This window comes from Algibacter amylolyticus, from assembly GCF_014202225.1.
In the GTDB taxonomy this organism is placed as follows: Bacteria; Bacteroidota; Bacteroidia; order Flavobacteriales; family Flavobacteriaceae; genus Algibacter_B; species Algibacter_B amylolyticus.
Genome location: NZ_JACHGE010000002.1, coordinates 539,650 through 597,320, shown reverse-complemented (window position 1 = coordinate 597,320; position 57,671 = coordinate 539,650). Strand labels below are relative to the sequence as shown.

Here is a 57,671-nt window from a genome sequence, read left to right as displayed (position 1 = left end):
CGAAATTAACCTTCAATAAGAGACTAAAACAGCTTAAATATCTTTAAAACAACAACAAATGGTCATTAACTACATATAAGTTAGAATTTTAGTTTTAAAAAAAATTAAAGTTTCACTTTAAAGGAATCTGAACATTAAAAGACTGTAAAACACCATTTTCGTCTACAATATATGAAGCACCAAATAGAACCAATACACTAATATATTTCATATCGAATTTATTTTTTTAACAAACGGTTTTCCCAATCTTTCAGCAATTCTTCATCAGTAGTGTCGGCTGTAAATAATGGATTGTGTGTTTTTATTTTTTCTACATAATACTTTAAAGAAGAAGCTTTGGCTTTTTCTATTGTTTTTTCACCCTCTGGAATCCTATTTTTTTCGAAAGCCACCATTTGAGTCGAAATCTCTTGAAATAATTGCTCTTTTATTTTTTGATATTTTTTAGAATCGGCTAGGTTATTAAACTCCAAAGGATCCTTTTTTAGATCAAACAATTCAATTTCAGGCTTTGTTGCTACCATAAATTGATTGAATGGTGCTGCCAATTCTCCTTTTTTGTACAAAACATTATACAAAGAAAAGGCTGGATACTGTGCTTTTTTATAACTACTTAATTGCATCCAAGGACGGTCAGGAGTGCGGTTCCAAATGAGTTTGTAACGTCCATTACAAATACTGCGCATATTTTCGACGGCATCACCAGCACGATCTCTAAACCCATAAACAAATTCTCTTTTTGAGGCTTTTTTTCCTAAAAAAATATTGCCTTGTAAATAATTAGGTAATTTTATTTCCACCAATTCTAACGAAGTTGCCGAAACATCAATTAAACTAACCAATTCCTTTTCTATTACTTTTGACTTAAAATGATCAGGATATCTGACGATTAATGGTACTTGCAGTCCGCCTTCATATAAAAACTGTTTATCGCGTAAATGTGGACGACCATTATCACCAAAAAAGAACACAATTGTATTTTCTGCCAATCCATCTTTTTCCAATCGATCTAAAATAATTCCGACTTGTTTATCACATGCTTGCACACTTTCTAAATACATAGCCCAATCTGCTCGAAGCAGTGGGTGATTTGGATAACAAGCAGGTAATGTAACTTTATCTGCTGAAATTGGATGTTCTTTATCTTTAACAAAATCTCGATGGGGTTCGTGAATTTGAACTTGAGCAAAAAATGGCTGACCTTCTTTCCGTTGTCTCCAATCGGTTCCATCAAAAATATTTTCAGCTAAAAAATTAAAATCACCTTTTCCTCCCCTAGACATATTATGCGAATTTCCATTCGAGCAGAAATACCCTGCTCTTCTAAAATAGGTTGTTATCGGCTCTATGCCATCAGGTAATGGTGTCATATTTATAGTTCTATGATCCTGACTATTCACACTTGTTGGATACATTCCTGTAATCATAGATGAGCGACTAGCAGAACAAATAGGTGCTGTAGCGTAGGCTCTTTTATAAAGAACCCCTTGTTTTGCCAAGCGATCGATGTTGGGCGTTTTTAAATCCAAATTGCCATAACACCCTAATTCTAATCCTAAATCATCAGCATTTATCCATAAAATATTTGGCCTTTGTTGTGCCTGCATACTTAATACCCACATGAATAAACCAGATAAAATATGATGCTTTAAAGAATTCATTTTTATAAGTATTTAGTGTTTTTTGCTAGCACCACGTCCCTCCGGATGTTTGTTAATACTACCCACACCTTGAGCAAAGTAAACTTCTGGTTTGTGCCAAACACCTGTATTTTTAAAAGCAGGCTCGTTGTAATCTAAACTTAAATCACAATCAAAACGTGCAATAATAGAATGCCTTTTATCTCCTTTTCCTGCGTTTACAAAATGTGATAAGCCCCAAGTAAAACCTCTACCATCGTTTGTATCTGTAAAGGCATCTGCGGTAAATGGTGCCGCTGCCGTAGGCGTTAAAGACACACTAGATGCTATTTTAAAATTAGCACCATCTTCTGCATATTGTATTGTTTCACGTTCATTTCCATCCTTAATGGCTAAAGTTGCGATACCTCCTTTATATGGCCAGTAAGTGGTTTCATGCCCCGATTGCATCACCGGGTTTAAAGCATGTTTTCTATAAGGACCTAGAGGATCTTCGGCTATAGCTAAACCATGTCCAACTGCATAATTAGTTCTGTTATCTGGCCATTTATTATAAGCCGCTTTGTAATACACATAAATTTTACCATCGTGAACTAAAGGCTGTGGATCGTGCGTTGCTTTGTGATCCCATTCCCCTTCTTTTCCAAAAGGAATTACTTTATCACCACCATGCGTCCAAGGTCCGTTAGGTGAATCGGCATAAGAAATTGAAACCGGACACAAATCGCCTCTAAGTCCGCTAGGTTCATCAAAAGCTTGGTAATACAAATAATATTTACCTTTCCAAACTAAAATATCTGGCGTTGCTACAGAGCGCCATCCTGATTTTGGTTTTTCTGGTCTAGAAACCGCTACACCTTGTTCTTCCCAAGTAATACCGTCTTCACTTGTGGCATACCAAATATCACATAAATCCCAATCTGTTGAAGGAATTTTATCAGTTGCTTCAGCTGCACGATTCCATCCTATTGGAGGAACAATAGTGTTACGTTTTGTGTACCACACATAATATTTACCATCTACAAAAATTGGTCTAGACGGGTCGCGACGCGATATAGTTCCGTCTCCATTATTATAATCGAAACCTTTTAAGCGTGTATACTTAAATTGAGAAAAAAGCTCATTATCTTGAACTCGCGGTGTTGGATAATCGAACATTCTTTCTGAAGATGCACTTAACGGTATGTTAGGTTTCTCTGTTGGCATTTTAAAAGGAAATACTTTTGAAGTTTCAACCTTAGCAGGCGTTTCAACTTTAGATTCTTTTTGTGAACACGACATGACTGATAGCCCCAAAAACAATAAGGTGATTTTTTTAATTTTATTTAATAGCATTATCGTTGATTTTATAGTGTTTATTTTGAACTCATCTTTTTATGGGATGGTAGCGAAACCAATCCACCTAGAAAGTAGAATTTGTAATTTGATCTTCTCTAATAGGCGTTTTCCATAGGTAAAAAACAAACTGCCTACACACCAGTACTCTTTCCATCTTAATCTATTCTTGCCAATATTTATAAATTTCTTTTAATTGACTGTATGCTTCTTTTTTATTTCTACGCGCATCTACAATGCCCCATTCTCTAAAACCAGAAAGCGGTGTTCCTTTGTAATTACTTCTATAATCGTTATAACTCCATAGCGAAACTCCTGTTACGTATGGATATGTTTTCAATTTTTTTAAATAATCTACCAACTCATCACTCAATTTGCCATGCGGTGCTGCTCCTATTTGTCCAATGCCTATTTCTGAAATAAAAATGGGTTTTCCTGGGAATTTCTTATGTGTTTTTTCAGCTAATACAGGTGCGTTACCATAACTATTCATTGATATAAAATCGACCTTCTCATAAGGCTCCGTACCAATCTCACCTTTTCTGTAAGAGGTAATAGTTACGTAGGTTTTTAAACGTGTATTGTCTAAGGTAGCAACATAATCTAGCATAGAATCTACGTAGCTATATTGCGCTTTGGTTAATGCCTTATCACTCCAATCTTCTCCTGGATTTCTCAACTCATTCCCTACACTCCAAGCTACTATAGATGGATTATTAAAATCTCTTTCAATCATCTCTTTCATCCATCTTTCTGTGAGCGGATTGTTAGGAAATGCTTGTTCATCATCATCTCCCCAAACAGGAATTTCTTCAACAACTAAAAACCCAATACTATCGCAGAATTTTAATAGATTTTTAGATAATGGCGCATGCATTAATCTTGAGAAATTACATCCTAAAGATTTAAGATCGAGCATATCTTGCTTTACTAAATGGTAAGGCTCAGTATTACCAAAATCTGGATGATCGTGTACGCGGTTTACACCATTCATTCGAACGGCTTCATTATTTAGATAGAACTGTTCTCCTTTTACTTCAAATTTTCTAATTCCAATGTTATCCGTCTTTTCAGCTATAACCTTTCCGTTTATTGATAATGTGCTATTAAATTCATAAAGGTTTGGTGTATTAAAATGCCAAAGTTTTACCTTAGATAATTCTTCTGTAAATTTTAAAACAGCAATTTTAGTCCCTCCTGCATTTATATTAACAGAAATTTTTTCCGGCTTTGCAACGTCAACAATATTAGATTGCACTTGAGTTGTTATCGCATTATTACTATTGTTTTCTATTTTATATTTAACCGTAAATTGCACTTTATTAGTTTCAAAGTTTGGTGTAGAGGTTATGTGTTGATATACTAATCGAACATCTTCATGAGCTTCTAATGAAACATTTCTACTAATACCACCCCAAGCCCACCAAGCGCCACGTTTATAGGTGTTATCGGCTTCTACAAGTACGGAATTATTCTCTTCTAAATTTACAATATCTGTAATATTAAACTCAAACGGCGTGTAACCTCCAACATGCTCGCCCAGTAAAGTGCCATTTAACCAAACTTTAGAACGCTCGTAAACAGCATCAAATTTTATGCGTATTTGTTTGCCATCCCAATTTTCAGGCACATTAAATTCCCTTTGATAATAGCCCTTACCAACATATTCTGAATAGCGATCTCGAGTATCCCAATTCCCAGGAACTTGTAAGGTATCCCATGCGGAATACGATGCTTCAATAAGATCTTCAATTTGTACGTCATTAGAAGCTAAAAACTGCCAAGTACCATTTAGTGAAATTACTTTTTTATAATCACCATATTCAGCACTATCGTTATCCTTGCAGGAAAACATGAGTAAACTGAAAGTAAAAACGAAAAGAATGGATTTTGACATCATGTTTTATTATTCTTTTGTGATTTTTAATGGAATTTGAATATTAAATGAATGTCTAACATTATTAACATCCAGAGAATCTGCAGCACATAACAAGGCTATTGGCTCTCCGTTTTCCATAAATACTTGCGGGCGCTCTAAGTGTTCGAATTTTGTAGTTTTGCCATCTTCCCAAACCACTGTTCGGTCTGAGATTTCAAAATACTTTCCTTGATCCCACTTAATGCCATCTTCAGAATCATAATGCACTAATGAGAAAATACGTTTATGGCCAATATGCTTCATACGTTTTACAATGGCTCTATATTTTCCGTCTTGATACCAGATATAAGGATCTTCCGCAGGAAATGTTTCACCTTCAAAAGTAAAAATTGGATCTGGATATTTTTTGAATGGACCAACAGGTGAATCTGCAATGGCCACCATATGTACCACAGGACCTCCTGCAGGTAATTTATTTTTCTTTCCAACGGCTTTATAAACCATTAAAATTTTTCCATCTGCCATTTGGCAAACCGACGGATTCGATGTCATTAAAGCATCATGAGAATTTTCATCTGAAGAAATGTCTAAAACCGGTGAATCGGAACGTTTCCATGGCCCGTTAGGACTATCGGCAACAGCAACACCTATACGTTGATTATTTCTGTGCACCCAATTAAGTTTAGGTTTACCAGGCACACTCACAATTTCTTTATCGCCTGTATTCCCCATGTAATACAAATAGTATTTTCCGTTAAATTTATGAACGGTAGGATTGTGCGTTGTAGAACCATCCCAAAATTGAGCACCACGGTCTGGTAACGCATCATCTTTATGAGTGAACGGACCAAATGGCGATTTTGAAACAGCATGAGAGATAATAGAATAATTTACCCATTCCCAACCAATTTTCTTAGGCCATTGCGAATAAAACATATGATACAACCCGTCTTCACCTTTAACTAAAGAGCCTCCCCAAATACTCATAGTATCATTTACAAAAACAGATTTTGGCGATACTTTCCCTAACTCTATTTTATAGTTCTCAATTTTTACACTTGACGTTTGGTTAAGTGCTTTTTTACTTTTTTTATCTGTACAACCTATTAAGGCTAAAATTAAAAATACTATTGAAATTTGATGTTTCATATTATTTAGTTTGTTGTTACTTTAACTATTTGCGACCAATTGCTTTCCTTTCCATCAGAGTTTCTTTTTATTTTAAAGAATATTTGCTTTTCGCCATTTAAATCGATGGACAGCATGCCTCGTACATTTGTTACAAATTCTTTATCTAAATTATCACTTGAAGCTCCATATTGAACCGTGTAATCACCATCATTAAAATCGCTAGAATAACCAATCACTAATTTTCTATCAGCTATAAAAGCATCCCAAATAATTGGTGGTAATTCGTTTCCGTTAGGTGTTACACCTACTGTTTTTGAAGGCTTACTACTTCCTTTATCATTAACCGCATAAAGTTTGAAACTATATACTTTTTTATTGATTAAACTATCTATTTCTATGGCGTTTGTAATGGTTCTGTATGAGGTTAGCTCTTTCCCTGCTGCGTTGGTATACGTTACAAAATATTCTGTAGCATTTGGAACAGCATCAAAAAGAATTCTTACTGCATTGTTCCCTGAGATTATTTGAGATATTTCGGGCGTAATTGCATTTTGAAAAGAAATGTTTTTTTCAAATCTTGAATAGCCAGTTGGAGTTATTAAACTTATGGTGAGATCTAAAATATCTTCTGGTAATTTCCCCCAAGAAATAGCACTTTTCCATTCTCCATCCTTTGGCGTTAAATTAGGCAAATCATGAGATTGCTTTAAAACCGTTTCGCCTTTTGAATTTTTAAATTGATATTCCAATTTATAGTTGCGCATACTATGGCTAGGATAATCTCCAGCATCTCTAATAGGCATCACAATATTGGCCGTGTTTTTTTCAAAATCTATGTTTGAAACTTGAATATCTAAAACAGGTGAATGCTCTTTTTTTATACGATTAAACAAGCGTCTTTTTTGGCGCCAAGAACTAATAATACCCCAAACTCGATTTTCTTCTGCTGTTGTTGCGGCATATCCACTACGATAATCGTTAAATGTCCACATTGAAGTCCCTATAACAAATTCATTTTTATGTCGGAAATGATTGGTCCATTCTGAGAATATTTCTTTATCACCATCTAGCGCTGTTGACGGAAAAGGATCAAAACCAAATTCTGAAATAAATACAGGTTTATCGGGCCATTTTGTTCTTAGGGTATTCAAAATATCTTGTGGTTCCCCTTGCCAACGATACATGTTATGCATAATGATATCAACATAGGTATTTGGGTCGGTTTCGGGTGTGTATTCTTCCTTTTGACCAGAATTGCTCACACAGGTTATTAACCTATAAGGATCTAATTCTTTTTTAATATAATCTATGGCTTCAATAACATATGCTTTGTGATTATTTAATTCGTTACCAACACTCCAACCTATAATACTTGGGTGATTAATATCACGTTCAATCATACCCTTTAACCAATATTTAGAAAGTGCATAGTTTTTTTCAGAAACACTAATATTATGTTTATCCGTAAGTTTAACATAAGGTTCGTCTAACATTAAAACCTCTTCATCTTCACTATTAATATTGATTGATTTTTTGTTTTTAAGTTTAGAAACCGGATAATAATTTACTCTAAATTCATCATTATCTAAATCTCGAACATTAATTTCTTCAAATAATAAAATGCCCTTTGTATCACACAATTCAATGAGTTTTTCATTTTGAGTACCATGCATAATTCGCATAAAGTTAGCACCAGCTTCCTTCATTAAATCTACATCTTTTTCTAAAACTTCTAAAGGCTCAGATGATCCCCAAAAACGATGTTCGCTCACTCTATTGAAACCTGCCAATCGCACAGCTTCACCATTCAATATCATTTTAGAATCGGTAAGCTCTACTTTTCTAATTCCAAAATTATCTTTTCTTTCATTTAGAATAACATCATTCTCCGAAATAGTCGTTACCATTTGATATAACTTCGGGTTATCGAAATGCCATAATTCTACATCTTCAGCTTTTAAATTAGTTTCTAAAAGTAAAGCTGCTGTACTGTTTGGTTCAATTTCTATAGCACCTTTTAAAGTCTCAATGGTAACCTTATTAATTATTTTAGAATAGACGGTAATCTTTCTTTTTTCCGAAGCATTATTTTGAATTTTTACTTTTAATTTTAATTGTGCTGCTCCCGTTTTTAAGTTAGGATCGGCATGAATATATTGATAATCTATACGAACATCTTTGTTTTGTGAAAGCGTAACATCTCTAATAATGCCACCCCAATTCCAGGTTGCTCCAACAATAGAACTATTATCTGCCTGAACTGCAATTACATTTTCTCCATTGAAGTTTAGCGCATGGGTTACATCAAATTCGAAAGGTGTAAAACCTCCCCTATTTTTACCAATAAACTGCCCATTGAGATATACTTTTGATAGATGATACACGCCATCAAATTTTAAATAATATCTATCACCTGAAGCTTTTGTCCAAGATTTAGGAAGGGCAATACTTTTTCGATACCAGCCTTTTCCCGTATAGTTTGAATACGCATTGTTCATTCCCCAATGTCCTGGAACCGACAAATCGTCCCAATCGGAATCATCAAAATCAGATAAAAATACTTGATTGGGTTCTTCTTTGGCTTTTAAGTATTTCTCTTTAGCAACTGGCCTAAACATAACAGCATCGGCCGCAACACTACCACTTACAATGGCTGTTACCTCTACATAATTCTTATCTGTACTATTAAAATCAAAAATCCCTAAGCTAATCCATTCGTTACAAAACGTTCTTTGGCTTATGTATTTTGTGGTTGTACCTTGAGCATGTTTAATATTGTACTGAGCCGTTAAATGCGACGCGAACGGAAACTTAGTAAATGCCTCATAATATCCTGAAGCTTCTAAATTTGGATAAAACCTAAAATAAGAATCATCGTCTTTCTGTCCTCCTTTTAAATTGGTTATCGAAAAATTGTGTTGCGCATAATCGGTTTTATAAAATCCTGAATTTCTAGCTGCAGTCTTTTTAGTTTCCCATTTACCATGTGCTTCCACATTAGCATCGGTATTATCAATAATGATATCATTTTCAGCTTCTACTATATTTAAATAATTAGAACCTTCGCCATAAATGGTATGGAATTTCCAATCGCCATTTAAAGTCATCTTATTTACTTCAACTAAATCACCCGATTTTACAACGGAATTTCCGCAACCTATCAAGGTTAATGCAGTTAAAAGAAACGCGAAATGATATTTTATATAATAATTTTTCATGCTGAATGATGTGTTTCCTTTATTAGGAAATTAGAATTTCAAAAATAGACACAGGCACATGTGTTTGCGATTTTTCGGTTTCGATAATAATCCCTTTTGTTTTGTGTTTTTGTTTGAAATGCCAAGTATTTATAGTTTGATGATTATCTTCTTTTTCACAAAGAACAGTACCATTTACATCTTTAATTTTATAATTACCTAAGCAAAAAGGAACGATATCTTCCGGGTGTCCCATAAGTGTAGATTCCATTGGGTGATCGTAATCTGAATCTAAAAACAACTTAATTTCAGACAGTTCTTGTTCAGAATCCCATTCAATTTTTAAAGTTGGTTTTTCATCATTTATATCTGCAACCCATGCATTTACTGTCTTTCCTGGTCGTACAAATCCGTTACTTAAATTTTCAACTTCAAAAGCTTCAATAGCCGGTGAAATTTCCATTGCAATATTTTTTCCTTCTGGCCTTCTGTGTGGTGTCCAAAATTCGAATGTATCTACTCCAATATTATCAGGCGGTGTTTGTTTTCCGTTATTTGAAACAGCTTTATTAACACCATTAAACACAGAAAGTACTCCTGTAAATCTATTATCACTCGTTTTAATACTGACTTTATCATTAGATAAAAATGTGATAAATCCGTATTGATTATTCTCTAAAGTATTAGAAAATTCAACATCAATATATTGTTCTCCTTGTTCTAAATTGAATAATTGAGATTCTAAAATAACTTCTGGTGTATAGTTTTCAGATTTAATAGAAGTTCTTAATTCTACTTTTAAATCTGTTTTTTCTTCAGCCTGAACTAGAACTCGAACTTTGTAATTTTTATTGGCTTTTAACGGCAACATTTGTGCTGCTGAAATTGATAAATTAAACCAATTGCCATTAAAAGGTATTTCTGAAATACTTAACGTTGAAGAACTCGTTAGTTTTGCTTGATTTACTACATTACTAGCAGATTGAATAGGAACATTTGGTATGCTTTGCCCTATTTTATTCAATTCATTCTGAAGATTTTTAATTTCTCCATTTTCTAAAATCTCTGCTGGTTTCAAGTTTTTATCGATACACATAGATGCTGCCATACCTACGGCTTGGGCGCAAAACCCAGTAGTAGCCATAACTCGAGTAGAACCAAATGCAACATGCGTTGCGCTTATAATACGGCCAGCTAAAAATAAATTATCAATGTCTTTACTCACAAAAGAGCGATACGGAATATCGTAAATACCTTTAGAGTGCCATTGTGTGCAACCCGAAAGTTCGCTATAAACGCCATCTGCTGGATGTAAATCAATTGCCCAACCTCCAAATGCAATAGCATCATCAAATTTGCGTTGCTCTATAACATCTTGTTGCGTCATCATATACAAGCCTTCAAAACGACGACTTTCTCTTTTACCAGGAACAGTTGCTACCCATTCCAAAGTCATGTTTTCAACACCTTCAAAAGTTCCGGAGTTTTTAATATAATCCCAAACGCCGTAAATGACTTTCCAAAGTTCGTATTTAATTTCTTCGGTTTCATGAATGGTATCATGTCTGCCACCATATTCAAACCACCAAAAACGACAACCTTTATCATCTTTACCAATGGCTTTATATCGCGGGATGGTTGTAATATCTTTTAAAGCATATGCAGGCGGAATATATTTTACAGGCTTTTCTGTCTCTTTACTGTAAAAATACATAGAATGACCAAGTAACTCGCCATAAGATTTCTTGGGTGCAAAGGCCTCTCCAAATTCCTCTTTAGTTTCTGCTCCCATTCTAAAAGAAGCGCCTGCTTTAAAAGCCACAATGCCATCTCCAGAAGCATCGCAAAACAAAGGTGCATTAATATTATATTCTGTTGAATTTTGAGAGTTGAACGCTTTTACAGATTCTATTTTATGATCTCCAGATTTAGTAACATCGTAAACCGAAGTATTTAAAAGTAATGTAATATTAGGCTCTGCAAGCACTTTTTCTAACAAAACGGTATCAAAAATAACAGCATTTCCTTCTCGATTTCTATATAGATTTTCCACTAAAATTTCATCCATTACGCCACCTTCACGTGCCCAACGATTGTTGTTTCCCATGTGAGACGTTGCGCCTAAAATCCATAAGCGTACTTCTGATGATGCATTACCACCTAAAACCGGCCGATCTTGCACTAAAATAGTTTTGGTGCCTTTTCTTGCTGCCGTTATAGCTGCACAAACACCAGCGGTTCCGCCACCAACAATTACAAAATCGGTATTAATAGTTACTGATTTACAATCTCTAACATTTTTATTGAATGTTTCTAAAATCATCTGTTATGTACTTTTTAAATCTATTTTTTTGTTTTCCTGATAATGTATAATCCTAAAACAAGTACCGAAACACCCATACCTCCAACTAAAAGTTGAGCCGACTCACCTATAAACGATAGTATTAAAATTAATAAGCCTGTTAATGCTACACCAATACCAATAACTCTTGTTCCTTTATTATTGCTGCCATCTTCAGCCTCTTGTGGTTCTGCTACTTTTAATTGCCTTTTAGTTTCATATACATCATAAGCAGAAGTACTACTATTTGCATATTTTAAATACAATTCAATACCTAACAGTAATACAATAGGAATCCCCATACCAACGCCCATTTCCATGGCTCTACCTAAAGTTAAGTCTATTAAATCTGGTGCAAAAAATTTAAAAAACGCATTGATACCAAGAGAAATTACGGTAACACTTAAAACTGTTTTCCCTGTTTGAAGTTTGGAAAAAAGCGCCCACAAAGGCGGTAAAAACATAGCGCCACCTGTTAAAGCTGCTAAACTCATAACCACTTCTACAATACCGCCTAAAAGTGGTACCAATAAAGCTATAATAATAGTTAAAACTCCTAATAGAATAGTTGCTATTCTTGCTGTTTTTACTAATTTTTTATCGCTAGTTTCAGGAAATAACCCCTTATAAATATCATTAATTAATACACCTGCAGAGATATTTAGTGTGGTATTAACCGAGCTAGAAGTTGCAAACACCATACCGCCAAGCATTAAGCCTAACATACCAACAGGAAGCACTTCTTTACACATTAATAGATATGCACCTTCATCGGCTAGTTCACCTAATTCAGGATTTAAAACACGATAAATCATTGGTGGTAACATCCAAATTAATGGGCTTACCGTGTACAAAGCACCAAATAACCAACCTACTTTTTTTGCATCCTTAGGTGTTGCAACACTCGTGTAACGCTGCACATAGGCCCAGTTTCCGGCAATAAAAAACAAATTATACAATCCGAATGCAATCATGAACACCCAAGAGTATTCAGAATTTGTAAACTCAAAAAATTGTTCTGGCGCTTGTGAAATAAAATTATCTAAACCTCCAATTTTATCAAAAGATAAAGGCACAACAATAAGCACCGCAGCCGTTAAAACTATAAACTGCAATACATCTGTAACAATAACAGCCCACAAACCGCCAACAGCAGTATAAACTAATATTAAAACACCTAAAACAATAATACTTGTGGTTATTGGAATTCCTGTAGAAACTTCAACAATTTTAGCAACAGGATATAAAAAGGCTCCCGTAGTAAATATGGAAATTACAAGAAAAATGTAGGTATATGCTTTTTGGGTAGACTTACCCAATCTATCTGTAATAAATTCGGCAGCAGTAAGCGCCTTTGTTTTTTGCCATTTAGGTGCAATAAAAAAACCGATAATAACTCCTGCAATACACATAGTCCATTGAATGGTTACTGCCACCCAACCGCTTGAATAGGCTATAGAACCCCAAACAACAAATGTACCCGCAGAGAAAAAACTCATAAAAAGAGATAAGCCACTCATCCACCAAGGAAGAGCGCCACCAGCTGCAAAATAAGATTTCATATTTTTTCCTGCCTTAGAGAAACTCATCCCGCAAATAAAAACGAGAAGCGTAAAAACAAGAATTACAACAATATCAATGTTAGACATTTTAGATTGGTTTAGTTTAGAAAGTTGAAGCAAGTAACCTTAAATTATTTAACAAAACAACTCGATGTATAAAAAACACCTTCGGAAACGTTTCCGAAAATCATTTAGTTTTCGGAAACGTTTCCGAAAACTAAATGTGTTTGATAAAAATTAATCAAAAACAGATTTTAATTATTGAACGTTGTTTTGCTAATTTTTTAGTTAACAGTACATAAACATGAATCATTTCTTAAAAATCGATAAAAAAACTAAAGTTAATTATAAAAAAAAAGAACACGATTACACATCAACAGAACATGTTAAATACCTGATTTAAAGCATAATAACACCACTGGCGATTTCTTCGTTTTTCAAAATAAATCATTTATGGTAGTATTATAAATATCTCTTGCACACTATTGTTTAATGAATCTATAATTTTATTTTCTGACAAATTAAAGGCTATTTAAATTTATAATTTTCATAAAAACTTTGTCTTGAAATATGTACATATGAAAAAAAACAGATTGCTTGTCGCACTTTATTTTAGCTGTATTTTAAGTGGTTTTGCTCAAATGAACATCTTATTTATAGAATCTGATGATCAAAGCAACCAAGCTGTTGGTGCTTATGGAAATAATAGCATGGTAACACCTAATATTGATAAACTAGCCCATGAAGGGGTTTCATTTACATCTGCTTATAATATGGGATGTTGGTCGCCAGCCGTTTGTATACCTAGTAGAACCATGCTTATTTACGGGAAATACTTATGGAAATCGCAAAAAATTAATAAGCAAAATGCTCCAAAATCATTACCCGAAAAATTACACGATAATGGTTACTACACCTATATAACTGGCAAATGGCATGCCATGGGAAAACCCGTAAAAACTATTTTTGACGAAACTGGAAGCATACAGCCTGGGCAATTAAAAACATACAACGCACCAGCCGGACATATTACCGATATTACTGCAAGCGAAGCTGTTAACTTTATAAAAAACTACAAAAATGATAAACCGTTTTTTGCCTATGTAGCCTTTAATGCGCCTCATGTACCAAGGCAAACCACACAAAATTATTACGATTTATATCCTGCAAATATTATAGAACTTCCTCCTAGTGTTGTAGACAATACTCCTTTAAACAAAAATGTAAAATATCAATACGCACCAGATCCTTTACGGTCTAAAACCATGCAACAACGTGTTCAACAAAATAATGCCATGGTAACGCATATGGACGCCCGCATTGGCGATATTATTAAATCTCTAAAAGATAAAGGCGTGTATGATAATACTATTATTGTTTTCACATCAGATCATGGTATTAATTTTGGAGAAAATGGAGTTGCAGGTAAAGTGTGTTTATACGAACCTAGCGTTACTGCGCCACTAATTATTAAAGCTCCAACGGTTACGCCTAATAGTAAAATTACTGCCCGCGTTTATTTACAGGACATTGCTCCTACTCTTTTCGATTTATTAGAACTAGAATCTAACGAACCTACAGACTTTCAAAGTTTAACGCCTTTACTTTCTAAAAATGGAAAAGCGAGAGCTTCTTTATACTTAGCGATGTTTGATGATCAAAGAGGTATTATTTCCGAAGATAAAAAACTAATAATTTACCCTAAAACAAGCAACTTAGAGTTATACGATATAAAAAACGATCCGTGGGAAACTAAAAATTTAAATAGTAAGAAGACATCGAAATCACTCATTTCTAAACTTTTAAAAGAGATGAAAGCATGGCAATTAAAAACGGCAGACAAAACGGATTTAACAGCCTTTTACAATCAATACATTTAATAATATGAAGAACTTCTTACTAATAATATGCTTGATTTTTTCTACACAGATTGTAGCCAAAGACTATAATGTTTTAAACTACGGAGCCAAAGGAGATGGTGTTTCTCTAGATACTAAAGCTGTGCAAAACGCCATCGATTTATGTTCCAAAGAAGGTGGCGGAAAAGTTATAATTCCGTCTGGTAAAACAGTGGTTATTGGCACTATTTATTTAAAAGATTATGTAACACTTCATATTGAAAACGGTGCAACCTTATTAGGGAGTTCAAATTACGAAGACTATACCACAGACACCCACAAAAACACCTATAAAAACGAACCCCATATGGATCGCTGTCTCATATTTGCTCGAGACGCTAAATCGTTTGCTATAGAAGGCTATGGTACTATTGATGCTAATGGGCATTCAAAATATTTTACTAAGAAAAAAGGCGGTCGCCCGATGATGATGCGCTTTCTTAATTGTAACAACATCAAACTAAAAGATGTCACATTAATAAATCCAGCCGCTTGGACTTCCGCTTGGTTGTACTGCAATGACATTGTGGTTAATGGGATTAAAATTATAAGCCGCGTTAACAATAATGGTGACGGATTGGATTTTGATGGGTGTACCAATGTGCGTGTTTCTAATTCGTCTTTCGATACAAGCGACGATTCTATTTGCCTACAAACATCAAGACCAGACAAGCCATGTAAAAACATTGTAATAACCAATTGTGTTTTTACAAGTAAATGGGCAGGAATGCGTATTGGTCTAGCTTCAAGAGGCGATTTCGAATCGGTAACGGTGAGTAATTGTACATTTCACGATATACAAGATTCGGGTTTAAAAATTCAAATGAATGAAGGTGGTGAGATGAAAAATATGGTTTTCAATAATTTAATTATGAAAAACGTACCACGCCCTATATTTATGACCTTTTGCCAACAACGTGCAGGCGTTGATGCGCCACAAGAAATGCAACCTATGAAAGCGATGCACGGTTTTATTTTCAGTAATATTATTGCAGATAATAGTGCTATAGATAAAAATTCCGCCATTTTTATTACAGGTATGCCCGAGCATTATATCACAGATATTCAATTAAATAATATTCAATTTAAAGTCTCTGGTGGTGGCACAAAAGAGGATGCTAATAAAATAAATCTAAAAGAATATACACTAGAAACGTTAGGTAATTGGTGGCCCGAATTCAGTAAAGTAGGTACACTTCCTGCTTCTGGAATTTATGCGAGACATGTGGATGGATTAAGCATCAATAATTTTCATTTGCAAACTATAAATGAAGATCATAGAAAACCTGTTGTTTTTTATGATATTGTGAATTCTAGTACAAAAGCTATCTTTTTAAATAGAAAAGAAGTCCATTTAAAATTTTAAAATTAAATGAAATATCGGTTATTAATTATTGTAATGTTCGTGTGTTTTAACTCCGTTTTAAAAGCACAACAACCAAATATTGTTTGGATTACTTCTGAAGACAATTCTAAGCACTATATGAAACTGTTTGATGAGCACGGTATTGAAACACCAAATATTGAAAGATTAGCAAAAAATGGCATTGTTTTTAATAATGCTTTTTCTAATGCTGCCGTTTGTAGTGCGGCGCGCTCAACATTAATAACTTCTAGCTACGGTCCCCGATTAGCAACACATTATCATAGAGCAGAAGGAAAAGTGACCTTACCAAATAATCAAACTATGTTTCCTGCTTATTTAAGAAAAGCTGGTTACTATACAGCCAATAATGCAAAAGAGGATTACAACATCAATAAACCGGATGATGTTTGGGACGATTCTTCAAAAAAAGCAACTTGGAAAAACAGAAAAGAAGGACAACCCTTTTTCTATGTTTTCAATATTGGTACAACTCATGAAGGTACTTTACATTTCTCTGAAGAAACCATGAATACCACCAAAACCAATACCAACCCTAATTCTGTTTTTGTACAACCAAATCATCCACAAACCGATTTATTTAAATACACCAATGCCTATTATCGAGACAAGATACAAGCCATGGACGCCGAAGTTGGTGCCGTAATTAATAAATTGAAAGAAGATGGACTTTTAGAAAACACCATTATTTTTTACTATGGAGATCATGGTGGTGTGCTACCATTCAGTAAAGGTTATTTAACCGAAACAGGTTTACAAGTGCCATTAGTTGTCCATGTTCCCGAAAAGTATAAAAACCTAAGTGTTTTTAATGCAGGAAGTCAAACAGATGCTTTTGTGAGCTTTGTAGATTTTGGAGCTACCGTTCTAAATATCGCAGGTATAGAGATTCCTAAAACCATGGATGGTAAACCTTTTTTGGGAGATAACATCAAAGAGAAAACCATTACGAAAAGAAATGAAACTTTTGGCTACGCCGATAGATTTGATGAAAAGTACGACATGGTTAGAAGTTACAGAAAAGGCAACCTCAAATACATTCGTAATTTTCAACCTTTTAATATTGATGGCTTAATGAATGCCTACCGTTACAAGCAAATGGCATATGCAGAATGGTTTAATCTTTTTAAGGCAGGCCAACTAAATAAAACACAATCTAAGTTTTTTGAAACTAAAGCAGTTGAAGAGCTGTATGATATTGAAAAAGACCCTTTTGAAACTAACAATTTAACTGATAAAGACGGGTATCAAGCTGAATTAAAAACCATGCGTAAAACTTTAATTTCATGGATGGAATGTCAGCCAGATTTATCATTCTATCCTGAGTTTTATTTGCTTGAAAATGCCATTCGAAATCCAGTAAAGTTTGGTAATACTCACAAAAAAGAAATTAAAAGCTATTTAAACATATCAAATTTAGCCTTGTTAGATTATGATAAAGCTTCATCTAAAATTTCAAAACATTTAACATCCAATGATCCTTGGAAACGCTATTGGGCATTAATTGTTTGTACAACCTTTGCTGAAAAAGCTAAAGCATTTATACCTCAGATTGAAAACATAATGAAATCGGACACTCAATTAATAAATAGAATGCGAGCAGCCGAATACTTTGGTGTTACCGGTTTGAAAGACACAACCAAAGATATGATTGAAACGGTTTATCAGTCTAAAAACGATACTGAAACCTTATTGATTTTAAATGCCATCGCATTGCAAAAAGATTTTTATCAACAATACAACTTCAGCATAAACACCAGTAAAATAGATAAGAAACTACTCGATAACAAACTGATTTCAGAACGAGTGGCCTATATAAATTCAAAATAATAACATATAAACCAACTTTTAAACTAAAAACATGAAAGCTATACTTAAAAGATCGAAGCAATTTTCAATTTTACTTTTGCTATTAACAGCAAATACAATTTTTGCACAAAAAGGGCCTTATTTCCAGAATGGTGAAGATCCAAAACCAGAAAACGCAAAGTGGAAGTTAATCAAAAACATGTCTGATGAATTTGATGGCAAAAAAATAGACGAGAATAAATGGCAAATTTCTGGTCAAGGTTGGATAGGTAGAGCTCCTGGCCTATTTCAGGCAGAAAACATAAAATTAGATGATGGTAGTTTAAAAATAACAACCAAATTATTACCAAAACCTATTACCAAAAACAATAAAGTATTTACTCACGGTGGCGGATATGTTGGTTCTAAAAACGGCATGACTTACGGCTTTTACGAATGTGAAATGAAAGCCAATAAAACCTTTATGTCTTCTACATTTTGGTTGATTAATGAAGGTAAAGGATTTGAGGGTTGCGATAAACGAACCACGGAATTAGATATTCAAGAAAGCGTTGGGCAAATAACAAATCCGGCAGAATGGATGAAAAATTTTGACCAAAGCATGAATTCAAATACACACAGTAGAAACATTCCTGAGGGCTGTGATTACGAAAAAGGGTCTAATAAATCGGGCGGTTTAATAGGCGGAAAAGTTTATGATGATTTTCATGTTTATGGTGTATGGTGGAAATCTAAAGATGAAGTATTATTTTATTTAGATGGTAAATTACAAGGAAAAGTAGCACCTCCTGCAGATTATGATATTGAGATGTATTTAAGAATGGTAGTTGAAACTTATAATTGGAACCCAGTTCCTGAAGATGGCGGCATGACGGGTTCTGAAGAAGATAGAACAACCACATACAACTGGGTTAGATCTTGGACTTTAGACGAAAAATAAATATAACTAAAACAACAACATAGCATGTTAAAAAGCTTAATATTCTTAGGTTTTGTTACTGCCTTACTGGCTTGTTCTTCAAATTCTAAAACATACAATATAGAAGATTATGGAGCTAAGGGCGATAGCTTAACCATTAATACAAAACCCATACAAAAGGCCATTGATAACTGCTCTAAAAACGGCGGTGGTATTGTACTTATTAAAGAAGGTATTTTTATTAGCGGAACCATAATTTTAAAAGATAATGTAACCCTTACGGTTGAAAAAAACGCCAAATTAGTAGGTAGTTCTAATCCACAAGATTATCAAAGTATAGACACCTTTGTAGATGCTGTTGGTCAACAACGCGGCACTTGCTTAATTGGTGCGCTAAAAGCAACAAATATTGGTGTTTCAGGTGAAGGTACAATAGACGGAAACGGAGCGGCTTTTCTAGCTAAAAATCTTTCAAAAACTAAAAAGGCCTTAGGTATTACAGACGATAATTTTGGAAAAAACCGCCCCTTTTTATTACGTTTTGTTAAGTCTAATAAAATTACTTTAAAAGATATTCATATTCGTGGAGCTGCAGCTTGGGCTTGTCATTTTTTTCAATCTTATGACATTTTAGTAGATAATATCTCTATTTACAATCATGCTAATAAAAACAATGATGGTATAGATTTAGATTCTAGTCACGATGTGGTTATCAAAAACTGTAATATCAATTCTGGAGATGATGCTATCTGTATAAAATCTACTAGTCCACTAGCTACCCACGATGTTCAGGTATCAAATTGTACTTTAAAAAGCGATTGGGGAGCCATAAAATTTGGAACAGAATCCATGGGCGATTTTTATAACATCGATATTCGAGATTGTAAAATTTACGACAATAAAGGTGGTGGCATTAAAATACTAAGTGTCGACGGTGCCAATATTCACGACATTACCATAGAAAATATTGAAATGGACAATGTAGATATGCCCATTTTTGTGCGTTTAGGTGAACGATTAAAAACCTATAGAACTGCAAAAAAACAAGCTGTTGGCACTATAAATAATGTACTTATAAAAAATATAACAGCAACTACCAGGAGTTTAGAAGAATCTCGAATATCACCGCCTTCTGGAATTTTAATAACAGGAACTCCAAACCATAAAATTGGAAACCTAAAATTAGAAAACATCAATATTACATTACCTGGTGGTGGAAAAAAAGATGATGGACTTAATGTTCCTGAAGACGAAACCAGATATCCAGAATTCAGTTTTTTCAAAGTATTACCAGCTTACGGATTGTATGCGAGACACATTGAAGATTTAAAAATTTCAAATGTAAATTTTAAAGTTAATTCACCAGATCAAAGAAGCAAATCGTTAATAATAGAATAGTATAAATTATGAAAACATATAAAACCCTTTTACTCGTAGCATTAACATCAAGCCTATTTTTCAATTCCTGCCAAGTCACCTCGCAAAGTTTTCCTTTTAAATTACCAAAAGAAAAACCCAACCAACCACTAAGCAGAGCTATGGAGCGTAATTACGACAATTACATGGCACCAAGACCAGAAGATAACGAGCTTTACACGCAATTTAAATATACAGAAATAAAAGGTTTAGATTACAGTAATCATGATGGAACTATAAGCCGAAGAGATCCCTCTAAAGTGATTTTTGAAAACGGAAAATATTATGTTTGGTATACACACAGGCAAACGGAAACCCCTCCAAAAGGCGCTAAATTGAGTACAGAAACCATACCATCTGCAGATTGGGATTTATCCGAAATATGGTACGCTACCAGTACCGATGGTTTTACTTGGGAAGAACAAGGTGTCGCTATACCTCGCCCACCAAAACCAAATTTAGGGCATCGTTCGGTATCTACAGCAGATATTTTAAAATGGGAAGGAAAATATTATATGTACTACCAAGGATTTAGTGAAGCCAGTGGTTTACGTGGTGACGATTGTCCGGTTTTAATGTCTTATTCCGATTCTCCTGATGGTCCTTGGACTGCAACTAATGAAATTGTAATTCCAAATGGACCTAAAGACACTTGGGATCAATACTCAATTCACGATCCATACCCTTTAGTTTATAAAGGTAAAATATACTTGTATTACAAATCTGATATGAACGGAAAACCAAACCTAGTGAGAATGCAAGGTTTAGCAACAGCCGAAAGTCCGTTTGGTCCGTTTACAAAAAACCCTTTAAATCCCGTTTTAACCTCAGGACATGAAACTACACTTTTCCCTTTTAAAAAAGGTATTGCAGCTTTAACTATTAGAGATGGAAACGAGCATAACACCATTCAGTTTTCTAAAGACGGTGTTGATTTTGAAATTGCTTCTTTAGTAGAATTAATGCCTGCTGCGGCTGGCCCATATATTCCAGACGCTTTTACAGATACTAAAGATGGTCGTGGTATTACTTGGGGTATTTCTCATTTTACAAGTTATAATGGTTGGGCTACAAATCATGCTATTTTAGCGCGTTTTGATTGTGATTTAAGTTTAGATGTTAATGATCCTGCTATGAAAAAACATCATGTTTATCATAGTCCAGAAGTTTTTTTTAAGCAAGGTTTAAATCCTAAACAAAAAGCGAGAATACACGAAGAAAACCAAAAATTACAAAACAACTAGAATTCATGGCTAAGCTCTATTCTTATTTCAAACAGTCTTCTGTTGCATTATTTATGCTATGTTCTATCTTTTCATTTGGACAAAAAAGTAGTAAAAAACCAAATGTACTAGTCATTTTCACAGACGACCATCGCTACTCTGGTGTTCATGCCTTAGGCGGTATGGATGTTAAAACGCCCAACATAGACCTTTTGGCTGCAGATGGAGTAACGTTTGATAACACCTATTTAATGGGCGCTTTTACAGGAGCAACCTGCGTAGCAAGTAGAGCGATGTTACTCACTGGATCCAATTTATTTGAATTAGGTGGTGCTGGGCATAAAATTCTGGAAAAAAGTAAAACCATTGGAGAAACCTTTCAAAAGGAAGGTTACAACACTCATATTATTGGCAAATGGCATCAAGATGGCGAATCGCTAAAACGTAGTTTTACATCGGGAGATAAAATAATGGGAAGAGGTCTTTATCTTGTAGATCATTTTAGAATGCCGTTTTACGATTGGGATAAAGCAGGCGCATTTAAAAAAGAAGATGCCTACCTTTTGGGTTATGACTATCGTGGAAACATTATTCGTAAACCCGTTCCAAAGGATGCCAAAAGAGGACCAACCGGAACAGAAGAAAACGGCCCGCATACCTCTGAGGTTATAGCAAATGAAGCTTCCAACTATTTTAATACTTATAAAAGTAAAAAACCTTTTATGATGTATTTAGCTTTTCATGCGCCTCACGATCCGCGCCAAGCGCCACAGAAATATAAAGACATGTATCCTGCCGAAGATATAACATTACCGCCATCTTATATGCCACAACATCCTTTTGATAATGGACATATGTTTTTGCGTGATGAAGAATTAGCGCCATGGCCAAGAACTACTGAGGTTGCAAAACAACAATTAGCAGATTATTATGCCATAATAACCCATTTAGATGTGCAAATTGGTAAAGTAATAACTGCTCTAAAAGAAAGTGGGCAATACGAAAACACACTAATTGTATTTTCTGGAGATAGTGGTTTAGCTGTTGGAAATCATGGCTTAATGGGAAAACAAAACATCTATGATGAAGATGGTATTCATGTTCCTTTAATTTTTTCAGGAAACTTAATAAAAAACAAAGGAACGCGCTTTAACGCTTTATCTTACATACATGATATTTACCCCACAATTTGCGATTTTGTGCAGGTTCCAATCCCTGCTTCTATTTCTGGAAAAAGTCTAACACCAGTAATAAAAAATGAGGTAAACCAAGTTAGAAACTCAACTTATCATGCTTACAGGCAGTTCCAAAGAGCTTTCAGAAAAGGAGATTATAAATTAATTGAATATGTAAGAGCTAACGATTTTTCAAATAAAAACGGAGCATCTATTGCGGGTTCTAGAGTTACGCAATTATTCAATATTAAAAAAGATCCGTGGGAAACACAAGACTTGTCTTTCTTCCCTGAAAACAAAGAAATTATTGCAGAAATGCGCTTAGAAATGAAAGCAAAAGCCATTGAAATTGGGGATAAAAAAGAGAACATCCCAGGTGAAAAATACGATTTCTGGGATTTTTATTAAGAATCACCAGAAACTATATGTGGTAAACTAATAGACATTTGTTATGCCGCAAAGCGAACCTCATTTATATTTTTACAGAACAACTTATTTCTGATAAAAATATAAACTATGGTATACATTACACACGCTCAAAATGATAACATTTTTAATACAATTTTAAAGAATCTTTTTCCGCTTTTAATAATAACACTCTTTTTTCTAACTCCAACTATTGGTCAATCTCAAGAAGGCAAAGTTGAAATTGATGGAATTATTTTAGATGAAACAAACTTCCCTGTGCCCTATGCCGCTGTTGGAATAGTTGAAAAATATTTAGGAACTTCCAGTACAGAAGATGGTGAGTTTTCAATGTTGGTAACAAAAGGCGAACTACAAGATAGTCTTTCCATTTCCTGTTTAGGGTACGATACTATTAAAATTAAGGTTGAAGATTATCTAAACCAAGAAGAAAAGAAAATTGTTTTAGTTGAAAGTGTTTTCGAAATGGATGAGATTAAACTTCTAAATCCGTTAGAATATGTTTTAAACGCACAAAAAAGTTTAAAAGAAAATACGATAAGTACACCTCATAAAATAGAGATGCTTTACAGAAGAGCAGCAACCGAAGGCGGCAGATCTAAATTTCTTGTGGAAAACTATATAAAAATTAGAGATCGCGGACCAGCATATCCTTTAGGAGTCGTTGAAGTGGCTGAAGCTAGAAAATCTGCAGATTATAGAATTTGGAAACGTGTGCAATGGACACACTCTATTAATCATATGGCAAATGGAAATCCTTTAAGACCATCGGAAAAACAACCAAACTTAAAGAAATTTACTTGGAAGAAAATAGGCGATTCATCTTATGAAGGTGAAGATGTACTTATACTCGAAGGTACAGGTAAAAAGCAATGGAATAAAATAAAGCTATATATCGGCATAGACACTTACAGTGTTTATAGAATAGAAAAACAAAAGGCGCTTTATATTTATCAGAAGCACCAAAACGGAAAGTTATATTTAAGTTATTATGCCAACGAATGGGGCTTTCAAAGAGATATGATTCCTGAGCAATATTGGAACACAGAAGCAGAAAAAATGAGTTACCGTCTTGAAGCTTTTGTTTATAATATTGAAATTGACAAAAAGAAAATTAGAATAAAAAGTTTTGGCGATGACACCGATATGGGATCTCTAGACCTACCCTATCATCCTCAATTTTGGAGAAACCTAAGTATGCCGCCAGACACTAAATTCTATAAAAAAATTAAAAGTGAGCTAGAAAGTAATTATGGTGTTTCTTTAGAAAAGCAGTTTGAATTAGTTAATAAATAGCAACTTGATTTCTTAGTTAAAAAAGAATAAAACACAACTGTTTTAATTGACTGTTATGTTCTAGTCTTTTTAACCATTTGTTTTACAAAAAAAGAGATAGAGCATACTGCTCAGTCCTAGTCTTATTTAATTTTGAGTTAAATCTAAATTAATCACTATGCATAAAATTACTCAAGCTTATTTCTATCTCTTTTTTTTATTATCGAGCACTATAAGTTTCGCTAATGATATTTATGTTGCTACAAATGGCAACGACACATCAGGAAACGGAACTATAAGCAATCCCTACAAAACCTTCAATAAGGCGATATCTGTTATGTCTGCAGGTGATGTTTGTATTATTAGAGGTGGTGTTTATGAAGACGCACTTACAATCAACAAAAACGGAACTTCTAGCAATTATTTAACCTTTAAAGCTGCCGATGGTGAAGATGTTGAAATTAGAGCCACCAATAAAGTAAATGGTTGGCAAGCACATAGCGGAAACATTTACAAAGCCACAGTAAATATGGCCATTGAAAGCCGCTTTAGAGCCGTATATCACAACAATGAATATATGGATTTGGCAAGATGGCCAAATAATACAGATAATAACCGTTGGACTATAGATTGCACACCTGTAACAGGCGGAGACGGATCTCATTTTACAGCAAGTAATTTACCTAATATTGATTGGACTGGTGGCATGGTATATTACCTAGGCGCGCATTCTGGAGCAAGTTGGACACGGACAATAACTGCTAGCACAACCAGTAGAATAGACTATACTGAGGTTGATATTACAAAATGGCCTTTTACACCACATAATCCAACCGTTTGGAGAAATAACCCAGGAAATAATAGAGGACAATTATACTTATTTAATAAATTGGAAGCTCTAGATTATGCTAACGAATGGTTTTATGACCAGACAACTAATACACTTTATCTTCAAACTGCAGATGGAACTATGCCTGCCAATGGTAGCGTTGAATATGCTGCATCTAAATTTGCCGCAGAATTAAAAGGCGATTACATTAAGCTAGAAGGTTTAAACTTTTTTGGAGGGAGTGTAAAAATTCATAATAATGCAGACAATAACCAAATTCTAAATTGTTCTATAATTCACGGTAGTGAAGGTCATGATAGTTTAACAAATACATCTGCTCAAGTTGGTGAAGCAGCACTTGAAGTTCTTGGAGATAATACCTTAATAAAAGGCTGTACTGTAAACCATAGTTCTGTAAGTGGTATTGTTATAGCGGGTTGGGCTGCCTCAAATTGTACTATTGAAGGCAATTACATTAGCAATATAGACTACATTGGCATTCACGCTTCTCCATTAAGAGCGAGTGGTAACGATATGAAAATATTAAAAAACACCATAACCAATGCAGGTAGAGACGGAATGTATGTATCTGGTTCTAATTGCGAAATTGGCTATAACGACGTTTCTGCTTCACAAAAAATAAATAGTGATTCTGGTGTATTTTATACCGTTGGAAATGCGTCTTTAAAGAATAATGAAATCCATCATAATTGGTTTCATGATGCTACTGCGCCATCTTATTCACATAATCCAAACGATCCAGGTAAAGCGGCAGGAATCTATTTAGATAATAATAGTAAAGGTTACTCGGTTCATCACAATGTTATTTGGAATGTATCTTGGAGTGGATATCAAGTAAATTGGAATAATACAAATTTAGACTTTTATCATAATACTATTTGGAATGCAGAACGCGCCATGGACTCCTGGGTAAATGGTTACACTCAAGAAAATAATAAGATTTATAATAATTTTGCAAACACTGGTAATTGGTTTACTGAAACTGCTACAGATTTCGATATTCAGGATAATATAATAACAAATACTTCGCCTTTTGAAGATGCAAACAACCAAAACTTTATGCCTGCTGCTGGAAGCTCAGTATTAGACGCAGGAAGGTTTATATCTAGTTTTACAACAACTTATAAAGGAACTGCTCCAGATATTGGCGCTTATGAAAGATTAGGTACACAATGGACTGCTGGCGTAAATGCCATAGAAGACACTGGCGAAGCTTTAAGCACAACCGATAACGAATTATTGAAACTAGAATTATTTCCTAATCCGGTTCGTGATAACTTAAACATCATATTACCAAATAACTTTACAACTGGTTCCATAGACGTTTATTCGCTGCTTGGAGCTCTTGTTAAAAGTACTGAGGTAAAAGGAAACTTAAATAATTCAACATTTGTAATGCCTATAGAAAATTTAGTTACCGGAACATATATTATTAGAGTAAAATCTAGAGATGGTGCTTCATTTAATTCTAAGTTTATAAAGAAATAAATGATAAAGTTTACAATTAGGGTTGCTAAATGGTAACCCTAGTTTTAAATGATATTTCAACAATAAGAAAACGATAAACATCTTATATATCACCTCCTACCGGAAGTCCACTTGGAACTTGTTCTGGTATGTCTTTATCAAAATCTTCGGAATTTAAACTATTCAAAAATGAAATAATTAAGCTCATGTCCATAACCTTTATATTGACTTGCTTAGCTAAAGAATCGATATGTTTTGTTGGAACATGATTGTTTTTAGAAGGTCCGTTAGAAATATCCTCATAAAACTCTAAAACGGCCTGTAAATCTTTTAATTTACCATTGTGCATGTAAGGCGCTGTATATCTCAAATTTCTTAAACTTGGTGTTCTAAAAGCGTAGGTACTATCTACTCCACCATCGGAGAACAGTAATTTCTCATTATCTACAACACCTAAAATATGAGTTTTATAATCAGAAAACATAGGCCCGTTATGGCATAAATTGCATTTGGTTGCTTTAAATAATTCGAAACCATCTTTTTCAGCCATAGACAAAGCGTTTTCATCACCTTGAACATACTTATCAAACCTTGAATTTGGTGTAATTAACGTTCTTTCAAACGCCGCAATAGCTTTCCCTAAATTAACTTTATCAATAGCATTATTACTCTTAAATGCCTTTTCGAATAAAGTAACATATTCTGGAATTTCTTTTAATCGCGCTACAACAACATTCAATATATCATGCTCAGAAATCTTATCACCCCGCATTTCTTCTAATGTTTCTATAGGTAATAATGCTTGCGCCTCCAATCCTTCCGCTCTATTATCCCAAAACATCGGTGCGTCATTTGAACTATATATACCTTGAAGATCTATTCCATTAAATGCCGTATTTAAAATAGTATGCGCATTTCTTTTTACAAAAGGAATGTGGTTAGGCTCGTTAAATTTCCTTGTAAAACCTAAACCTTTACCATTTGCACCGATAGAAAGATCTAAAGGTTCTGCAAAGCCAAATTCAGGATGATGGCACGTAGCACACGACACATCTTTATTTCCAGATAAAATAGGATCGTAAAAAAGCAATTTACCTAATTTAACTTTATCGGGATTAGAAATATTATCTCGAGGTTCTAAAACATTTTCAGGCAAGGGGATATAACCATCATTATCAGGTTCTATGAGCTCCTTTATGTTTTTTTTAGTTGAATTGTTACAACCACTAAAAACAATCAAAAAGATAAGATAAATGTTAATATGGCGTTTCATTAATACTTAAATTAAATTGTTACTTTAAAAGTAGTTCAACACTGAATCCATAAAAATACAAGCAGAAAAATTACTAGTATAAATTGAATTGAATTTTAAAATCAACTACCAATACTGTACTTTCCCTGTTAACATAGCATCTATAGCCAATTGTACTGCCTTTGCAGTATTAGCTCCCGTTTCTACATTAGAAATAGGCTGTTTATTATTAAAAATAGATTCTTTAAAATCTATTAATGCTTGCTCACTTGGATTTGAATGCACCACATTAATTGGTGTTCCCTTTTCATCATTATAATCTTTTGGAACAGTGGCACCTGATACACCATCAACATCGGCATAATTTACTTTTTCTGGTTTCTTATAATAATTTATCCAAGCTTTATTTGTAGTAAGTGTAATAACACCTTTATCTCCGATTACTTTTATCTGATAGCCTCCAGGAATATTACTTGTAAGACACTTAAATTGGGCTTTTACCCCACTAGGATATTCAAAAATAAGATGCGTATTATCAAATGTTTCTCTTCCATCATTCCAAAAATTAACGCCACCTGTTCCCATTATTTTCTTTGGGTTTTCATCTAATACCCAATTCACAAAATCTATTTGATGCGAACTTAATTCAGCCGTTAAACCACCTGAAAATTCTCTGTACATTCTCCAATTTACGTTTTTTTCATATTTTGTTTCTGGTATTGGTTTTCTCCAGTCACCTTTTCTATACCATCGGCATTCAAAAGATTTTATATTGCCGATTACATCTTCTTTCAACATACCAACAACGTGAGTATATAATCTTGAACTATGATATTGATGTCCGGCTTGAAAAATTAAATTGGTTGTTGATACTTTAGACACAAGGTTTTCCGATTCTACCAACCCTTTTGCCATAGTTTTTTCACAATAAACATGTTTATCAGCATTCAACGCATCCATAGCCATTTTGTAGTGCTCACTAAATGGTGTGGCAATTAAAACGGCATCAACATTTTTATCATTTATTAAATCATTGTATTTTGTATAAGCTTTTGCTGTATTTTTAGTGGCTTTAAGTCCTTCTTTTAACCTAAAAGGAAGAATATCGCAAACAGCAACTACCTCAAGGTTTTCTATTTTATTGATTAATGATGTTTGACCAATACCTCTCCCTCCCGTTCCAATAACTCCAATATTAATAGTTTCTTTAGAAAAACCATTAAACTGAAAAGCTTTAAGAGTCGATGTCCCTGCTAAAAGACCCAAGGAAACTAAACCTCCTTGATGTATAAACTTTCTTCTATTCATTTACCTATAATTTTGGTTCCCATCCTTTTTCATAATCCCTTTTCCAATTTTTCATGGCTCTTTTATTACCTTCTATTTTGCCTGTTTTGGGATCGATGTTAATAGTTTCACCTACATCTTGCGCAATGTTACCCAAATGGCACATCATGGTGCTTATACTTGCATCTTCGATAGGAGCATTTAGTTTCTCCCCTAAACGAATGGCATTAAAAAAGTTAGCAATATGTGTGACATCCAAACCACCACCACCAACGGTATTAGTAGTTTCACTTTTAACTTTTTCATCAACAGTTTTTATTAATTCCCCGTCTAAACCAAACAATTTATAATTATTTCTACTTAATGTTATAACACCTTTGCTACCGTAAATTGATGCTCCACGACCTGGTTGACTAGGTTGAATTTTACCTCTGCTATGTCCTGTCCATGTAATTAATTTATCATCATATTGGTAAGTTACTTCTTGATTGTCTGGAAATTGCCAATCATCATCAAATGTATATTTCCCTCCAAAGGAAGTTACTTTATTTGGAAGATCGACACCTAATGCCCAACGACATATATCAATCTCATGTGTTCCATTATTATGGATTTCACCAGTTCCCCAAGATTTAAACCAATGCCAATTATAAGGATGTACATTATCTCTAAAAGCTTCCCTTGGTGCTGGTCCTTGCCATAAATCCCAATTGAGAGTTTTAGGAACATCAACTAATTTACCAGTCCCTATAGAACCTCTATTCGCAGAATAATAGGCTTCGCCTTTGTATACGTTACCAATAACACCTTCTTTTATCTCTTTAACAGCTAATGCACTAGATTGAGCAGAACGCTGTTGGTTACCCATTTGAACTATTTTTTTATATTTCCTTTGGGCAGCAACTAATAATTCATTTTCATGAGGATTATGGCTACATGGTTTTTCAACATAAACATGTTTACCTGCTTGTAATGCCATAATTGCCATTGGAGCATGCCAATGCTCTGGTGTGGCAATAAATACAGCATCTACATCTTTATCATCTAAAATTTTCCTAAAGTCTTTTTCTACTTTAGGCACGTAACCAATATTCTTTTGTAAAAAAATGTTGTGTTCATCAATTACGTCATCATCAACGTCGCATGTATATATAATTTTAGCATACTCATATTTATGTATAGCTTGAGTTAAAGATTTGGCTCTACTTCTTACACCAATAACAGCAACATTTATAGTTTCGTTTGCATTAAATATATTTTTACCAAAACTTAACTGAGGAACAATAAGAGTCCCCATTGTTCCCATAGCCGTTTGCTTTATAAATTTTCGTCTAGACGATTCCATATTATTGATTTAATTTAATTGAACTCTCTTATTTTAATACTTCTGAAGTTTACTGTATTTCCGTGGTCTTGCAACAAAATATGTCCCGCTGACCATTGTCCAAAATTTTCCCAGTTTTTGTACTTGCTGTATGCCACAAGTGCTTTAAACATTTGGGAGAATCTATCGTATTCTATAACTTTTTCATTATTTAACCAATGTTCTACCTTACCATCTTTAACTACAATTCTAGCTTTGTTCCAATTGCCAACACCTTTAAAAACTTTTTTTCTACCTGCAATTGTTAATCCTTCAGCAGTTATCAAATCATACAGAGAACCAACGGTTCTATTACCATTAACGCCCGCCTTAGCATCAGGATGATTTTTATCATCTAGAATTTGAAACTCGCAACCAATGGCAGATCCTTTACCTTTATTAAGTTCTGGATTTACAAAATACTTAATTCCGCTATTTGCACCTTCAGTAATTCTAAACTCCAATTCTAATTCAAAACTACTAAATAGATCTTCTGTAATAATATCTCCGGGACCTGTTGACTCCGCTCCATCTGTAGCAAGAACACTTAAAACACCCTCTTTAATTTCCCAACCGGTTTTAGGGAAATCGATGCGCTTAGCACCTCGCCAACCTTTATTTGTTTTACCATCCCAAAGTAATCGCCACCCTAACCGTGATTCGTTTTCTGTAATTGTATTTACCAAATAACTTTGCTCGACAACCTGAGGGTCTTGGCTCCAACTCTCCTTTTTTAAATTGTTGGTTTTAATTTTAATATTTCGCCATTTTATTTGTTTTCCGTCTTTGCTTTTATTGCCGCCAATACTGTGTACTTGCAATGCTATAAAGCCAGAGGCAGCATCATCATCAACCAGATTTGCACATTGCACTCCATTAATCCATGTTTTTATTGTATTACCAATAGCCTCAATTCTGCAAGTATTCCAGATTCCATTTTTATAAGCTTTTCTACCTTTTTCATTTAAAGATAACGGATATAGCCAACCACGTTTTCCTTCTTCAAAAACCCCTCCACTAAATGCTCTTTCACTGGGGTCTAATTCAAATTGATAGCCATGCACTCTTCCGTTATTATATTCAGCTAAACTTTTAGATCTAAATTGTACACCAGAATTTACTACTGGGTCAACAATTACTTCAAATTCTAAAATAAAATCTGAATATTCTTCAACACTACATAAAAAGCTATTTGGAGTTTTTAAAGTAGAGATTCCAACAATCTCGTTATTTATTACTTTGTATTCTGCTTTTCCGTTAAGTTGTTTCCAACCATCTAGATTTTTACCGTTGAATAACATTTTCCAGCCCTCATTGTTTGACTGAGAATAGCTATTATTTGCATTAATCCCTATGACAATTAACACTAAAAAAAACATCCATTTGTAATTAAAAAATTCTCTCATTTCAAATAAGTTTTATTCCTATTTATTCAAATTATTACGCTCTTGTAATTACCCCGCTATCCCTAGTCTCATTGTATAATTGAAACAACTCATTTACTTTATTCTTAAATTTCGGGTTTTTAATGAGGTTGTCCTTTTCATTTTCTGTAGGGTTTTTACTTAAATTAAACAACGCGAATGGCATTCTATTACGATCGGTTTTGTCCTTTTTATCAAGCTGAATAATTAATTTCCAACCATCTTTTATAATAATGGTTTGTTTACCGGTACCCGATTGCGTTATAAGAAACGGATGAACTTGTTTGTTTTCACCTTTTAAAAGCGGTAACAAACTTGAAGAATCCATAGCGTTATTTCCTTCTATTTTTTGATTTGTGATATCGGCTAAAGTTGCCATAATATCTATTCCTAAAATTGGAGCATTCGAAACTGTATTTGCTTTAATTTGACTTGGCCACCAAGCGATAAATGGAACTCTATGTCCACCCTCGTACATTTGATTTTTACCTCCTCTATAAATATCGTTCGATTGATGTCCCGATTTGATGGTTTTTGGTTTTAATAAACCACCATTGTCTGATGTAAAGATGATTAACGTATTATCATAAACACCTTTCTTTTTCAAGGCATCAACAAGCATTTCCATTTGTACATCTAATTCTTTCACCATATCTAAATGACTAGAAGGTGTTGTGCCTGCTATTTTGGTACCATTCATTTTTTCAGAAGGTGTGTGCGGTAAATGCACAGCCTGTGAGCAATAATACATAAAGAAAGGATCTTCGTCTGAAGCATTTTCAATAAAACCTACCGCCTTATCTATTAATAATTTCCCTGAATTATAAGGGTTCCAATAGCTATCGCCTAAGCCTTCTTTTTTATCAAGTTTAACATTAAGCTTACTCATTTTTTCTTGGGTGATTAACACGATTTCTGAGTCTTTATTTAAAGGCATCATCACGCCATTTTCGTACACAGCATAAGGCTCTGCTTGTATTCCTGCAGGATACATAAAACTATAATCAAATCCATTTTGAACAGGACCTTTATCTATCACTTTAGAAATATCGACATCCAATTCATGCTCAATACGAGGCGAATCATACACGACATTCGGGTTATCTTTTCTTGCAAAATCCATCCCGAATCCCCATTTCCCAAAGAAAGAAGTTTGGTATCCAGCATTTTTCATGAGTTTGCCTAAAGTAAGTTGATTTGGTTCTATTGGCGAAGGCCTATAAGCACCCCAAACACCCCAAGGGGCATAACTTCTGTAACAATGATTTCCAGACATTATTGCATAGCGCGTTGGTGCACACAATGCTGCTGGTGTATGCGCATCTGTAAAAGCCATACCTTCTTTTGCAAGTTTATCTATATTTGGTGTTTCAAGAATAATATTTTTAGAATGTTTTCCTCGATAATATGAAATATCTCCAAGTCCAATATCATCGGCTAAAACAACAATAACATTAGGTTTTTCTTGAGCAAAGACAAACGTTGTAAAAACGATATAGCAATAAACAAATAGTGTGTTCTTTTTCATAATTAAATTGAATTTCTCTTTTACCAAATCAAGTTTTATTTATCTAATACTGGGTTTCTTTTTTCATCAATACGTTTTACGGCATTAACCTCGTAAATGCGTTTTAATTGCCATAAAGGACGTTCTAATTCAGCTTCCCAATTAAACAATGTTTTATACATTTCACGCACCTTTTTTGGGTGTTTTAAAGCTAAATCATTATTTTCAGTAATATCTTCGGCTATGTTATATAGCTCTGCCGGACGATCTGGGTAACGCAATAGTTTCCAATCACCTTCGCGTACTACGCCCCTATTTTCAATTTTCCAAAATAACCTTTCGTGCGGTGCGTTATTATTTTTCTTGGTGATAAAAGGCATTAAATCTACACCATCTAATCCTTTTAATTCGGATGCATTACCACCTGCAATATTTACAAATGTTGGCACCATATCTAACATGCTAATCGCCTTTTTGTATTCTGTTTTTGGTTTGATTACTCCTGGTAATTTCATAATAAAAGGCACGCGTATTCCGCCTTCTAAGAAATTAGATTTACAACCACTAAGTGGATGATTAGATGTTTCGGTTCCGTCTGGACCTCCATTATCATTAGAAAAAACAATAAGTGTATTTTCTTCCAAACCAAGTGCTTTCAATTTTTTAAGAATGGTACCACAAGCACGATCTAGAGCCAAGGTCATTGCTGCAAGCTTTTTACGCTTTCCTGTTAAACCTTTTATTTTCGCCAAATCTTCATCGGTGGCTTCCAACGGAGAATGAACTGCATTAAAAGAAACATACATAAAAAATGGATCTTCCTTATGGCGTTCCATAAAATCGCAAGCCTCATCGGCAATGGCATCTGTTAAATATTTTTTTGGTTCTTCAAACAAACCAAATCCCTTTTCCATTCTATCTTCAGGGCGATCTAAAGCTGCTTTTAAGCTTAACGGCCAGAAACTTCTAGCACCACCTCTAAAACCATAAAACTCATCAAAACCTCTATTTAATGGGTGATATCTATCAGCATTACCTAAATGCCATTTCCCTAAAACAATCGACTTGTATCCTAATGGATTCAAATAATCTGCAACCGTATTAATCCCTAAAGGCAAGCCCATTTCGTCACCTAATAATTTAGAAGAATCACTCATGTATCCAGGTACATTATTTTCTTCAATACCATAACGCTGTTGATACATTCCGGTTAACAATCCGGCTCTAGATGGTCCGCAAACCGAATCTGTAGTGTAGGCTTCATTAAAAACCATACCTTCAGAGGCTAAGTTATCTAAGTTTGGAGTTGGAAACGTTTTACTTCCTTGGAAACCAAAATCGTGATACCCAGCATCATCTGCGAAAAGAAAAATAATATTTTTCTTCTGTGCAGATACATTTAATATTGAACAGCTTATTAAAAAAGCACCTAATACTAATTTTAAAATCTTGAATTGTTTCATTTTATTTAGTTTTATTCATTGTAAAAAATACGTCTCTACCATTTTCTAGAATCACATCTTTTCCTTTAAGTTCAATAACACCTTCTAACCGAATATCTGTGGAAGATGCTCCGACTTTAAGTTGATATTTACCCGATTCTACAATCCATTTATTGTTTTTATATTGCACAAATTGTTCGGGAGAAACATTAAAGGTTAATGTTTTCTCTTCTCCTGCTTTTAGCTTTACTCTTTCAAATCCTTTTAACTGAATAGGTTTTTGAGTTGATGCTTTATCAATTGAAGACATATATAGTTGAACAATTTCAGTACCGTCCATATCACCTATATTTTTCACCTTTAATGACACCGAAAAACGTTCGTCATTAATATCTATTTTCGATTTAATTTTCAAATTAGAGTATTGATAATCGGTATAAGACAAACCAAAACCAAAAGGGTATTGAACCAAATCACCATTACCATATCCATTTTTATAATTAATTTCTGCACGCGATTCTGTTTTAGGATAGGTTACGCATAATTTGGCAGATGGATTTACATTACCAACCAATATATCTGCTATAGCATTTCCGCCTTCTTCACCAGGAAACCAAGCTTGAACAATAGCGGCACATTTATCTTCAAACTTACTTACTAATTGTTGACGACCTCCAAACAGAACCAATATAACCGGCTTACCTGTTGCTATTAATTTTTCGACAAATGCTTCTTGCTCCCCAGGTAATCGAATGCCTTTTCGTTCTCTACCTTCGCCACACAAATACAAGTTTTCACCTACAGCAGCAATAATAACATCGCTTTCTTCAGAGATTTTTATTGCCTTCTGTAAATCTGGTTGTAGCAACCCTTTTACCGTTAGCATTTTTAATTTACTCAACCTATCATCTCCTAAACCACTCGTATCTATTTTAGATTCTAAAGGCGCACTCCAATCACATCCTCTTTCTACATTGATTTCTACATTTTCTCCTAACTTATTTTCAAGACCTTGCAGCAATGTAATTAACTTTGGGTTTGTGGGATCAAAATCTGTACTATGCCAAAAAGAAATCATAGACTGATACGTATAATCACCTAACAAGCAATGATATGTTGATGCATTGGGCCCTACCAAGGCTATCTTTTTGATATCACTATTTAAAGGTAGAACACCATTATTTTTTAATAAAACAATAGATTGTGATGCTGTTTTATATGCCAATTCTCGATTAGAAGGTGGATCAAAATCTAACGGACCATCCTTACCTATTTTAAGGTTTTTATCTAGTAAGCCCAACTTTGCTTTCATTACTAATGATCGCTTAACCGCCTTATTTATAGTTTCTTCTGTAACTAACCCATCTTTTATAGCATCTGGTAATAAGGGAAAAGCAATTGGTGAAGATAGCTCTATATCTACACCAGCGTTTATGGCCATAGCTCCTGCCATAGCAGAATTTTTAGCTTGTTTATGCCCTTTGTATATTAAATTAACCGCACCATAATCGCTTACAACAAGTCCATCAAACCCAATTTCTTTACGCAGCATTTGGTCTAACATTGTTGGATTTGCTGAAACAGCTAATGCTTTATATTTTCCATAAGAAGGCATAACACTTTTAGCTCCTGCAACTTTAAAAGCCGCTTCGTGAGGCATTAAATATTCCTCATATAATTCTTTAGCATTATCATTAGCCGTTCCGTAACCAGCAAAATGTTTAGCCGTAGCTGCTACACCTGTTTTTAAATCATTGCCCTGCAATCCTTTTATAAATGCAACACCCATTCTAGAAGTTAAATAGGCATCTTCTCCGTAACTTTCTTCAAGTCTATTCCAATGTGCAGTACGACTTAAATCTAACATAGGTGATAACGCAAATGTTGCTCCCGCAGCACGCATGCTTTGCGCAGTAGAATTCGCATTGTTTTTTACAATTTCAGGATTCCAAGAACATCCAACTCCTATTTGCTGTGGAAACGTTGTTGCTCCTTGAGTTGCAAAACCTGTTATAGCTTCTTCATGAAAAATGGCTGGAATTTTAGTATTGGTTTCCGTCATTAAATAATGCTGTACTTCTCTAACTAAATCTCTTAATTGTTCTGGCTCCAATGTTAAACCTGAAGAAAATTGACAAAAATGACCAATACCATAAGGAATATGTTCTCTACATTTTTCAATGGAAACTTTTCCATCTACCATAATATCTCTTAGGCGCGTACCCGTTATTTGCGCTAATTTTTCGTCCATAGACATGGTTGCCATTAATGCATCGACTTTAATACTCAATTCTTCTGTTAGAAACGGTTTGTTTTCTTGAGATTGAATTACGGATAGATTAAAAAATACGAGTATTAAACAAATAGATTTTATAATATTTTGGTTTTGTTTCATAAACACACTGAAGTCTATTTTGTTAATTTAATTTTAAATAATTATACTCTCAAATGTAGTAACTGAACTATTTTAAGTGGAGTACGTATGTTCCAAAAAGTATAACGGATGAATTATTGTACGTTAATCCATATTTTATCAAGCCGCCTGAATGTGTAAAAACGATGTTTAAAGCTTCGTTGTAACGGAAACAATATCATACAAAAACAATCTTGTACGTATTGATAAATTGCATTTGCATTGATTACAACAACAAAAAAGCGCATTTAAATTAATAAATACACTTTTTAAAACTAACTACTAGTGAAAACAAATATTCTTAAAACGAAAGTGCAATTACATATGCAAAATCAGTTGGCTTTTCTTTTGGCATGTTTACCAATAAACCTTTATCGTTTTGTGTCCATTCAATTTTTTCGGAGCTTCCTAAAACCTCTATATTAGAAATATTTAAATCTTTGGCATATTCTGCATGTTTAGCTAAAGTTGTAATATTAACTCTACCATCTTCTGGCCAATCTAGCACAATAGCATATAACTTATTTCCTTTAGTTGTAAATCTTATATCTTTAGAAGATAAGCCTTCATTATTACCTTCAGAATGGTGTCCTTTTTTAACTTCCGTAGGGCCTTCTCCAAATGTTTTCCAATATTTAGTATCATAAATAGCTTCTCCATTTGTTTTTAACCAACCACCAATTTGAAGTAAAATTTCTTTTTGATCCTCTGGAATAGTACCATCAGCTTTAGGACCAACATTCAATAATAAATTTCCGTTTTTACTTACTATATCTACTAAATCGTCAACTATTTCATTTGCCGTTTTAGATTTCCAATTGGTAACATGACTCCAAGAATTCTTTCCTATAGACGTATCTGTTTGCCAAGGTAACTTTCTAATACCTGGTAATTTACCTCGTTCTAAATCGTAAATAACTGTGCCTTCTGGAAATGCCTCGTGTGAGAAGTTTTTATCTTGTAAAACCACTTCTTTACCCCACTCAATCCCTTTATTATAATAGTAAGCTGCTAATTTTGGCCTTTGGTCTGCATAATCTGGAATATCTAAGTAAAAATCAAACCATAAAATATCTGGTTGATAGTTATCGATAAGATCTTTTGTTCTGTCCCACCAACGTGCTTTAAACTCTTCTGAAACCGGTTCTTTTAGATCTTTTCCTTTTGAAGAATATAAATCTGCATATTCAGGATCTGTAGTATCAAAATGATCTTTTTTATTGTAGAAAGACCAGTTAAACGCAAAGTGAGAAGATGCTCCCATAATCATGTCTTTACTTCTTCCTGCTTTAAAAAGCTCACCTAAAACATCACGTTTAGGTCCCATATCGTAAGCATTCCATCTTGTAGTGTTCGATTTGTACATGGCAAAACCATCGTGATGATCTGCAACTGGTATTACATATTTTGCACCAGCTTCTTTAAATAAATCGATCCATTGGTTGGCATCAAATTTTTCTCCTTTAAACATAGGAATGAAATCCTTATAACCGAAATCTTTTTGATCTCCCCATTCTTTTTTGTGATGTAAATACTCTTTAGAAGGTCCTTTTCGGCCTGTATTTAACTGCGCATTAAAGTTAGCCGTATCCATATACATTTGTCTTGGATACCATTCTGAACCGTATGCAGGCACGCTATACGCTCCCCAGTGAATAAAAATTCCGAATTTTTTTTGATTAAACCATTCTGGGTCTTTATAATTGGCTTTTATCGATTCCCAATTTGCCTCAAAAACTGGTTTTTGGGTTTGTACAACTTCTTTGCTGTTTTTTTTGTCGTTGTTACATGATAAAATAACTATCGAACATAACAAATAGGTGAACAACTTATATATTCTAAAATTCATATTTACTAAATTGTTAATTGGTTTTCGGTTTTTTTAAAATTATTTAACGAAGTTCTGATTATCAAGTTAAAAGCAACAAAACGTATGTCTTTTATACTAGAGCAAATGTTTAAAACACTCACTATTGGCTACTTAAGCCTTGAAATTATTATAGTATCTGCCTCTCCTTGCCAAGGAGATATAAATTTTCCATTTTTAGAAACCGCTTCAATATCACTAAATTCTCCCGTTAAGGTATTAAACCACTGAACCGTTCTATTGTTATGATCCTTTCTTAAAAACGCCGCATCAATTCCATAGTTTTCTTTATGGATATAGAGCAAAACAGTTTCGTTATCATCGGTTAAATTATAAGCGCTTCCATTTTTCCATGGTGTTGGTTTCATTTTACTAAAATTGAATAGCGTAAACAGTTTTTGCATATGCTCGAAATATTCAAATTTTGGTTTAATAAAATTTTCTGGTTGCTCAAACGGGTTATAAATAATAACGTTCCATGATGCGCCTTGCCAATAGTAAGTGGTATATACTCCGGCAAATAAGCACATATAATTACGCCTTAAACAAATTTCCGCATTGGTATAATCGCCGGTAAACACTTTATACGGAGACTCTTCATACCCTCCGTGTTCTATATTAAAAACTGGTTTATCCTTAAACTTATTTCTGGCATCGAGCATTTTATTATAAATATCATGAACCCAATTTTGTGTTGAAATAAAATCTACCTTTTCAGGGAATCTTGAACAGTATTTAAAATCGTGTACAGATAACAATCTATTAAACTCATCGTTAGCTCTAACACGTTCTATTCTACCATGAATATAGGCCTCATCTGCCCTACCATAAAACAAGGCCTCTTTAGAGATATCCCATATTACGTTTGGAAACGCTTGATACCTTTTAACAACATAATCGAAATACATGTTATCTGCTTCCGTGTTCATGTCTGGCCACGCAACGAGTTTGTTCCATACATAAATCATTAAATGAGATACTATTCTTTTATCGTGCATTAAGCTAATGGTACGATCTAATTTTTGAAAAAACTCTGGGTTTAAAGCCGAATAATCAGGTTTTTCATTATTACCAAGAAAAGGAAATATATTTTTAGGCCCTCCAAATTCATGCTCTGGATGGTCTTTTAATTTTTCATCTTTCTTCCAACTTACATCGTACGAAAACACATTCATTACAACTTGATTGAATCCGCTTTCTTCTATTAAATTCAGTAAATGTTCTGTTTTTGGAAGATTCTTATCATTATGATAATCTAAAGCGTATAACCAATCACATTCAAAAGCTAATAAAAAATACGGTGTTCCATCTTCATAATAAAAATGCTGAGGATCTTCTTTATTAACAGTTACAGCACCATGATTGTTTTCTTTAGCTTCTGTAACTGTTACTTTTCCTTTTTTACCCGCTAATTTATTAGCATCTGCTTTGGTTTCAAATCTCCATTGCCCTTCTAAACTACTCGAAAAGCGTATAATCCATTCGTTATTGCCATTATAAAAACCTGGCACTTCTTGAATAAAACCGTTTTCGTGAGTGAAAACGGCCTTAAATTTAGCTGTATATGGTGATTTTACATCAACATTATTTGTAAAAGAAATATCTAATACTTCCCATTTAGGAATTTGGTATGTTTTATTCGTTTTATAGTTTTCCTTTTTTAATTGACTAAAACTATTAATTGAAAAACATAGCAAAGCAACTAAAATTACGTTAAAAAAATACTTCATACCTTTTTATTTAATCATTCCAATGTTCGTCAATCACTTTTTGGATATGAGGATACTTCGCTCCATCTTCCTCATTTAACTCTTTACGTTTAGCTATTAACTCCTCTTTTAAATCGGCAATAATCGTTTTGTATTTAGGATCGCTGTAAGCATTATTCATTTCTTTAGGATCTGCTTCTAAATCGTAAAATTCCCAAGCAGCTGGTGTGTGCAAAGTAAATCTGTTACCCCAACTTTTCTTATTCCAATCTACTTCAGGATTATCTGTATCTACCCAATATTTCCCGTAAAAGAAAATTAGTTTATACTGTTTTGTTCTAATACCAAAATGTGCAGGATTAGCATGTGCATGGGCCATATGCATCCAATATCTATAATAACTAGATTGTTGCCAACCTTCTGGCTCTTTGCCTGTTTCTAAAATAGTTTTAAAACTATGACCTTGCATTTTTTCTGGAGCTTTTCCGCCTGCTAATTCAATAAGTGTGGGTGCAAAATCTGTATTATTTATTATCGCATCGGTTCTTGTACCAGCTTTTATTTTTTCTGGATAACGCACAAAAAATGGCATTCTTAAAGACTCTTCGTACATCCATCTTTTATCAATATAATCATGTTCTCCTAACATAAACCCTTGATCGCCTGTATAAACAATAATTGTATTTTCATATAAACCTTCGGCCTTTAAATATTTAATTAATCGTGCCACATTATCATCAACTCCTTTTACACAACGTAAATATCTTTTTAAATACTCTTGATAAGTAGCGTGTATATATTCTTTTTCACTTAGACCATCTGCTTGCGTAGGGTCGAAATCAGGATTATTGTTTTTAGTGTATTGCTTGCTCCAAAGACGCATACCCATATGCCTGATCGTGTTTCTTTTTGAAACTGATGAACCAATAACATCAATTAAAGAATCGTTCTGACCTCGAGTTGCAATCGATCCATTATTTCCATTATCATAAAGACTTTCGGGTTCAGGAATCTCAGTATCTTTTAAATAATCTAAATATCGTGGTGCAAACTCAAAATCGTCATGAGGTGCCTTAAATTGATGAAATAACACAAATGGTTTAGATGGATCTCTCTTGTTTTTTAACCAATCTATAGAAATATCGGTAACAATGTCTGAACTGTGCCCTTTATATTGTTTGCCCTCATAACTTGGGTCTTTTTCTTCAGCAAAATGCATTCCGGTTTCAGTTAAGTAAGGATCAAAATACGAACCTTGCTGACCGTGCTTTGTAAACACATTAAAGTAATCGAAATTTGGTTGTTCTTTTAAATGCCATTTACCAATCATGGCTGTTTGGTAACCTAATTTTTTCATTTCAATAGGCAGGTATTGCTTATCCATAGGCAGTGCGCCTTCTAGATCTAAAACACCATTGGCTTGACTGTGTTGACCAGATAAAATGGCTGCTCTACTTGGTGTGCAAATTGAATTATTTACAAAACAATTATCGAAAATTATACCTTCTCTTGCTATTTTGTCTAATGTTGGTGTTGGGTTTAAGCTCGCTAACCTGCTGCCATAAATACCAAATGCCTGTGTGGTATGATCATCTGACATGATGTAGATGATATTTGGTTGTTTTGTAGTCGTTGTTTTTGTTTTCTTTTTTGTTCCTTCTGAGCAAGAAGAAAATGCTATGATTGCTAAACAGAGTGCAAGAATTTTATTCATTTTTTAGTTTTTTTAATCATGTAAATATCCATATATATACAAACAAGTAATATCACATATGTTTTTATTACGATAAATTATGGTTTATGTTAACATAAAAAAGGTTTCGCAAAATATGCGAAACCTTTTTTGAATATATCTTAATTAGAAAATGATTTAAGGTCTTTCATCTGGCTCAATAATACGTACATCATCTAAATAAATAGTTCCTGATCCGTTATGCCTAAAATACATATTATAATCATCAGCCGTTGCAGATGGTGTCACTAATTGAGTTCTTATCGTAGTCCATTCATCAAACGGTGCCGATTGGATGGTATTATGCCAAAATTGCGATACAGTAGCGTTTCCTCCCTTATTAATCCAAGGTGCCAAGAAATTTATTGCTGTACCAGAAACTTTGTATAATTTATATTCATACATTACAGGTACCCCAGCATTTAAACTAAATGTGTCTGTATAATTAATCCAAGCGGAAAAATTCCCTGATGCTGCTGCATCCATTTTTAAACTATTGGTCCCACTGGCTGCCTGCTCAGTCGATATACCTATCGTGGTAGTTGCTAAATTTTCTCCATCTCTTGGTACAAAATTTTCACCTCCAGTTTCAAAATCAAACTTAATAGCTTCATGTTGAAACATTGCAACTGGTAAATCTGTAAAAGCCTCTGGAACACGTGTATCTGTAGACAACAATGTGCCGTTACCATCATAACTTACTGTTATATCGTCATTTCTATAAATTTGGTCTGATAATTTAATATCAAGTATAGTAGCATCATCCAAATTAATAGATACTGAAGCAATATTAAACTCTGCTCCATTAACTTTTACAGAAAAGAACGATTCTTGATCTATAAATGCATCAAATTCACCATTAAATGGAACTTGAATAGTTTGATCTTTCCGTTCCATTAAATCGGTTGGTGTTACAACAAATGGTTGACTTGACGGAATCACTTTTATAGGTGATGGAATTCTGTAAAACTCAAAATCTCCGGGGATATTTTGTCCTGTTCTACTAATACTCAAAGTTGCTTTAAATATGCCTAATTTTTTTAAAACAATACTGGCATTTTGATCATTACTTTTTGCTGTACCTACATTCCACTCCCAAGTATCTGGCCTACCTATTGTTGTTTCATCAAAAAAGTTAAGTGTACCACCTGCTTCCACAAAGATAGTATCTTGTGGGTTTGTATGCCCAACTACACCTCCTTCAGCATGCTCTATTCTAATTTGTGGTACAATTGAATCATAAACATCTACAATAAATGTAGTATCTATAACCCATTTATCTCCAACTTGTTCTGCATCTATAAACACATTTTCTTCGTCTTTACGTCCTCTAAATGTTACTTTTTCATCAAAAACATTATAAAGTCTTACGCCCTGAAGTCCTGATTTTTTAAACCAAACACTTACTGTTTTTTCAGTAGAAGTACCAGAACCAATAATCTTTCCATCAAAAATTGAATCTTGTCTTGCAATTGGCATTTCTAAATAATAACTTCCTCCGCCAATAGACCATTCATGACTTACTACGCCTTGAGATAAATCGGCAAATGTTATATAACCATTTATTTTTGTTGCTAGATTTCCTTCTGTATCACTAAAATACCAACCCACATCTGAAAATGAATTAGGTGCTTCATAGTCATCATCTTTTTGACATCCTATAAAAAGAACTGCCAAAAGAAACATTAATATTACTATATTATTTTTCATGTTATAAATATTTATTTTAAATGTAACCTTGTTTAAAATTTAACTTATATCCACTTATGGTGTGGAATACAGTTTCGGGTTTGCCGTTTCTTCGCTATTTGGTATTGGCCAATACGCGTGTAACTCCTCGATGTAATTTGACGCAGCAGGTCCGCGTTCGTTATCCCATTTACTAACTGGCACATCATAAGTAGCTGGAAGCGTTACTTGAGGCCCCATTTCTTCAAGCTTCACTGGATCATCAGCAAGAATTGATTGCCAACGCGTTAAACTTTTACCATCTTCAGTTTCAAACTTAAGGTGTGCGGTGTAATAATGACGTTGTGCAAGATCTTCAAAGCGTTGTTTTGTAATACCCCAACGTCTTAAATCTAGTGTACGAATAGCATTACCTTCTGCAGACAATTCTAATGGTCTTTCAACATACATTAAATGATCCATAAGAGTAGTTGCTGTATAAGTAAGCTCGTCATGTTCATTTATTGGATATTCGCTCTCCGATGCTAATCCTAATAGTCTTACTGCTGAACGTCTTCTTACTTTGTTAATATATTTCAAAGCCTCAGAAACACCACTGTCGTCCGTACCTCCCTTAATTAAACATTCTGCATACATCAAATACACATCTGCCAAACGAATAACACGTACATTAACACCCGATCGTGAATTTGTTGCCGATATATTTTTCTCATTGTCTGTAATATCCCAGTTTGTATATTTTCTCCAGTAACTATGTTCTGCATTGTTAAATGGCGTAGCTTGAGGTAATGTTAACCCATAATATGAGCTATCATAATCATCTGGTAAAGCAATAGAAGCTGATGTTCTTAAAGAGAATGATCTTGGTACAGTTTCCATAATATACTCGCCATTTTCATCTACTTCTCTTATACCATTATCTCTAAGTTTTGGCCTTTCAACCGTATTTACCGGATCATTCATATCCAATGGCTCGCTTCTATATAAAGCATTTAACCACGTAGCAGGATATAAACTTCTAAAACCTCCAACAGGACTAAATGAAAAGTTTAATATACTAGAAGTTTGTGCTTGATCATATGCATTTAATTCAGCATTAAAATTTAATGAATATGCGACTTCTAAAATAGACTCTACGTTAAACTCATCTCTGGTTGTAAAATTACTTCCTATGTCTGGAGTTAAAGCATAATCATAATCTTCAATAACAGATTTAAAATATTGCGCTGCCATAGTATAGTCGCCATCATATAAATAGCTTTTACCTAATAAAGCAGTAGCTGCGCCTTTAGTAATTCTACCTAATTCATTATCTGCATATTCTGCACGTGTTGGAAGATTTTCTTGTGCAAACTCCAAATCTGCTAAATAAAACGCTTGAACAGCTTCTGCTGTACTAACTGGTTGATAAAAGTCTTCTTCATTTTCTGGAATGAAATCAAAAATTGGCACCGACCCTTTATTAAAGCCTGTGTATAAATAAAAATAAAACAGTCCTCTAAAACCTCTTGCTTGTGCTAAAATTTCTTTTGCATACAGCTCTGTTTCTGCGTTGCCAAAGGTTCCCATTAATTTTTCAGTAGCTATAATTACTTGATTTGCTCTAAAAATTCCAGTATATAATGCAGACCATTTATTATTAGGAGCACCAGAAGAATTATTAAATGTTTGTAAAAAATACACATTGCTGGTATTTGGCCTTCCCCATCCCGGAAAAGTCATATCACTTCGGTTATACTCATCTACAACAGACATTACCGATGGGTTTTTAAAAGCGTTATAAACACTAAATAAACCCGTATCTAAATCACCGATTGTATTCCAGAAACTTTCTGTAGAAATACTATTTGGATTTGTTTCTTCTAAAAAGCTTTTACTACATGCGAAGCATGTTATGGTTAAAACCATTACAAGCACCGCCTTTTTAAATATCATCTTTTTCATAATTTTTAATATTTTTTGTTAGTACTTAATTTTAATATTTTCATTGTTTAGATTTTTTAATTAAAAAGCAAGCTGAACACCAAACCTAAAACTAGAACTTATTGGATAATTACCTCTATCCAAACCTCTAGTAGCTAAGCTATTATTACCAACCTCTGGATCAAACCCTGTATACTTAGTAATTGTAATTGGGTTTTGTGCAGATACATACAATCTAACTTTAGAAATGCCATTTTTTTCAAGCATATCTTTTGGTAATGAGTATCCAATAGCAATATTTCTTAATCTTGCAAATGTGCCATCTTCTAACCAAAAATCTGTGTAACCTCTAAAATTTTCGTGATCACGACCTCTATTTGTTGGTATTGCAGATGTAGTATTTTGTGGAGACCATTGGTATAACAAATCTCTATGTGTACCTGCTTTATACGAATAAGCTTTACTACCATTCATAACCTCTGCTCCAAAAGAAGCATACCACTGCATTGAAATATCAAAATCCTTATAATTGGCTCCAAAGTTGAAACCCATTTCAAATTCTGGAGAACCGCTACCAGCATATTGTCTATCATTAAGATCTATAATACCATCACCAGCATCTGGAACACCATCTCCATCCGTATCTACTGTAAGTGCGTCTACATATCTCAAATCACCTAAATTGGCGTTGCCTCCTACCAGTGGATTATATGCGTCCAATTTTTCTTGAGTATCAATAATTCCATCTGTTTTAATTAGGAAAAAAGAACCAGCTTCATAGCCTTCTGCTAATACAGATACCAAATCTTCATTAGGCACACCTTGTACAACCTCACTATTATCTAGATATTGAATTTTATTAGAACCACTCATTTTTGTAATTTCATTAACATTCTTAGTGAATGTTAAACCAGCGTTCCAAGAAAAAGTACCAGCTTGCTTATAGTTAACAGTCCACTCCATACCTTTATTAACCATATCTCCAACGTTTAGAATAACGTTACTGTTATTTCCTGTACCTACACCTACAGATGGAGGTAGGATAACACCTAGTAATAAGTCTTCTTTTTTAGTATTATAAAAATCTGCCGAAACGTTTAACTTATTACTAAAAAAACCTAAATCGAAACCTATATTATCAGAAACAGAAGTTTCCCACTTAATGTTTTCATTTGCAAATGCCTCTTGTATTGCCCCTTGTACCAATCTATCATCCTCTTCTGGACCAAAAATATAATCTCTATTGTTTACAATTACTGCTGCATTACTGTAATCCAAGAAATTATCATTTCCTACAGTACCATGACTAGCTCTTAATTTAAATAAAGAAACCGTTGGTTTAAGAAACTTCCAAAAATTTTCATCAGATACATTCCATCCTACAGATAGGGACGGGAAAGTATTATAGCGGTATTTTTTTGAAAATCTAGAAGATCCATCTCGTCGTGCACTAGCACTAACTAAGTACTTTCCTTTATAATTATATTGAATTCTACCTAGCAAACCTAAAGTTCCTCTACTTACATTTTGAGAAAAGTTAGTTCCAGAACCCACAACAGGATCATTTAAAGCTCCATTTAAAACCGTAATATCATTATTTACTAAATCTTTTTTCTCGGCAAAAAACCAAGCATTTTCATATTTTTCAGCTGAATATGCTGCTGTTACTTGAATATTATGACGTCCAAACCTTCTTTTATAGTTTAAGATATTTTCAATAGTAGATCTTTGCGATCTTCCACTTTCATTTCTAACACCAGACCTATTATTTGATGGTATCAACTCTCCATCTTCATCATAAGTTTTAAATAAAGGATTTATTTTTATTCTTGTATTGTTATTATATGATAGTCCTCCTCTAATGGTATATGTTAAATTTTTATCTATTTTATAATTTGCAGTAATATTAGCATTAAAGTTTTCTGTATTCCTATTGTCTCTTTGCTTAAACTTAACTAAATTATTACTTAAATTCTGAGCATCAACATTATCTGGTCCTGGGTGCTGAATAGTTTCAACATCAGGATCTAACATTTGAGAGTATGGATTATATCTATAAGCATCTAATAAAAATTGCCAAGGCGCAAATTCGTGCTGTTCTATACCAAATCCCATACCTGTGTTAACACTCCATTTACCTTTTTTGTATTGTGTATTAGCTCTTACATTAAAACGGTTATATCCCGAATTAATAATAGTTCCTTCTTGATCAAAAATCGTAGCATTTACACTATATGTTAAACCTTCTTTTCCTCCAGAAATCCCCACACTATGGTTTTGAATAGGAGCAAAATCATTTTCTATAATATCTGTTAAGTTTGTATTATTTGTTAATTGGTGAGGCCCTTGAACAATAGGCGTCCATGTATTACCAAAAGTAGTACCATTTAAGACAGCTCCACTTAAGTGTTTAACATATAAAAAATCTTCTGTTTCTAATAAAGGGACTCCTGAAGTAATCATTTGAATACCATAATAGGTGTCAAAATTCATTTTCATTATACCTTCTTTACCTTTTTTAGTGGTTATTAAAATAACACCACCGGCACCACGAGTACCATAAATTGCAGCCGATGCGGCATCCTTTAATACATCAATGGTTTCAATTTCATTCATACTCAATTTTGGATCCCCATTAAAAGGAATACCATCTACCACATAAAGAGGGCTGCTACTTCCAAGAATGGAACTAATACCACGAATTGTAATGTTTGATTCTGAACCTGGCGCACCGTCAGAAGCTTGAACATTAACCCCTGCCACTTGGCCTTGAAGTGCTGTTCCTAAATCTGCAGTTGCAGACAAAACAAGAGCTTCGTTTTTAACCTGACCAACAGCTCCAGTGACTTCTTTTCTTTTTTGAGTACCATAGCCAACTACTACAACCTCATCTAGTGCTGCCACATCGGGTTGCATAATTACGTTCATTGTAGATTTTCCATTAACAGGAACTTCTTCGGCCAAATAACCTATGTAGGTAAAAATTAGCACACTTTTAGAATCTGTTTTAATTTCGAAATTTCCATCAAAATCAGTAACAGTTCCCGTAGCTGTTCCTTTAACCAAGATACTTACTCCAGGAAGAGCCTGCCCCTCTCCTGTTACATTTCCGGTTACGGTTGTTGTTTGTGCCTGCACTAAACTAAGACTGATAACAAAAAATAGTATTGTTAAAAGAGTTTTGTGTCTAGACCCAACAAGTAAATTACATTTCATATTTAAATTGTTTAATGTTTAGTTCCACAAATTTTGTTTTTCTTCACGCATTGAACGGTAACAAATGATTTTTTAAACAAAACATATGGATAAAATCATAAAAAATTGTTAAAAAAGGACTTTATGAAGCCAATAAAAACGGGTTTTTACTAAATATCCGTGTAGAACTAAGGAGTCTACGTTGTTAGAGGTTTATTTTATAAACAAAAGCGTAATCACCAATTTTTACTTTTGATGGTTGTATGGTTAATTCGTTGCTATTTTGTTCCCAAATGATGGTTTCATCACTACCTAAAAGTTCAATACTCTTAATGGTTTGATCTTTATTTGATAATGATTTAATATAAATAGGCTCTGTAGACCAATCTAAAACTGTAGCATATAAGGTTTCTCCTTTTGTAGTGAACCGAATATCTTTTGCTGTATTGTCTTTATTTTTATGTTCGCTTAAATGACCTTCAATCACTTCGGCAGGGCCTTCGCCATAAATTTTCCATGGTCGAGTTCCGTAAATAGCTTCTCCATTTACAGTTAACCATTCTCCCATTTGTAATAGTCGCTTTTCAACTTCTTCAGGAATTACACCTTCTGCAGTAGGTGTTATATTTAATAGAACGGCTCCATTTTTGCTTACAACATCCACTAAAAAATCGATTAATCTATTGGTTGATTTATAAGCAGGGTTTTGAATATTACACCAAGCATTCCAATCTATGGAATCATCTGTTAACCAAGTAAAATCTTTCTTTTCACTCATTCTAGATCGCTCCAAATCTAAAACTGCCGATCCTACCGCTAAATCTGTAAACTTATAAGTAACCACAACATCTTTACCTTTAGCTAGTCCTTGGTTATAAAAATTGGCTAAAAACTGTTTTCTATAGTCTTCTCCTATAATATCCATTTTATTATCAAACCAAACAATATCAGGATCGTATTTGGTTGTTAATTCGGTTAACCTATCCAACCATTCTTGATTAAATTTATCATCTGGTAAAGGATTTGTTGGCTTGTTTGCCATAACAAAAGTACCCTCCGGAACTTTTGGTCCATAAAGGCCTTCGTAAAGCGGATTGGAAGCATCAGTATTTTCATCCCAAGTAGGGTACCATGAATATAACCAATGACGATGGTAAGTGGTAATAAATTTTAAACCTCTAGATTTTATTGCTTTTTCCATTTCGCCAACAACATCAATTTTTAGCCCCATGTCTTTAGCATCCCATTCTGTTAAATCACTATCCCACATGGCAAAACCATCGGCATGTTCTGCTATAGGTCCTGCAAATTGTGCACCTGCTTTTACAAATAAATCGGCCCAAACATCGGCATCAAATTCTTCTGCTTTAAACATGGGTATAAAATCCTTGTATCCAAATGTATCCAAGTTTCCATAGGTTTCCTTATGATGCTTATTTATATCATGCCCATTTTTATACATCCACATAGAATACCATTCATTTTTATATGCTGGTACAGAATATGGTCCCCAATGGAAATAAATACCAAATTTTAAATCTTTATACCATTCTGGTACTTCATATTTCTGCAATGATTCCCAATCTGCTGTATATTTTGGCGCACTTAATTCTTTTTCTTTTGAACCTTTCTTAGAGGAACATGATACTAACAAAAGAAAAATTATGCTTTTTATAAATATGCTTTTGTTCATAAAAGTTGTTTTTATAATCCTAAAATAACTTCAGGGTAATCATTAAATGCCAATTCATCTATATCCTCTTGTTTAATGTTAGTTTTCCAAACGTATACATGCTTTAAGCTATTTATTTGTGCTATTGTTTGTAAACTTTTTGAGGTTATTTGAGTACCGTATAGGTTTAAACTCGTTAAACTTTTTAAATTAACTAATGAAGTAATAGCAGCATCTGATAAAGGATTATTATTTAATTTTAGCTTTTGAATATTAGGTAATTGACCAACTATTTTCAAGCTTTCATCTGTTAATTGATTATCTTCTAAAGATAACCAAATAATATTTTCTTTTATGGTAAGTAATTTCTCAAGCTTCTTTAAAGCTCCTTGACCATTATCTTTACTCAGTGAATTCGGAGTCAAAACGACTTCATATAGCCCTGAATCGAAAACAAGTTCTCTTAAAGTAAACCCTTCTTTTTCAAGGTCTACAATTTGATTAGCTGTTACCATATTTACTGTTGGTAAAGCAATATCTCCCCCTTTTGCTCCGGAAGGAGACAAACCTAGCATAGTGCTTGCAATACCCGAAATATCTTCTGGAGTTTCAACGTTTGCAACAGTAGTATCAAAATTTCCTTTAGCGTTATCTATCCAATAGGTTAATATGGCTATTTCTTCTTCTGTTAAAGGGGTTTTCCCTTCTGGTGGCATAAAATCATCGTGATGCGGTTCTAAAAGTACACGCTTAATCATTTCCGATTCCGAGGCATTTCCTGAAATTAATATTTTACCGTTTTTCCCTCCTTTTAAAATCGCTATAGAATCGTGGAAAGACAAACTTCCTTTTTTCTTACTTTCATTATGGCAACTAGCACATTTATTATCCAAAATAGGACCTACCAAATGATTAAAAACCTGAGCATCTTCTAACTTTGTTACAGCTACAAGTTCTGTTTTTTCTTCTTTCCCGAAAGGGAAATATTTTACTAAATAATCGCTTCCATGTGTTAAATTACCTCCATAATGCCCTGTAACACTTAATAGAATAACTAACAATGTAAGCCCCGAAATATTAGGATGCAATCTATTTAATTGGGCTATTTTTATTTTTTCTATTCGAATTAACCATGCTAAAAAAGCTATAGCTGTAGTTGCTATACCAAACCAAAAGTGCGTATCCAAAGCGTCTACTTCATAATCACCACTTAAAGATAGCATATATCCTAGAACACAAGCGACTGCACCACTTATTGCGCCTAAAAACAATGCCAAAGGAATACCTGTAGTTAACATTGGATTTTTTTTCCATCGACTAAAAACTTCCAATACAAAAGCAAAAAACAAAAAACCGATAGGCAAATGCACTACAAGCGGGTGAAACCTACCTAAAAACAATACAAAATCTGGAACACTATTATCCATATATCTTTTTCTTTATATTTTTTAAATGCGTTCTAATTTTAAAGGAGGTGTTTTGTCTGCTCTCCATTGGCAGATATATAAGTTTTTATCATTATCGACACAAACATCATGTCCATGAGAAATTGGTCTATCGGTTAATTGATAAGATTTTTGAAGTTCTCCATTTACATAAATAGGTGCTGTTGCTCCGGGGTTTGAAACCACTTTGTCGCCTTCTAAAATAGTAACAAATCCTGTTGGTTGTGTCCAATCTGTTTTTCCTACTTCGGGCTGAGACCAACAAACACCAGCATATAAATTAGTATCATCAAACACCGGTCTACAAACTTGCATATTCGGTAAGTGTAATGTTTTAATATACTTACCATCTAGCGTAAACCATTTAAAACTAGCTTGATTTCTAGAGGTTACAACAACCATTGGGTTGCCTTTTTCTCTATAATCTATAGCTACGCCGTGAGCACTCATTATTTGGTAATTTTTATCAGGATTATCACTTCCTCCCCAATGCCTAATGTATCTACCATTATAATCATATTGAATAATTCTACTCATACCATAACCATCGGCTACATAAATATCGCCATTAGGCCCAATAGCTGTTTCTGTAGGACAAAAAGATTCTCCGGGTTTATAAATACCTATAGTAATTGGGTGACCGATATCGAAAACAACACGACCATCCATTGTGGTTTTACTAATACGCCCATTATGCTTTGTCCAGCCTCCTTGTTTGTTTAGAAACCAACCAGAATCGGCCAAAAACAAGAACTCTTCTCCGCCTTCGTCTGATATCGTTAAACCGTGTCCACCCGGATAAGCCGTTCCCCAAGAATCTATTACATTCCCAGATTTATCGAAAATGATTACGTTATTTTTTGGATGATCTCCAATCATAACTAATCGGCCTTTACTGTCCATTTGCATTTCGTGGCAGTTAAGCAAAGGTGTTTCAATGGCACTCATTTTAGCCCAATCTTTTATTAATTTATATTGATAATCTCCATGACCTAAAATAACTTCTTTACCCCTTGGTTTTCTCATAATATGAAATCCAAATGACGGCATAGCGGTTAATGCCGCCCCTGCTAAACCTGTTTTTTTTATAAAATTTCTTCTTGATGACATAACTTTTAGGATTAGGTTAATAAATCTTTTACAACATGACCATGAACATCTGTTAATCGATATCGTCGCCCTTGATGTTTAAAGGTTAAACGCTCGTGATCTACACCAACCAGATGCATTAATGTTGCATGAAAATCATGTACATGTAAAGGATCCTTTATCACATTATAGCTAAAATCGTCTGTTTCTCCATAAGAAAACCCAGGCTTAACACCTGCTCCAGCCATCCACATTGTAAATGCTTTTGGATGATGATCTCTTCCGTGATTTTCCTTTGTTAATTGACCTTGAGAATAAACCGTTCTTCCAAATTCGCCTCCCCAAATTACAAGGGTATCATCTAGCATACCACGTTGCTTTAAATCTTTTATTAAAGCAGCTGTACCTTGATCTGTTTTTTTACATTGATGCTTTAAGCCACCTGGACAGTTATTATGCTGATCCCACCCTTGGTGATATAATTGAACAAATTTCACTCCTTTTTCTAATAGCTTTCTAGCCATTAAACAGTTTGCAGCATAGGTTCCAGGGTCTCTACTATCTTTACCGTATAATTCAAAAATATGATCTGGCTCATCAGTTAAATCGGCTACTTCCGGAACAGAAGTTTGCATTTTAAATGCCATTTCGTACTGAGACATTCTTGCCTGAATTTCAGGGTCGCCGTAAGCATCATTTTGAATATCGTTCAATCCTCCAAGATAATCCAACATGTGTCTTCTATCATTACCATCATAATTTTCAGGATCACTTAAATACAATACCGGGTCTTTACCAGATCTGAATTGTACACCTTGATGTTCTGTTGGTAAAAAACCATTACCCCATAAACTTGCTTTTAACGGTTGCCCTTTACCATTTTTTGAAACTAGTGTAATAAACGTTGGAAGGTTTTCATTATCGGACCCTAAACCATAACTTAACCAAGAACCGATTGATGGTCTACCTGGTAATTGATGTCCAGTTTGCATAAAGGTTATAGCCGGTGTGTGGTTAATTTGATCGGTTTGCATACCTTTCATAAAACATAAATCGTCAACAACTTCAGATAAATAAGGCATAGCATCACTTACCCACGCTTTGGATTTGCCATATTGTTTAAAGTTGAATGTAGACGGTGCAATTGGCAAGGTACTTTGGCTGCCACTCATCCCTGTTAAACGTTGCCCGCCAATAATAGACTCTGGCAATTCTTTACCAAACATATCGACCAACTTTGGTTTATAATCGAATAAATCCATTTGCGAAGGTCCACCACTTTGAAATAAGTAAATTATACGTTTTGCTTTAGGGAGATGGTGTGGTAAGCCCAGTCTGTTTTTATTGTAGTTCTCTAGAATTATATCTTCCTTAGTTTTGCTGCCTGTAGCACCAAACATTTTTTCTGCCCCAAGTAAGCTACTTAGCGCTATGGCACCTAGGCCTAAAGAGGTTTTCTTTAAAAAATGTCTTCGGTCTATTTGCCGTTCAATTTTTTGTAAATCTCTATTGTTAGATGTTAGTTTATTGTGGTGATCGTTACACATAATGTCTTTTCTTTATTTAGAGTTTAGCTTTTTATCTTTTAGTTATGCTAGCATCAGCATTCATAATAGTACTTGCTACCACCGCATTTGCAGCAATAAGAGCTTTATTATCTGTTTCAGCAATTTGAAAAGCACCAGTTTGGAGCCATCCTTTTGCCTTCTCTAGGTTAGCGTCAAATTTTTTAAATTCCTCTTTTTGCAACGCAGTTAATAAATCTAATTCTTCATTCGTAATTTGGCGTCCAGTTAACCTCTTAAAAGCACTAGTAATTCCCGTTTTTAAATCATCGGCTTCTGTAATTTGTTTTCCTAAAACTCTAGAAGCCTCTATGTAAGTAGGGTCGTTTAAAATTACTAAAGCTTGAAGTGGTGTATTTGTTTTTTGCCTACGTGTAGAACATAAATCTCTTGTTGGCGCATCGAAAATTGAAATTGTTGGGTTTGGCACTGTACGCTTCCAAATGGTATACATACTGCGTCTATACAAACCTTCTTCTCCATCTTGCACATAAGTACCACCGCTTACTTTCCATAAACCTTTTGGTTGGTATGGCCTTACGCTTTCCCCTCCTATTTTAGTGTTTAATAATCCGGATGCATATAAGGCATTATCGCGAAGCATTTCTCCAGATAATCTGGTTGATGGGCCTCGTGCCAACCATTTATTTTCTCCATCTACTGCTAAAAGTGCTTCAGTAATTACAGAGCTTTGTTGATAGGTGCTAGACATCATTATAGTTTTATGCAAAGCTTTTACATCCCAACCCGATTCAATAAATTGAATAGCCAACCAATCTAATAATGCTGGGTGACTTGGTAACTCACCTTGGTTTCCAAAATCTTCGGACGTTTTTACAAGTCCTCTACCAAAGATATTTTGCCAATACCTGTTTACTGTTACTCGAGCTGTTAACGGATTGTCTTTATGTGTAATCCATTTAGCAAGCCCCAATCTATTTTTAGGCATATCTTCCGTCATAGGAAATATATCTTCGGGAGCATTTGGAAAAACACTATCCGTAGGAGAATCATAATTACCACGATCTAGAATATAGGTTTGTCTATTAAGCTTACTCTCCTTCATCACCATAATTTGCTTAATAGGATCTATACTATCTGCTAATACCAAACGCTTTTGTTCTAAATCTTTAAGCGCAGAGCTATAAGCTTCAGAATTATTAGCTAAATAATACTCAGCTAATTTTTCTTTTTCAGTTTCATTTAAATCGGCTAATTTCTTTTGCTTAATTTTATCTAAATTATCAGGGTTTGCAATTTGCAAAACTTCAATTTCTGTTAATTCTTTATTGAATACCATAAGGTCATCAATAGTAGCATCTTTAATTCCTTTTCCTCTCCAAACTGCTCCAATACGTAAACCAGGTTCTAGACGCGGACTATCCTTACCGTATAATCTTAAACCATGAAAAACAATGTCTTTGTATAAATTATCAAACACAGTTTTTGTTTGTAGTTTTTCTCCATCCATAAATATAGACACGCCATTTGCTTTACTAGAACCATCATAAGTCATGGTTAATTGCACCCATTTTTCTTTTGGCACATCGTTCAGCGACTCTACAACAATAGCATTATCAGGATATACATGCGCTAATAAGGCTTCTATTTTATTATCCTTAATTTTTAAGTGATACCCTCTAAAACTATGCAGTTCAGGACTATTCATTTTATGAAAAATTACGCCTGTTTCTAAGTCTTTAGGAATGTATACCTGAATGCCAATACTAAAAGGTTGACTTCTTTGGAAAATACCAATGTTATCTAAATCTAACCAAGTATCACCATTCATAAAAAGACCTTTACCACTTGCTCCTTTTTTATAAATAGCCTTTTCGTTATCAACAAATTGCTGACGCATTCTTATTTTATTCTGCCCATTACCACCTGCTAAATTGATAAGTTTTTCATTATCAAAATTAAATGCAGCAACTAAGCCATTAGGTTGCTTTTTTGATGGTATTTTTTTGAATTGATTACTAGCAATCCATTTTTCGGCTTTAGGCTTTTCTTTACTAGTTGTTGTTTTTACTTTTTCTTCGGAATCGTCTACTAAAGTTTCTAAGTAAGCTAAAACCTCTTCTTGTTCCTTAGTAGGAAGCATCATTGCAGGCACTGGTGTTGCCAAATCCCACGGAATTAATCCCGTTTCGTCTACATTATTGAAAAA

The 57,671-nt window shown here is 34.0% G+C and carries 34 protein-coding genes (1 of these 34 running past the window's edge); 9 read left to right on the top strand and 25 right to left on the bottom strand.

Going from position 1 to position 57,671, the window contains the following annotated elements; all coding sequences use genetic code 11:
• Positions 1-218 precede the first annotated feature (218 nt).
• The 7 genes from HNQ90_RS07415 to HNQ90_RS07385 form a co-directional block, all read right to left on the bottom strand.
• Positions 219-1,661, bottom strand: a complete 1,443-nt coding sequence (locus tag HNQ90_RS07415; protein WP_144117251.1) for a sulfatase family protein — start codon at positions 1,659-1,661, stop codon at positions 219-221.
• Positions 1,662-1,673: 12 nt separating this feature from the next.
• Entirely contained in the window at positions 1,674-2,975 is a 1,302-nt protein-coding gene (locus HNQ90_RS07410) for a glycoside hydrolase family 117 protein (RefSeq protein WP_144117249.1), read from the bottom strand.
• A gap of 163 nt (positions 2,976-3,138) precedes the next feature.
• Positions 3,139-4,875 carry a glycoside hydrolase family 2 protein gene (locus HNQ90_RS07405; RefSeq protein WP_144117247.1) on the bottom strand — a complete coding sequence of 579 codons (1,737 nt, stop codon included), beginning with the start codon at positions 4,873-4,875 and terminating at the stop codon, positions 3,139-3,141.
• A gap of 6 nt (positions 4,876-4,881) precedes the next feature.
• A complete protein-coding gene (locus HNQ90_RS07400; RefSeq protein WP_144117245.1) occupies positions 4,882-6,003 on the bottom strand; it encodes a glycoside hydrolase family protein in 1,122 nt (373 codons plus the stop codon).
• Positions 6,004-6,008: 5 nt separating this feature from the next.
• Entirely contained in the window at positions 6,009-9,203 is a 3,195-nt protein-coding gene (locus HNQ90_RS07395; protein ID WP_144117243.1) for a glycoside hydrolase family 2 TIM barrel-domain containing protein, read from the bottom strand.
• A 22-nt stretch (positions 9,204-9,225) separates the two neighbouring features.
• Positions 9,226-11,505, bottom strand: coding sequence for an FAD-dependent oxidoreductase (locus HNQ90_RS07390; protein WP_144117242.1), 2,280 nt, complete (start codon positions 11,503-11,505; stop codon positions 9,226-9,228).
• A gap of 20 nt (positions 11,506-11,525) precedes the next feature.
• On the bottom strand, positions 11,526-13,172 hold the full coding sequence (locus HNQ90_RS07385; protein ID WP_144117240.1) for a sodium:solute symporter family protein: 1,647 nt from the start codon (positions 13,170-13,172) through the stop codon (positions 11,526-11,528).
• 491 nt (positions 13,173-13,663) lie between these two features.
• Between HNQ90_RS07385 and HNQ90_RS07380 the strand changes: the two genes are divergently transcribed.
• From HNQ90_RS07380 to HNQ90_RS07340, 9 genes are all read left to right on the top strand, one after another.
• Positions 13,664-14,965: a sulfatase-like hydrolase/transferase gene (locus HNQ90_RS07380; RefSeq protein WP_144117238.1), complete on the top strand. Its 1,302-nt coding sequence runs from the start codon at positions 13,664-13,666 to the stop codon at positions 14,963-14,965.
• A gap of 4 nt (positions 14,966-14,969) precedes the next feature.
• Positions 14,970-16,349 carry a glycoside hydrolase family 28 protein gene (locus tag HNQ90_RS07375; protein ID WP_144117236.1) on the top strand — a complete coding sequence of 460 codons (1,380 nt, stop codon included), beginning with the start codon at positions 14,970-14,972 and terminating at the stop codon, positions 16,347-16,349.
• Positions 16,350-16,355: 6 nt separating this feature from the next.
• Entirely contained in the window at positions 16,356-18,197 is a 1,842-nt protein-coding gene (locus tag HNQ90_RS07370; RefSeq protein WP_144117234.1) for a sulfatase family protein, read from the top strand.
• 31 nt (positions 18,198-18,228) lie between these two features.
• Positions 18,229-19,116, top strand: coding sequence for a family 16 glycosylhydrolase (locus tag HNQ90_RS07365; RefSeq protein ID WP_074935642.1), 888 nt, complete (start codon positions 18,229-18,231; stop codon positions 19,114-19,116).
• A 24-nt stretch (positions 19,117-19,140) separates the two neighbouring features.
• Positions 19,141-20,493: a glycoside hydrolase family 28 protein gene (locus HNQ90_RS07360; RefSeq protein WP_144117232.1), complete on the top strand. Its 1,353-nt coding sequence runs from the start codon at positions 19,141-19,143 to the stop codon at positions 20,491-20,493.
• A gap of 8 nt (positions 20,494-20,501) precedes the next feature.
• A complete protein-coding gene (locus HNQ90_RS07355; protein ID WP_144117230.1) occupies positions 20,502-21,755 on the top strand; it encodes a glycoside hydrolase family 117 protein in 1,254 nt (417 codons plus the stop codon).
• Between the two features lie 5 nt (positions 21,756-21,760).
• Positions 21,761-23,317 carry a sulfatase family protein gene (locus HNQ90_RS07350; RefSeq protein ID WP_144117228.1) on the top strand — a complete coding sequence of 519 codons (1,557 nt, stop codon included), beginning with the start codon at positions 21,761-21,763 and terminating at the stop codon, positions 23,315-23,317.
• Positions 23,318-23,425: 108 nt separating this feature from the next.
• The gene (locus tag HNQ90_RS07345; protein ID WP_144117226.1) at positions 23,426-24,631 is read left to right on the top strand and encodes a carboxypeptidase-like regulatory domain-containing protein; all 1,206 of its coding nucleotides are present in this window, start codon (positions 23,426-23,428) and stop codon (positions 24,629-24,631) included.
• Positions 24,632-24,788: 157 nt separating this feature from the next.
• Positions 24,789-26,948: a T9SS type A sorting domain-containing protein gene (locus tag HNQ90_RS07340; protein WP_144117224.1), complete on the top strand. Its 2,160-nt coding sequence runs from the start codon at positions 24,789-24,791 to the stop codon at positions 26,946-26,948.
• 82 nt (positions 26,949-27,030) lie between these two features.
• On the opposite strand, the gene HNQ90_RS07335 is transcribed toward HNQ90_RS07340, so the two are convergent.
• From HNQ90_RS07335 to HNQ90_RS07250, 18 genes are all read right to left on the bottom strand, one after another.
• On the bottom strand, positions 27,031-28,200 hold the full coding sequence (locus tag HNQ90_RS07335) for a cytochrome-c peroxidase (protein ID WP_144117222.1): 1,170 nt from the start codon (positions 28,198-28,200) through the stop codon (positions 27,031-27,033).
• Positions 28,201-28,305: 105 nt separating this feature from the next.
• Positions 28,306-29,487 carry a Gfo/Idh/MocA family protein gene (locus HNQ90_RS07330; RefSeq protein ID WP_144117221.1) on the bottom strand — a complete coding sequence of 394 codons (1,182 nt, stop codon included), beginning with the start codon at positions 29,485-29,487 and terminating at the stop codon, positions 28,306-28,308.
• Positions 29,488-29,491: 4 nt separating this feature from the next.
• Entirely contained in the window at positions 29,492-30,811 is a 1,320-nt protein-coding gene (locus HNQ90_RS07325; RefSeq protein ID WP_144117219.1) for a Gfo/Idh/MocA family protein, read from the bottom strand.
• Between the two features lie 14 nt (positions 30,812-30,825).
• The gene (locus HNQ90_RS07320) at positions 30,826-32,235 is read right to left on the bottom strand and encodes a 3-keto-disaccharide hydrolase (protein ID WP_206669651.1); all 1,410 of its coding nucleotides are present in this window, start codon (positions 32,233-32,235) and stop codon (positions 30,826-30,828) included.
• 34 nt (positions 32,236-32,269) lie between these two features.
• Positions 32,270-33,781 carry a sulfatase family protein gene (locus tag HNQ90_RS07315; protein ID WP_144117217.1) on the bottom strand — a complete coding sequence of 504 codons (1,512 nt, stop codon included), beginning with the start codon at positions 33,779-33,781 and terminating at the stop codon, positions 32,270-32,272.
• A 35-nt stretch (positions 33,782-33,816) separates the two neighbouring features.
• Positions 33,817-35,223 (bottom strand): sulfatase-like hydrolase/transferase, encoded by a 1,407-nt coding sequence (locus tag HNQ90_RS07310; protein WP_144117215.1) that lies wholly within the window; start codon positions 35,221-35,223, stop codon positions 33,817-33,819.
• A 1-nt stretch (position 35,224) separates the two neighbouring features.
• Positions 35,225-37,597: a glycoside hydrolase family 3 N-terminal domain-containing protein gene (locus HNQ90_RS07305; protein ID WP_144117213.1), complete on the bottom strand. Its 2,373-nt coding sequence runs from the start codon at positions 37,595-37,597 to the stop codon at positions 35,225-35,227.
• A 319-nt stretch (positions 37,598-37,916) separates the two neighbouring features.
• Positions 37,917-39,464, bottom strand: coding sequence for an alpha-L-fucosidase (locus tag HNQ90_RS07300; RefSeq protein ID WP_144117211.1), 1,548 nt, complete (start codon positions 39,462-39,464; stop codon positions 37,917-37,919).
• Between the two features lie 128 nt (positions 39,465-39,592).
• Positions 39,593-41,212 carry a DUF5060 domain-containing protein gene (locus HNQ90_RS07295; RefSeq protein ID WP_144117209.1) on the bottom strand — a complete coding sequence of 540 codons (1,620 nt, stop codon included), beginning with the start codon at positions 41,210-41,212 and terminating at the stop codon, positions 39,593-39,595.
• Positions 41,213-41,222: 10 nt separating this feature from the next.
• Complete coding sequence (locus HNQ90_RS07290) at positions 41,223-42,905, bottom strand: sulfatase family protein (protein WP_144117207.1); 1,683 nt, start codon at positions 42,903-42,905, stop codon at positions 41,223-41,225.
• 156 nt (positions 42,906-43,061) lie between these two features.
• Positions 43,062-44,633, bottom strand: coding sequence for a hypothetical protein (locus HNQ90_RS07285; RefSeq protein WP_144117205.1), 1,572 nt, complete (start codon positions 44,631-44,633; stop codon positions 43,062-43,064).
• 54 nt (positions 44,634-44,687) lie between these two features.
• On the bottom strand, positions 44,688-46,556 hold the full coding sequence (locus tag HNQ90_RS07280; protein WP_144117203.1) for a RagB/SusD family nutrient uptake outer membrane protein: 1,869 nt from the start codon (positions 46,554-46,556) through the stop codon (positions 44,688-44,690).
• A gap of 60 nt (positions 46,557-46,616) precedes the next feature.
• On the bottom strand, positions 46,617-49,751 hold the full coding sequence (locus HNQ90_RS07275) for a SusC/RagA family TonB-linked outer membrane protein (RefSeq protein WP_144117202.1): 3,135 nt from the start codon (positions 49,749-49,751) through the stop codon (positions 46,617-46,619).
• Positions 49,752-49,935: 184 nt separating this feature from the next.
• Positions 49,936-51,423: an alpha-L-fucosidase gene (locus HNQ90_RS07270; protein WP_144117201.1), complete on the bottom strand. Its 1,488-nt coding sequence runs from the start codon at positions 51,421-51,423 to the stop codon at positions 49,936-49,938.
• A gap of 11 nt (positions 51,424-51,434) precedes the next feature.
• Entirely contained in the window at positions 51,435-52,829 is a 1,395-nt protein-coding gene (locus HNQ90_RS07265; RefSeq protein WP_144117200.1) for a DUF2231 domain-containing protein, read from the bottom strand.
• Positions 52,830-52,850: 21 nt separating this feature from the next.
• Complete coding sequence (locus HNQ90_RS07260; protein WP_144117199.1) at positions 52,851-53,957, bottom strand: twin-arginine translocation signal domain-containing protein; 1,107 nt, start codon at positions 53,955-53,957, stop codon at positions 52,851-52,853.
• Positions 53,958-53,968: 11 nt separating this feature from the next.
• Positions 53,969-55,483, bottom strand: a complete 1,515-nt coding sequence (locus HNQ90_RS07255; RefSeq protein WP_144117198.1) for a DUF1501 domain-containing protein — start codon at positions 55,481-55,483, stop codon at positions 53,969-53,971.
• 31 nt (positions 55,484-55,514) lie between these two features.
• A protein-coding gene (locus HNQ90_RS07250) for a DUF1553 domain-containing protein (protein WP_144117197.1) crosses the window boundary here: on the bottom strand, positions 55,515-57,671 show its 3' portion. It continues 1,086 nt past the right edge of the window; only the last 2,157 of its 3,243 coding nucleotides appear in the window; its start codon lies off the right edge, out of view — the gene reads right to left on this strand; its stop codon occupies positions 55,515-55,517.

Excerpts from the sequence above, each read along its gene's own strand:
- HNQ90_RS07355 (WP_144117230.1), top strand. The coding sequence starts at position 20,502 with ATGAAAACATATAAAACCCTTTTACTCGTAGCATTAACATCAAGCCTA.
- HNQ90_RS07290 (WP_144117207.1), bottom strand. The coding sequence starts at position 42,905 with ATGAATAAAATTCTTGCACTCTGTTTAGCAATCATAGCATTTTCTTCT.
- HNQ90_RS07340 (WP_144117224.1), top strand. The coding sequence starts at position 24,789 with ATGCATAAAATTACTCAAGCTTATTTCTATCTCTTTTTTTTATTATCG.
- HNQ90_RS07350 (WP_144117228.1), top strand. The coding sequence starts at position 21,761 with ATGGCTAAGCTCTATTCTTATTTCAAACAGTCTTCTGTTGCATTATTT.
- HNQ90_RS07295 (WP_144117209.1), bottom strand. The coding sequence starts at position 41,212 with ATGAAGTATTTTTTTAACGTAATTTTAGTTGCTTTGCTATGTTTTTCA.
- HNQ90_RS07345 (WP_144117226.1), top strand. The coding sequence starts at position 23,426 with ATGGTATACATTACACACGCTCAAAATGATAACATTTTTAATACAATT.
- HNQ90_RS07280 (WP_144117203.1), bottom strand. The coding sequence starts at position 46,556 with ATGAAAAAGATGATATTTAAAAAGGCGGTGCTTGTAATGGTTTTAACC.
- HNQ90_RS07365 (WP_074935642.1), top strand. The coding sequence starts at position 18,229 with ATGAAAGCTATACTTAAAAGATCGAAGCAATTTTCAATTTTACTTTTG.
- HNQ90_RS07375 (WP_144117236.1), top strand. The coding sequence starts at position 14,970 with ATGAAGAACTTCTTACTAATAATATGCTTGATTTTTTCTACACAGATT.
- HNQ90_RS07275 (WP_144117202.1), bottom strand. The coding sequence starts at position 49,751 with ATGAAATGTAATTTACTTGTTGGGTCTAGACACAAAACTCTTTTAACA.
- HNQ90_RS07300 (WP_144117211.1), bottom strand. The coding sequence starts at position 39,464 with ATGAATTTTAGAATATATAAGTTGTTCACCTATTTGTTATGTTCGATA.
- HNQ90_RS07315 (WP_144117217.1), bottom strand. The coding sequence starts at position 33,781 with ATGAAAAAGAACACACTATTTGTTTATTGCTATATCGTTTTTACAACG.
- HNQ90_RS07370 (WP_144117234.1), top strand. The coding sequence starts at position 16,356 with ATGAAATATCGGTTATTAATTATTGTAATGTTCGTGTGTTTTAACTCC.
- HNQ90_RS07265 (WP_144117200.1), bottom strand. The coding sequence starts at position 52,829 with ATGGATAATAGTGTTCCAGATTTTGTATTGTTTTTAGGTAGGTTTCAC.
- HNQ90_RS07415 (WP_144117251.1), bottom strand. The coding sequence starts at position 1,661 with ATGAATTCTTTAAAGCATCATATTTTATCTGGTTTATTCATGTGGGTA.
- HNQ90_RS07395 (WP_144117243.1), bottom strand. The coding sequence starts at position 9,203 with ATGAAAAATTATTATATAAAATATCATTTCGCGTTTCTTTTAACTGCA.
- HNQ90_RS07260 (WP_144117199.1), bottom strand. The coding sequence starts at position 53,957 with ATGTCATCAAGAAGAAATTTTATAAAAAAAACAGGTTTAGCAGGGGCG.
- HNQ90_RS07410 (WP_144117249.1), bottom strand. The coding sequence starts at position 2,975 with ATGCTATTAAATAAAATTAAAAAAATCACCTTATTGTTTTTGGGGCTA.
- HNQ90_RS07270 (WP_144117201.1), bottom strand. The coding sequence starts at position 51,423 with ATGAACAAAAGCATATTTATAAAAAGCATAATTTTTCTTTTGTTAGTA.
- HNQ90_RS07360 (WP_144117232.1), top strand. The coding sequence starts at position 19,141 with ATGTTAAAAAGCTTAATATTCTTAGGTTTTGTTACTGCCTTACTGGCT.
- HNQ90_RS07335 (WP_144117222.1), bottom strand. The coding sequence starts at position 28,200 with ATGAAACGCCATATTAACATTTATCTTATCTTTTTGATTGTTTTTAGT.
- HNQ90_RS07385 (WP_144117240.1), bottom strand. The coding sequence starts at position 13,172 with ATGTCTAACATTGATATTGTTGTAATTCTTGTTTTTACGCTTCTCGTT.
- HNQ90_RS07255 (WP_144117198.1), bottom strand. The coding sequence starts at position 55,483 with ATGTGTAACGATCACCACAATAAACTAACATCTAACAATAGAGATTTA.
- HNQ90_RS07330 (WP_144117221.1), bottom strand. The coding sequence starts at position 29,487 with ATGAATAGAAGAAAGTTTATACATCAAGGAGGTTTAGTTTCCTTGGGT.
- HNQ90_RS07400 (WP_144117245.1), bottom strand. The coding sequence starts at position 6,003 with ATGAAACATCAAATTTCAATAGTATTTTTAATTTTAGCCTTAATAGGT.
- HNQ90_RS07325 (WP_144117219.1), bottom strand. The coding sequence starts at position 30,811 with ATGGAATCGTCTAGACGAAAATTTATAAAGCAAACGGCTATGGGAACA.
- HNQ90_RS07320 (WP_206669651.1), bottom strand. The coding sequence starts at position 32,235 with ATGAGAGAATTTTTTAATTACAAATGGATGTTTTTTTTAGTGTTAATT.
- HNQ90_RS07405 (WP_144117247.1), bottom strand. The coding sequence starts at position 4,875 with ATGATGTCAAAATCCATTCTTTTCGTTTTTACTTTCAGTTTACTCATG.
- HNQ90_RS07380 (WP_144117238.1), top strand. The coding sequence starts at position 13,664 with ATGAAAAAAAACAGATTGCTTGTCGCACTTTATTTTAGCTGTATTTTA.
- HNQ90_RS07310 (WP_144117215.1), bottom strand. The coding sequence starts at position 35,223 with ATGAAACAATTCAAGATTTTAAAATTAGTATTAGGTGCTTTTTTAATA.
- HNQ90_RS07305 (WP_144117213.1), bottom strand. The coding sequence starts at position 37,597 with ATGAAACAAAACCAAAATATTATAAAATCTATTTGTTTAATACTCGTA.
- HNQ90_RS07285 (WP_144117205.1), bottom strand. The coding sequence starts at position 44,633 with ATGAAAAATAATATAGTAATATTAATGTTTCTTTTGGCAGTTCTTTTT.
- HNQ90_RS07390 (WP_144117242.1), bottom strand. The coding sequence starts at position 11,505 with ATGATTTTAGAAACATTCAATAAAAATGTTAGAGATTGTAAATCAGTA.